Source organism: Collinsella sp. LCP21S3_A3, from assembly GCF_052118905.1.
GTDB lineage: Bacteria > Actinomycetota > Coriobacteriia > Coriobacteriales > Coriobacteriaceae > Collinsella.
The window spans coordinates 1-54,938 of record NZ_JBQKGH010000001.1 but is presented as its reverse complement, the minus strand read 5'-3'; the positions used below and the strand labels follow the sequence as shown (position 1 = coordinate 54,938).

57 protein-coding genes, 1 tRNA gene and 1 pseudogene (1 of these 59 running past the window's edge) are annotated in these 54,938 nt (G+C 59.6%); 18 read left to right on the top strand and 41 right to left on the bottom strand.

All coding sequences use genetic code 11. The features are described 5' to 3' along the window. The 3 genes in view from ACTQ0H_RS00295 to tmk are tightly spaced (at most 1 nt apart) and all read right to left on the bottom strand, a layout consistent with a single transcriptional unit that may run on beyond the window. Window positions 1-33 carry the beginning of a PSP1 domain-containing protein gene (locus tag ACTQ0H_RS00295; protein ID WP_441062980.1) on the bottom strand. Its footprint begins 1,662 nt before the window's first position, so only the first 33 of its 1,695 coding nucleotides appear in the window; the start codon lies at window positions 31-33; the stop codon falls past the left edge of the window. After that, entirely contained in the window at window positions 24-1,151 is a 1,128-nt protein-coding gene (locus ACTQ0H_RS00290) for a DNA polymerase III subunit (protein WP_441062979.1), read from the bottom strand. Before ACTQ0H_RS00290 ends, ACTQ0H_RS00295 begins: the two co-directional genes overlap by 10 nt. A 1-nt stretch (window position 1,152) precedes the next feature. Then, complete coding sequence (gene tmk / locus ACTQ0H_RS00285) at window positions 1,153-1,836, bottom strand: dTMP kinase (protein ID WP_427747986.1); 684 nt, start codon at window positions 1,834-1,836, stop codon at window positions 1,153-1,155. Window positions 1,837-2,132: 296 nt separating this feature from the next. Here tmk and ACTQ0H_RS00280 point away from each other — a divergent pair, with 296 nt between their 5' ends. After that, entirely contained in the window at window positions 2,133-3,119 is a 987-nt protein-coding gene (locus ACTQ0H_RS00280) for a zinc-ribbon domain-containing protein (protein ID WP_441062978.1), read from the top strand. A 144-nt stretch (window positions 3,120-3,263) separates the two neighbouring features. On the opposite strand, the gene ACTQ0H_RS00275 is transcribed toward ACTQ0H_RS00280, so the two are convergent. The 7 genes from ACTQ0H_RS00275 to ACTQ0H_RS00245 form a co-directional block, all read right to left on the bottom strand. Further along, the gene (locus ACTQ0H_RS00275) at window positions 3,264-5,837 is read right to left on the bottom strand and encodes a DNA topoisomerase I (RefSeq protein ID WP_441547669.1); all 2,574 of its coding nucleotides are present in this window, start codon (window positions 5,835-5,837) and stop codon (window positions 3,264-3,266) included. Window positions 5,838-5,891: 54 nt separating this feature from the next. Continuing rightward, window positions 5,892-6,575 carry a hydrogenase nickel incorporation protein HypB gene (hypB, locus tag ACTQ0H_RS00270; RefSeq protein WP_152068470.1) on the bottom strand — a complete coding sequence of 228 codons (684 nt, stop codon included), beginning with the start codon at window positions 6,573-6,575 and terminating at the stop codon, window positions 5,892-5,894. Between the two features lie 54 nt (window positions 6,576-6,629). Continuing rightward, window positions 6,630-6,986 carry a hydrogenase maturation nickel metallochaperone HypA gene (gene hypA, locus ACTQ0H_RS00265; protein ID WP_152068469.1) on the bottom strand — a complete coding sequence of 119 codons (357 nt, stop codon included), beginning with the start codon at window positions 6,984-6,986 and terminating at the stop codon, window positions 6,630-6,632. Between the two features lie 6 nt (window positions 6,987-6,992). Beyond that, window positions 6,993-7,787, bottom strand: coding sequence for a twin-arginine translocase subunit TatC (gene tatC / locus ACTQ0H_RS00260; protein WP_441547668.1), 795 nt, complete (start codon window positions 7,785-7,787; stop codon window positions 6,993-6,995). Further along, window positions 7,787-8,359, bottom strand: coding sequence for a twin-arginine translocase TatA/TatE family subunit (locus ACTQ0H_RS00255; RefSeq protein ID WP_427718929.1), 573 nt, complete (start codon window positions 8,357-8,359; stop codon window positions 7,787-7,789). Before ACTQ0H_RS00255 ends, tatC begins: the two co-directional genes overlap by 1 nt. Before the next feature lie 153 nt (window positions 8,360-8,512). Further along, window positions 8,513-8,827, bottom strand: a complete 315-nt coding sequence (locus ACTQ0H_RS00250; protein WP_154515032.1) for an STAS domain-containing protein — start codon at window positions 8,825-8,827, stop codon at window positions 8,513-8,515. A 66-nt stretch (window positions 8,828-8,893) separates the two neighbouring features. After that, on the bottom strand, window positions 8,894-10,198 hold the full coding sequence (locus ACTQ0H_RS00245; protein WP_441062977.1) for an aminotransferase class I/II-fold pyridoxal phosphate-dependent enzyme: 1,305 nt from the start codon (window positions 10,196-10,198) through the stop codon (window positions 8,894-8,896). Between the two features lie 158 nt (window positions 10,199-10,356). Here ACTQ0H_RS00245 and ACTQ0H_RS00240 point away from each other — a divergent pair, with 158 nt between their 5' ends. Beyond that, a complete protein-coding gene (locus ACTQ0H_RS00240; protein WP_154515036.1) occupies window positions 10,357-10,611 on the top strand; it encodes a hypothetical protein in 255 nt (84 codons plus the stop codon). A gap of 100 nt (window positions 10,612-10,711) precedes the next feature. Here ACTQ0H_RS00240 and nhaA read toward each other — a convergent pair whose 3' ends face one another. The 3 genes from nhaA to ACTQ0H_RS00225 all read right to left on the bottom strand — a co-directional run bounded on the left by nhaA (window position 10,712) and on the right by ACTQ0H_RS00225 (window position 14,377). Beyond that, the gene (nhaA, locus tag ACTQ0H_RS00235) at window positions 10,712-12,070 is read right to left on the bottom strand and encodes a Na+/H+ antiporter NhaA (protein WP_154515038.1); all 1,359 of its coding nucleotides are present in this window, start codon (window positions 12,068-12,070) and stop codon (window positions 10,712-10,714) included. A 263-nt stretch (window positions 12,071-12,333) separates the two neighbouring features. Next, the gene (locus ACTQ0H_RS00230) at window positions 12,334-13,257 is read right to left on the bottom strand and encodes a manganese-dependent inorganic pyrophosphatase (protein WP_154515040.1); all 924 of its coding nucleotides are present in this window, start codon (window positions 13,255-13,257) and stop codon (window positions 12,334-12,336) included. Between the two features lie 166 nt (window positions 13,258-13,423). Continuing rightward, window positions 13,424-14,377 (bottom strand): ROK family protein, encoded by a 954-nt coding sequence (locus tag ACTQ0H_RS00225; RefSeq protein ID WP_441062976.1) that lies wholly within the window; start codon window positions 14,375-14,377, stop codon window positions 13,424-13,426. A 340-nt stretch (window positions 14,378-14,717) separates the two neighbouring features. Here ACTQ0H_RS00225 and ACTQ0H_RS00220 point away from each other — a divergent pair, with 340 nt between their 5' ends. Further along, the gene (locus tag ACTQ0H_RS00220) at window positions 14,718-15,437 is read left to right on the top strand and encodes a GntR family transcriptional regulator (protein WP_154515044.1); all 720 of its coding nucleotides are present in this window, start codon (window positions 14,718-14,720) and stop codon (window positions 15,435-15,437) included. A 72-nt stretch (window positions 15,438-15,509) separates the two neighbouring features. Then, window positions 15,510-16,442, top strand: coding sequence for a type I phosphomannose isomerase catalytic subunit (locus tag ACTQ0H_RS00215; RefSeq protein WP_441062975.1), 933 nt, complete (start codon window positions 15,510-15,512; stop codon window positions 16,440-16,442). 238 nt (window positions 16,443-16,680) lie between these two features. On the opposite strand, the gene ACTQ0H_RS00210 is transcribed toward ACTQ0H_RS00215, so the two are convergent. The 4 genes from ACTQ0H_RS00210 to ACTQ0H_RS00195 all read right to left on the bottom strand — a co-directional run bounded on the left by ACTQ0H_RS00210 (window position 16,681) and on the right by ACTQ0H_RS00195 (window position 22,861). Further along, a complete protein-coding gene (locus ACTQ0H_RS00210) occupies window positions 16,681-17,448 on the bottom strand; it encodes a hypothetical protein (RefSeq protein ID WP_441062974.1) in 768 nt (255 codons plus the stop codon). Further along, window positions 17,436-18,464: a hypothetical protein gene (locus ACTQ0H_RS00205; protein WP_441062973.1), complete on the bottom strand. Its 1,029-nt coding sequence runs from the start codon at window positions 18,462-18,464 to the stop codon at window positions 17,436-17,438. The genes ACTQ0H_RS00210 and ACTQ0H_RS00205 overlap by 13 nt, the downstream gene beginning before the upstream one ends. Window positions 18,465-18,830: 366 nt before the next feature. Then, window positions 18,831-21,734 (bottom strand): ATP-dependent helicase, encoded by a 2,904-nt coding sequence (locus tag ACTQ0H_RS00200; protein ID WP_441062972.1) that lies wholly within the window; start codon window positions 21,732-21,734, stop codon window positions 18,831-18,833. A 146-nt stretch (window positions 21,735-21,880) separates the two neighbouring features. Beyond that, a complete protein-coding gene (locus ACTQ0H_RS00195; RefSeq protein ID WP_441537832.1) occupies window positions 21,881-22,861 on the bottom strand; it encodes an undecaprenyl-diphosphate phosphatase in 981 nt (326 codons plus the stop codon). A gap of 241 nt (window positions 22,862-23,102) precedes the next feature. Here ACTQ0H_RS00195 and ACTQ0H_RS00190 point away from each other — a divergent pair, with 241 nt between their 5' ends. Beyond that, window positions 23,103-23,540 carry a universal stress protein gene (locus ACTQ0H_RS00190; protein ID WP_154515052.1) on the top strand — a complete coding sequence of 146 codons (438 nt, stop codon included), beginning with the start codon at window positions 23,103-23,105 and terminating at the stop codon, window positions 23,538-23,540. 251 nt (window positions 23,541-23,791) lie between these two features. On the opposite strand, the gene ACTQ0H_RS00185 is transcribed toward ACTQ0H_RS00190, so the two are convergent. The 3 genes from ACTQ0H_RS00185 to ACTQ0H_RS00175 form a co-directional block, all read right to left on the bottom strand. Next, window positions 23,792-24,835, bottom strand: coding sequence for a sensor histidine kinase (locus ACTQ0H_RS00185; protein ID WP_441062970.1), 1,044 nt, complete (start codon window positions 24,833-24,835; stop codon window positions 23,792-23,794). 9 nt (window positions 24,836-24,844) lie between these two features. Next, complete coding sequence (locus ACTQ0H_RS00180) at window positions 24,845-25,516, bottom strand: response regulator transcription factor (RefSeq protein WP_427728526.1); 672 nt, start codon at window positions 25,514-25,516, stop codon at window positions 24,845-24,847. A gap of 169 nt (window positions 25,517-25,685) precedes the next feature. Continuing rightward, on the bottom strand, window positions 25,686-26,018 hold the full coding sequence (locus ACTQ0H_RS00175) for a hypothetical protein (protein WP_441062969.1): 333 nt from the start codon (window positions 26,016-26,018) through the stop codon (window positions 25,686-25,688). A gap of 141 nt (window positions 26,019-26,159) precedes the next feature. Here ACTQ0H_RS00175 and ACTQ0H_RS00170 point away from each other — a divergent pair, with 141 nt between their 5' ends. Then, on the top strand, window positions 26,160-26,723 hold the full coding sequence (locus ACTQ0H_RS00170) for a PucR family transcriptional regulator (RefSeq protein WP_441062968.1): 564 nt from the start codon (window positions 26,160-26,162) through the stop codon (window positions 26,721-26,723). An 18-nt stretch (window positions 26,724-26,741) separates the two neighbouring features. On the opposite strand, the gene ACTQ0H_RS00165 is transcribed toward ACTQ0H_RS00170, so the two are convergent. Both ACTQ0H_RS00165 and purH read right to left on the bottom strand, forming a co-directional pair. Then, window positions 26,742-27,452, bottom strand: a complete 711-nt coding sequence (locus ACTQ0H_RS00165) for a hypothetical protein (RefSeq protein WP_441062967.1) — start codon at window positions 27,450-27,452, stop codon at window positions 26,742-26,744. 278 nt (window positions 27,453-27,730) lie between these two features. Further along, the gene (gene purH, locus ACTQ0H_RS00160; protein ID WP_427794233.1) at window positions 27,731-29,338 is read right to left on the bottom strand and encodes a bifunctional phosphoribosylaminoimidazolecarboxamide formyltransferase/IMP cyclohydrolase; all 1,608 of its coding nucleotides are present in this window, start codon (window positions 29,336-29,338) and stop codon (window positions 27,731-27,733) included. Between the two features lie 277 nt (window positions 29,339-29,615). Between purH and ACTQ0H_RS00155 the strand changes: the two genes are divergently transcribed. Further along, on the top strand, window positions 29,616-30,257 hold the full coding sequence (locus ACTQ0H_RS00155; RefSeq protein ID WP_441016056.1) for a GNAT family N-acetyltransferase: 642 nt from the start codon (window positions 29,616-29,618) through the stop codon (window positions 30,255-30,257). 273 nt (window positions 30,258-30,530) lie between these two features. On the opposite strand, the gene ACTQ0H_RS00150 is transcribed toward ACTQ0H_RS00155, so the two are convergent. Continuing rightward, window positions 30,531-32,474, bottom strand: coding sequence for a DUF2207 family protein (locus tag ACTQ0H_RS00150; protein WP_441547667.1), 1,944 nt, complete (start codon window positions 32,472-32,474; stop codon window positions 30,531-30,533). 525 nt (window positions 32,475-32,999) lie between these two features. On the opposite strand from ACTQ0H_RS00150, the gene gluQRS reads away from it, so the two are divergent. Beyond that, window positions 33,000-34,010 carry a tRNA glutamyl-Q(34) synthetase GluQRS gene (gene gluQRS, locus ACTQ0H_RS00145; RefSeq protein ID WP_441547340.1) on the top strand — a complete coding sequence of 337 codons (1,011 nt, stop codon included), beginning with the start codon at window positions 33,000-33,002 and terminating at the stop codon, window positions 34,008-34,010. A 15-nt stretch (window positions 34,011-34,025) separates the two neighbouring features. Here the strand turns inward: gluQRS and ACTQ0H_RS00140 are convergent, their stop codons facing one another. Next, window positions 34,026-34,751 carry a metallophosphoesterase gene (locus tag ACTQ0H_RS00140; RefSeq protein ID WP_154515068.1) on the bottom strand — a complete coding sequence of 242 codons (726 nt, stop codon included), beginning with the start codon at window positions 34,749-34,751 and terminating at the stop codon, window positions 34,026-34,028. 85 nt (window positions 34,752-34,836) lie between these two features. Further along, window positions 34,837-35,076: a hypothetical protein gene (locus ACTQ0H_RS00135; RefSeq protein ID WP_441547339.1), complete on the bottom strand. Its 240-nt coding sequence runs from the start codon at window positions 35,074-35,076 to the stop codon at window positions 34,837-34,839. A 29-nt stretch (window positions 35,077-35,105) separates the two neighbouring features. Between ACTQ0H_RS00135 and ACTQ0H_RS00130 the strand changes: the two genes are divergently transcribed. Beyond that, window positions 35,106-38,165 (top strand): DUF3427 domain-containing protein, encoded by a 3,060-nt coding sequence (locus tag ACTQ0H_RS00130; protein ID WP_441547666.1) that lies wholly within the window; start codon window positions 35,106-35,108, stop codon window positions 38,163-38,165. A gap of 36 nt (window positions 38,166-38,201) precedes the next feature. Here ACTQ0H_RS00130 and ACTQ0H_RS00125 read toward each other — a convergent pair whose 3' ends face one another. Next, complete coding sequence (locus ACTQ0H_RS00125; RefSeq protein ID WP_441048718.1) at window positions 38,202-38,597, bottom strand: (deoxy)nucleoside triphosphate pyrophosphohydrolase; 396 nt, start codon at window positions 38,595-38,597, stop codon at window positions 38,202-38,204. Between the two features lie 449 nt (window positions 38,598-39,046). On the opposite strand from ACTQ0H_RS00125, the gene ACTQ0H_RS00120 reads away from it, so the two are divergent. The 3 genes from ACTQ0H_RS00120 (at window position 39,047) to ACTQ0H_RS00110 (ending at window position 40,359) form a co-directional block, all read left to right on the top strand. Continuing rightward, window positions 39,047-39,433: a hypothetical protein gene (locus ACTQ0H_RS00120; RefSeq protein WP_441547665.1), complete on the top strand. Its 387-nt coding sequence runs from the start codon at window positions 39,047-39,049 to the stop codon at window positions 39,431-39,433. Between the two features lie 67 nt (window positions 39,434-39,500). Further along, the gene (locus ACTQ0H_RS00115) at window positions 39,501-39,884 is read left to right on the top strand and encodes a hypothetical protein (RefSeq protein ID WP_441547664.1); all 384 of its coding nucleotides are present in this window, start codon (window positions 39,501-39,503) and stop codon (window positions 39,882-39,884) included. A 205-nt stretch (window positions 39,885-40,089) separates the two neighbouring features. Further along, window positions 40,090-40,359 carry a hypothetical protein gene (locus ACTQ0H_RS00110; RefSeq protein ID WP_441547663.1) on the top strand — a complete coding sequence of 90 codons (270 nt, stop codon included), beginning with the start codon at window positions 40,090-40,092 and terminating at the stop codon, window positions 40,357-40,359. 25 nt (window positions 40,360-40,384) lie between these two features. On the opposite strand, the gene ACTQ0H_RS00105 is transcribed toward ACTQ0H_RS00110, so the two are convergent. The 5 genes from ACTQ0H_RS00105 to ACTQ0H_RS00085 all read right to left on the bottom strand — a co-directional run bounded on the left by ACTQ0H_RS00105 (window position 40,385) and on the right by ACTQ0H_RS00085 (window position 43,026). Then, the gene (locus ACTQ0H_RS00105) at window positions 40,385-40,828 is read right to left on the bottom strand and encodes a hypothetical protein (protein WP_441547662.1); all 444 of its coding nucleotides are present in this window, start codon (window positions 40,826-40,828) and stop codon (window positions 40,385-40,387) included. A gap of 283 nt (window positions 40,829-41,111) precedes the next feature. Further along, window positions 41,112-41,318, bottom strand: a complete 207-nt coding sequence (locus ACTQ0H_RS00100) for a hypothetical protein (protein WP_441547661.1) — start codon at window positions 41,316-41,318, stop codon at window positions 41,112-41,114. Continuing rightward, complete coding sequence (locus ACTQ0H_RS00095; RefSeq protein WP_441547660.1) at window positions 41,305-41,712, bottom strand: hypothetical protein; 408 nt, start codon at window positions 41,710-41,712, stop codon at window positions 41,305-41,307. The genes ACTQ0H_RS00100 and ACTQ0H_RS00095 overlap by 14 nt, the downstream gene beginning before the upstream one ends. Before the next feature lie 119 nt (window positions 41,713-41,831). After that, window positions 41,832-42,008 (bottom strand): hypothetical protein, encoded by a 177-nt coding sequence (locus ACTQ0H_RS00090; RefSeq protein ID WP_409063533.1) that lies wholly within the window; start codon window positions 42,006-42,008, stop codon window positions 41,832-41,834. A gap of 256 nt (window positions 42,009-42,264) precedes the next feature. Further along, the gene (locus ACTQ0H_RS00085; protein ID WP_441547659.1) at window positions 42,265-43,026 is read right to left on the bottom strand and encodes a metallophosphoesterase; all 762 of its coding nucleotides are present in this window, start codon (window positions 43,024-43,026) and stop codon (window positions 42,265-42,267) included. A gap of 359 nt (window positions 43,027-43,385) precedes the next feature. Between ACTQ0H_RS00085 and ACTQ0H_RS00080 the strand changes: the two genes are divergently transcribed. From ACTQ0H_RS00080 to ACTQ0H_RS00070, 3 genes are read left to right on the top strand one after another with little or no spacing between them, the layout of a single operon-like run. Continuing rightward, complete coding sequence (locus ACTQ0H_RS00080; protein WP_055252376.1) at window positions 43,386-43,928, top strand: hypothetical protein; 543 nt, start codon at window positions 43,386-43,388, stop codon at window positions 43,926-43,928. Window positions 43,929-43,946: 18 nt separating this feature from the next. Continuing rightward, window positions 43,947-44,732: a response regulator transcription factor gene (locus ACTQ0H_RS00075; protein ID WP_441547658.1), complete on the top strand. Its 786-nt coding sequence runs from the start codon at window positions 43,947-43,949 to the stop codon at window positions 44,730-44,732. After that, a complete protein-coding gene (locus ACTQ0H_RS00070; RefSeq protein ID WP_441547657.1) occupies window positions 44,716-46,008 on the top strand; it encodes a sensor histidine kinase in 1,293 nt (430 codons plus the stop codon). Before ACTQ0H_RS00075 ends, ACTQ0H_RS00070 begins: the two co-directional genes overlap by 17 nt. 294 nt (window positions 46,009-46,302) lie before the next feature. Here the strand turns inward: ACTQ0H_RS00070 and ACTQ0H_RS00065 are convergent, their stop codons facing one another. Then, window positions 46,303-46,677 (bottom strand): VOC family protein, encoded by a 375-nt coding sequence (locus tag ACTQ0H_RS00065; RefSeq protein ID WP_427718886.1) that lies wholly within the window; start codon window positions 46,675-46,677, stop codon window positions 46,303-46,305. Between the two features lie 11 nt (window positions 46,678-46,688). Further along, entirely contained in the window at window positions 46,689-46,976 is a 288-nt protein-coding gene (locus ACTQ0H_RS00060; protein ID WP_441083303.1) for a PTS sugar transporter subunit IIB, read from the bottom strand. Window positions 46,977-47,139: 163 nt separating this feature from the next. On the opposite strand from ACTQ0H_RS00060, the gene ACTQ0H_RS00055 reads away from it, so the two are divergent. Both ACTQ0H_RS00055 and ACTQ0H_RS00050 read left to right on the top strand, forming a co-directional pair. Then, entirely contained in the window at window positions 47,140-47,763 is a 624-nt protein-coding gene (locus ACTQ0H_RS00055; RefSeq protein WP_154515083.1) for a hypothetical protein, read from the top strand. Window positions 47,764-47,794: 31 nt separating this feature from the next. Beyond that, window positions 47,795-47,879 (top strand) — tRNA-Leu (locus ACTQ0H_RS00050). Window positions 47,880-48,031: 152 nt separating this feature from the next. Here ACTQ0H_RS00050 and ACTQ0H_RS00045 read toward each other — a convergent pair. From ACTQ0H_RS00045 to larC, 5 genes are all read right to left on the bottom strand, one after another. Then, complete coding sequence (locus ACTQ0H_RS00045) at window positions 48,032-49,033, bottom strand: Ppx/GppA phosphatase family protein (RefSeq protein ID WP_441537838.1); 1,002 nt, start codon at window positions 49,031-49,033, stop codon at window positions 48,032-48,034. Between the two features lie 19 nt (window positions 49,034-49,052). Continuing rightward, window positions 49,053-49,814, bottom strand: a complete 762-nt coding sequence (locus tag ACTQ0H_RS00040; RefSeq protein ID WP_441547656.1) for a hypothetical protein — start codon at window positions 49,812-49,814, stop codon at window positions 49,053-49,055. 168 nt (window positions 49,815-49,982) lie between these two features. Next, window positions 49,983-50,843, bottom strand: a complete 861-nt coding sequence (gene mazG, locus ACTQ0H_RS00035; RefSeq protein ID WP_441547655.1) for a nucleoside triphosphate pyrophosphohydrolase — start codon at window positions 50,841-50,843, stop codon at window positions 49,983-49,985. Window positions 50,844-50,845: 2 nt separating this feature from the next. Continuing rightward, a complete protein-coding gene (gene yfcE, locus ACTQ0H_RS00030) occupies window positions 50,846-51,394 on the bottom strand; it encodes a phosphodiesterase (protein ID WP_441547654.1) in 549 nt (182 codons plus the stop codon). Between the two features lie 59 nt (window positions 51,395-51,453). Then, complete coding sequence (gene larC / locus ACTQ0H_RS00025; protein ID WP_441048727.1) at window positions 51,454-51,939, bottom strand: nickel insertion protein; 486 nt, start codon at window positions 51,937-51,939, stop codon at window positions 51,454-51,456. 338 nt (window positions 51,940-52,277) lie between these two features. Here larC and ACTQ0H_RS00020 point away from each other — a divergent pair, with 338 nt between their 5' ends. Further along, entirely contained in the window at window positions 52,278-53,189 is a 912-nt protein-coding gene (locus ACTQ0H_RS00020; protein ID WP_427718869.1) for a PHP domain-containing protein, read from the top strand. Between the two features lie 110 nt (window positions 53,190-53,299). On the opposite strand, the gene hisE is transcribed toward ACTQ0H_RS00020, so the two are convergent. The 3 genes and pseudogenes from hisE to ACTQ0H_RS00005 all read right to left on the bottom strand — a co-directional run. After that, window positions 53,300-53,617: a phosphoribosyl-ATP diphosphatase gene (gene hisE, locus ACTQ0H_RS00015; RefSeq protein WP_006235893.1), complete on the bottom strand. Its 318-nt coding sequence runs from the start codon at window positions 53,615-53,617 to the stop codon at window positions 53,300-53,302. A 3-nt stretch (window positions 53,618-53,620) separates the two neighbouring features. Next, a complete protein-coding gene (locus ACTQ0H_RS00010) occupies window positions 53,621-54,493 on the bottom strand; it encodes an ATP phosphoribosyltransferase regulatory subunit (protein WP_441537843.1) in 873 nt (290 codons plus the stop codon). A gap of 262 nt (window positions 54,494-54,755) precedes the next feature. Beyond that, window positions 54,756-54,938, bottom strand: a pseudogene (locus tag ACTQ0H_RS00005) (SIS domain-containing protein); the annotation flags it as partial.

Genomic DNA, 54,938 nt, shown 5'->3' with positions numbered 1-54,938 from the left:
GTAGGTAAACTTAACGGGTACGACTAACGGCATTTCAGTGCCTTCCTGATATCGAACAGCATGACCTCGATGGCCAGCTGGGGAGTAACGTTTCTGGCAATGTTGCGCTCGGCGGTCGCGACCGCCTCGAGCGCCCGGGTGGCACCCGCAACATTCGTAGCGGCGGCAAGCCGCCCGATCGTGTCGCGCACGTCCTCGTTCACAATGTCTGCCGCCTCATCCTGAAGCGTCAGCAGCACGTCGCGCATGAGCGTCCGCGTGCTCGCCAGCGCTTCCATGATACCCGAACGCTCGCGCGCGTTGAGTTCGCGCTTGTTGCGGTCCTCAAGCTGCTTCAATGCTCCACGCGACAGATAATCGGCGTTTTGCTCGAGCACCTTTTCCTGCGTGGACTTGACCTCGGCGAGCGGAGCCTTAACGGCGACGATGAGCGACTTGGCGCGGCTGAGTACATCGGCCTCGTCGGCGGCGATGAGCGAATCGATGGCGCGGATCATCTGGCGGCGAGCATCCTGGCGCTCGGCGCTCTTAAGGAACTCGATGCCGCGCGTGGGGCTCCCCGCCACGGCGACCGCCATGCGACAGCGTACGAGATCCTGGCCCGTCGCGCGGCTCACGGCCTTCGTGGCCACGGCGGGCGACACCAGCCGAAACGGCACGCACTGGCAGCGGCTCACGATGGTGGGCAACATCACGTCTGCCGAGGTGCCCAGCAAGATAAACATAACGCCCTCGGGCGGCTCCTCGAGCGTCTTGAGCAGTGCGTTGGCGGTGTTGGCGCGCAGCTGCTCGGCACGGTCGATGATGTAGACCTTGGCCTTGGCACGGATGGGCGCCAGCGGCACGTCGTCGAGCAGCTCGCGGGTCTGGGCGATGAGGTAGCCCGTGGCGCTCTCGGGCGTGTAATAGTGCACGTCGGGGTGCGTATGGCGGGCGACACGCACACAGCTATCGCATGAGCCGCAGCCGTCCTGCTCGCACAGGAAGGCTTGGGCGAGCGCCCAGGCGGCATCGAGCTTGCCGGCACCGGGAGCGCCCAAAAACAGGTAGGCGTGCGATGCGCGGCCGCTGGCGACGGCGTTGGTCAAAAAATCGCGTACGCGCTCTTGGGTGTCGAGCTTGGCCAGCAGGCTTGCCTGAGCGGGGGCCATGTTACTCGGCCTCCTGGGCAAGCGTGGCGGTGACGGCGTCCTGGGAAATGTCGAGACCGTACGCGCGAACCTGCTCGACCGTCTGCGCGAAGACGTCCTCGATGGAAGCGGTGGCGTCGATGAGCTTCACGCGATCTGGCTCCTCGGCGGCAATAGCACTAAATCCCTGGTAAACGCGCTCCTGGAACGCCATGCCCTTGGCCTCCATGCGGTCGACCGCACCACGGGCGGACATGCGCAGCGCCGCCTGCTCGGGCGTGATGTGATAGACGAGCGTGAGCGCCGGGTGCGTCCCCGCGACAGCAAGGTTGTTGGCGTCGCGTACCATCTGGCGATCGAGGCCGTCGGCAAACGCCTGGTAGCAGGTCGTGGAATCATAGAAGCGGTCACACAGGACCACCTTGCCGGCCGCAAGGGCGGGAGCTATGACCTCGTGCACCAGCTGGGCGCGTGCGGCCTCGTAGAGCAGCAGCTCGCAGGTATCCCCCATCGCCGTATTGGCGGGGTCGAGCAGCAGGGCACGGATCTTTTCACTAATGGCGGTACCACCCGGCTCACGCAGGGTCACGACCTGGTAGCCAGCGAGCTCGAGCGCACGGGCCAGCAGGCGCGCCTGCGTGGACTTACCGGCACCATCGACGCCCTCGAGCGTGATAAAGCTATGTTGAGCGGGCTCAAAAGCCATGGGCGCAGTCCCTTCCTACAAGGCGCGTAAATGCAGATATATCAACCAAATCATGATACCCCAGGGGCAGGCGCACCCCAAATCCAACCTAGTCATTGGGGACGTTCTTAAATGACTGGTCGTTTAAGAACGTCCCCAATGACTAAAGGTGCCTTTCCAAAGTTGCGGTGAAATAGGGACTGATTGAAGCTCTAAGACCGCCAAACAGTCCCTATTTCACCGCAACTTATGATGGGGAATTTTGGATGCTTGGTATAATCGTCGTATGGCATTGAAATGTGGCGAAAGGAGTGGCAATGTCTCGGTATTGCGCCTCGTGCGGCAAGCTTCTTGCAGATAATGCCAAGTTCTGCACCTCGTGCGGTGCACCCGTTGAGCAAACAGCCGCGAGCGATAGCCAGCCCGCTTTTGGGCAGACCGGGCCCCTTGATACGCCGCAAGCCAAGGCGGACGATCCCCTCGCTTATCGCCCCGACCCCGCCGCAAGCCCCGCGGCCGGCGAGACCACGCAGTGCATACCCGTCGCGAGCGGCTCGCCCCAACAGCAGCCGGCTCCCGCATACGCGCCTGCTTCGCCACAGACCCCCGCTCCCAAAAAGAGCGGCACCGGGGCGCTTGTCGCCGTTATCGTTGCGCTGGTGGCAATCATCATCGCCCTGGTCATCTTCTTTGTGATCAAACCGTTCGACAACTCCGCCACGCAGACGACTGCCGAGGTTACCAAGCTGCACCACGATGTTGACGATGATGACCTCAAGCCTCTCGGCGACCCCAATAGCCTTTACGACGATGACGATGACGACGAGGACGAGGCTGGCGGCGAAGCAACCCTCTCCGAGCAGAACCTCTACCGTCGCCTGAGCGAATACTACGACCTGCTCGAGGACCTCGATAGCCAGGTCCGCGCCTGCGCGCAGGCCTTCAATGGTAGCTATCTGGAAGAAGATCGCACCACCCGTCAAAATCTCGCCGACGTCGCCGAGCGCACGGAGGAGACCATCGAGCAGTATTACGATATCGTCGAGGACCTGGACGTCCCCATGAGCTCCAAGAACTACAACTCCTGGAAAGACATCATTGCCCTGTATGACGACCTTGATCACCGCATCGACGCGATCTGCGATGCCTGGGAGATCAGCCTAAAGTACGCAAAGCCCTCGGACCATAAGGACGAAATCGTGGCGCCGCTGGCACGCGACAACGAGCCGGGAACCAGCAGCAACAAGTATCGCTTGGACTTTGAGGACCGCTATCCCAGCGCCAAACCCGTCGAGGTGAACTAGCGTTTTGTCGTTCCCGAGCTGGCAGTTAGGGACGTTCCTAAACTGCCGGTAGAAAAGGAACGTCCCTAACTGCCGAACAAAAAACGGGCGAGGATCATGGGACCCTCGCCCGTTTTTGTTTTGGGCAATGTTTCGGCTGCGCCGCTACTTGCTGGCGGCCGCCTTCTTTGTGGTCGTCTTTTTCGCGGCAGCCTTCTTGGCAGTCGTCTTTTTCGCCGTGGTCTTCTTCGCCGTACTCGCCTTGGTCGTCGTCTTGCGGCCGCGGGCGGGCTTCTTCTCCTTGGTCGGGCAGTCCATGTTGACGCAGATGCGCCACGGACCGCGCGCCGTGTTGACCACCACGATGGGAGCGCCGCACTCGGGACAGGTCTCGCCCGTCGCCTCGAGTTTGCCACGCGCCGGCAGCGGATAGCTCACGCCGCAATCGTCATAGTTGGTGCAGCGGATAAAGCGCTTGCCGCTCTTCTCGCTCTTGTGCGCAATCAGATCGCCATGGCGTCCGGCCTCGGCGCACACCTTGCACTCGCCCACCTTAAGGTCGGGCTCGTAATTGGTGGGACACGTGGGGTTCACGCAGATCTCGAAAGCCTTCTGGCGGAACGGCTGGCACTTAATGCGCGGTGCGCCGCATTCGGGACACACGGCAGCCTCGCCCTCGAGCGGGCTCACCTTGACGCCGCTCGGCACCGGATAGGTCACGTCGCAGTCGGGCCAGCCCATGCAGCCGATAAAGCTACCGCGGGTCTTGGCGCTCGTCTTCATAACCAGATCCTTGCCGCACTTGGGGCAGGCGCCCACGCGCGCATCGGCCGTGACGGCATCGCTGATGGCGTCGCCCAGCTCCTGCGTATGCTTGAGCAGCTCATCGAGCACGCCGGCCAGCAGCGCGCGCGAGTGCGTCACGACATGCTCTTCGGTATCTTCGCCGCGCTCCACGCGGGTCATGTCGCCGTCGAGCTCGCTGGTCATATCGGGGCTCGTGATGCGCGGGGCAAACTGCGACAGTGCATCGATGATGGCGATACCCAGCTGACTCGGCTCCACGGGATCGTTTTTGAGGTAGCGCACGGCGTACAGGCGCTCGATGATGCTCGCGCGCGTGGACTTGGTGCCCAGGCCGCGCTTTTCCATCTCCTGCACGAGCTTGCCCTGGCTGTAGCGCGCGGGCGGCTCGGTCTGTTTGGCCTCGAGCTTAATGTCGAATACGTCGACCGTGTCGCCCTGCTCCAGCGGCGGCATCTGCTCGTCGCGCTTGAGTCCGTACGGGTATGCCTCGCGGAAACCCGGGGTCACGAGCACATCGCCCGAAGCCACGAACGGCTCGCCGTTCACGTCGAGCTCGAGCTTGGTGTTCTCGATGGTGGCGGGGCCCATAAGCGTCGCCAGGAAGCGACGAGCGATGAGGTCGTAGAGCTTGCGCTGGCCACCGTCGAGCGTGGACGGATCGCCCTCGCCCGTGGGGTAGATAGGCGGGTGGTCGGTGGTCTCGACCTTGCCGCGCGTGGGCTTCATGGGACCGGCGAGCACCTTTTTGCATACGGGCGCCAGCGCCGGGTTGATCTTTGCCAGGTCACTCACCACGGCGCCCAGATCGAGCGTCGCGGGGTACACGGTGTTGTCGACACGCGGATAGCTGATGAGGCCCGCCATGTAGAGGGACTCGGCGATGCGCATGGTGCGTGCGGGCGAGATGCCCTCGGCCGCAGCGGCAGCCTGCAGCGAGGTGGTCGCAAACGGCGTGGGCGGCTGCTGCTTGCGCGAGCGCTTGGTCACCGCGGCAACGGTTGCCGTCGCAACGCCGTCGACATGGCCGTACGCCGTCTCGGCAGCATCCTTGTCGGTAAAGCGCGCCGTCTTGTGCGCGATCTTAAAGCGGTCCTCCTCGGCAGCAGCCTGCGCGGCAGCCATGCCGCGAATCTGCCAGTAGTCCTCGGGCACAAACGCCATGCGCTCGCGCTCGCGCTCGACCACCAAGGCGAGCGTCGGGGTCTGCACGCGGCCGGCAGAACGCACGTTGCCAAAGCCGCCAAACTTGGCGAGCGTCAGGTAGCGCGTGAGCACCGCACCCCAAATGAGGTCGATGTGCTGACGACTCTCGCCGGCATCGGCCAGGTTCTGGTCGAGCGAGACGAGGTTATCAAAGGCCTGCGTGATCTCGGCCTTGGTAAACGAAGAATACTGGGCGCGGGCAACCGGCAAGTCGGGCGCAACCTCGCGCACCTTGTTGAGGGCGTCCGAACCAATCAGCTCGCCCTCGCGATCGAAGTCCGTGGCGATGATGACGCTGTCGGACTTCTTGGCAAGGTTCTTGAGCGAGCGAATGAGTTCTTTCTCGGCCGGCAGCTTGATAACGGGCGCCCAGGTAAGGTAGGGCAGGCTCTCGAGCTTCCAGCCTTTGATGGAGATACCGTCGGCAAGGAACGGTTTGCGCTTGGTGTCATAGGGCGGGCGCGCCAGGCCATCGGGTATGTCGGCCGGCAGCATCTCGCCGTCCTCGGTGACCGAGTACCAACCCAGCTTTTTATCGAACAGCACGCTGTCGCAAAAATCGGGCGCAAGGATGTGACCGGCAAGGCCGATTGTCACGCACTCCTCGCCCTTCCACTCAAAACGGTAGATGGGGGTGTTGTACACCTTGTCCTTTTTGGGCTTGCCCGTGGAAAGACGCTCGGCAATCTGACGCGCGGCGTCGTTTTTCTCGGCGATGATGAGCTTCAAAAGAGGCTCCTATCTCGTGTGTCTGCGGCTGCGCCCGCACGTACGACGGCCGACTTACGCCCTTGTTTGTTCGATCTGCCCGATGAGCCAATCGCACCAGGCATCCATGCCCTCGCCCTTGCGTGCGCTCACGGCAAACCGCGGCGCCTGCGGATTGAGGTCATCGAGTGTCTTAGTATACCTATCCATGTCAAAATCGAAAGCCGGGGCCACATCGACCTTGTTGAGCAGCTGTGCGCCAGCGTGCTGGAAGATGCCCGGGTACTTAATGGGCTTGTCGTCGCCCTCGGGCACCGAGAGAATCATGATGGACAGGTTCTCGCCCAGGTCAAAGTCGACCGGACAGACCAGATTGCCCACGTTTTCGATAAAGATAACATCGATGTTTTGAAGGCCCACTGCCTGGTCAAACGCATCAACGGCCTCCATGATCATGTTGCCCTCGAGGTGGCACAGACCGCCCGTGTTGATCTGAATGGCGGGCATGCCGGCTTCCTTCATGGTGATGGCGTCGACATCCGAGGCGATATCGCCCTCGATGACGGCACAGCGCAGGCCGGCTTTGTCGCGCAGGCGCTCGTTGGTGCCCAGAATCGTGGTGGTCTTACCAGAGCCGGGACTCGACAGCACATTGATCACATAGGTGCCTGTCTCTTTGAATCGCTGACGCAGCTGATCTGCCAGGCGCTCATTGCGCGACAGAATCGGCGATGCGATATCAATAGTTTTCTCGGCCATACTCGGCACTCCTTACTTCTACCATTTATACCCCGTCCCCAAATGGCAGGCTGGTTAATTGTCGGGGGTTTCAATCTCGATGCTGGCGATGTCGAGCTCGCGGCCGTGCAGCAGGCGCACGTTGGTGCCGCCACACTGAGGACAGCGGCAATGGAAGCGGTCGTGTTCAAAGACCTCGCGGCAGTCCAGGCACTCGCTTTGTGGATGGACTTCCTCCACGGCAAGCTCGCAGCCGCGCGTGAGCATGTCCTCGTCGCGAAACGTCTCCCACGCAAAGTCGAGCGCCTCACGCACAACTTCGGTCATATCCCCAATGCGCAGCGTTACCAAAACAGCGCGCGAGGCCCCCGCCCCACGCGCCGCGCGAATCACTGTATCGAGTATGCCGTTGACAATGCCAACCTCGTGCATACGGATTTACTCCTCGTCGTCCTCGTCGTCGTTCGAGAACAGATCCAGACGGCTCACAAACAAGCCTTCCTTGCCATCGCGCGCGGTAATGACCACGTGGGCGATGGCGAGCGAAATCTCGTAGAGCGAGAGCAGGGCACCATACATGAGACCCAGCGTAACGGGCGAGCCGTCGGGCGTAATCACAGCCGAGCCCGCAAGCAGGCCAACGTATACGTAACGCCAGGCACCGCGGAAGGCCGCATAGGACACGATATGGAAGACAGACAGGTAGAAGATGATGAGCGGCAGCTCAAACGCCACACCAAAGCCGATCATAAAGAGCAGCTCCATGTTGACGTAGTTCTCCAGATCGGGCAGCGCCGTAGCGACGGCCGAGGTTTCGCCGATGAGCCACTCAAAGCCCGCAGGGATGATGATGAAGTAGCAAAAGATTGCGCCCAGGAAGAACAGCACCGTCGAGGCGAGCACCGTGGGCACAACCCACTTGCGCTCGTTGGGGCGAAGCGCCGGCAGGAAAAACGCCAGAATCTGCCAAATGATCATAGGCGTGCACATGACAACGGCCATCTTGAGGGCCAGCGAAAAGCGCAGACCAAAGCCGCCGAGCGTGGTGGTGATGTAGAACTTACCGTCCGGCACAAAGGAGCGGATGGGGTCTTCCAGGATGTCGAGCACCACGGGCGTGGCGAAATACAGCACGATGGCGGCGGCAAAGACTGACACGACCACGATGGTCAGGCGGCGACGGAGCTCACCCAGATGATCGAAGAGCGGCATGCGCGCGGGTCCGATAGGCATTACTCATCGCCTCCCTTCGGGGCATGGGCGGCAGCGGCGTCGTCCTCGGCCTCGAGCTCGCGAGCGAGCTGGTCGACGACGGCCTTGCGCTTGCGGGGACGACGGGCGTAGAGGTCAGCCGTCGTGGGCTCTGCCGGCTCGGGCTCGGGCTCCGGCTCTGCAGCAGGCTCGGGCTCGACGGCGGCAGCAGCAGACTCGGGGCCCTCAGCCTCACCAGCAGCACCTTCGTCCTCGGCAGCACCCTCACTCGCGGCCTTCTCGGCGGCAAGGCGGGCACGGCGCTCGGCAAAGGTCTCCTTCTTTGCGGGCGCGGCCGTCTCGACGGCATCCTCGTCCGCATCGGAATCATCATCGACGGCAGCCTTCTTGGGCTTGACCGGAGCCGAAGCGGCCTCGCTTACCGGATCGATAATCTCGGACTGAACAACAGCCGTCATCTTTTCCTGCGTCTCGCGGAACTGACGGATGGCACGGCCGATCGTGCGGCCCATCTGCGGGAGCTTATCCGGGCCAAACAGCAAAAAGCCGAAGACCACGATGATCGCGAGCTCACCCTCTCCAATACCAAACACACATACCTCCAAGGCTCGATGTGAGTCGAGCCCGCACCGCGCCATTCGGCCGGAACTCGTCTATTCATTCGGTCAAGTATAGCGCCCGGACGTCAAAACATCCGAGCGCATCACAAACATATACCAAACGGCACGCCCTTTTTGGGGCAGGGCTTATGCCGCCGTAATTGAAATCTCCTGGTCGACACCCAGCAACTGAACCACGCGCATCACCGGGGGCTGCACGTTGACGCAGCCAAACCGCTTGTCGTGATCGGCTGCGTGGTGCGCGGCGCCCACAAGTACGCCAATACCTGTCGAGTCGATATAGCTCACCTGGGCAAAGTCGAGCTCAACGGCCTCGGTGGGCTGCTCGAGCGCCAAGTCGATGGCGTTACGCAAGCTGTCGGCGTTAGAGATATCAATCTCACCGGTCACCCTGATGGTGTAGAGCTCCGGCGTGGGGTTGGTGGAAATACCCAAATCCATATATACGCTCCTTTGCGTATCGAGAGTGCGGATGGTACTGGACGCGTATTTGCGGGGCCCTACGCGTTAGGCGCGCTCGGCACGAGCAAGCTCGGCAGCGACGAGCTTGACGGCCAGCACCAGCACGTCGAGTGCGGCCTCCAGGTCCTCGACCGTGGGATAACTCGGCGCGATGCGGATGTTGGTGTCGCGCGGATCCTTGCCATAAGGCCAGGTGGCACCTGCCGGCGTGAGCTTGACACCCAGGTCGGCGCAAAGCGCGGCGACCTTTTGGGCCGAGCCCTCGGGGCCATCAAAGCTCACAAAGTAGCCGCCGCGGGGATGCGTCCAAGTAGCGCAACCCGTATCGCCCAGGCCCTCAGTGAGCTTGCGCTCGACGGCCTCAAAGCGCGGACGCAAGAACTCGGCATGCTTTTTCATGTGCTCCTTGACCGCCTCGATGGTGGGAAGGAAGCGCACGTGGCGTAGCTGGTTGAGCTTGTCGGCGCTGATAAGACCGGCCTTCAGGCGCTTGGAGAACTCCGCGATGACCGCGGGACTCGCACCGATAAAGCCGATGCCCGCGCCCGGGAAGGTGATCTTGGACGTCGAGGCGAATGCCACCACGCGGTCCTCGGTACCCGCCGCGCGGGCAAGATCGAAGATGTTGGCGAGCTCGTCGGTCTCGTCGTACAGGTCGTGCACGCAGTAGGCGTTGTCCCAAAAGATGCGAAAATCGGGCGCGGCCGTGGGCATCTCGACCAAGCGGCGCACGGTGTCCTCGCTAAAGGTGATGCCCGTGGGGTTGGAATACTTGGGCACGCACCAGATGCCCTTGATGGAGTCGTCGGCGGCAACCAGGCGCTCTACCTCGTCCATGTCGGGGCCGCTGCCGGTCATCGCGACGGGGACGTTCTCGATACCCAGGTCGGCGGTGATGCCAAAATGACGGTCGTAGCCAGGAACCGGGCACAGGAACTTGACCTTCTTACCGTCGTGCGCGGCCTCATAAGCCTCCCAAGGCTCGTTGCCGCACGAGCCGCAGCGCCAGAACATACCGGCGATATCGTGCTCGATCAAAAGGCTCGACGAACCCAGTACGAGCGTCTGATCGGCGGGGCAACCCAGGAACTCCCCCGCCAGCTTGCGTGCCGAGGGGATGCCCTCAAAGCAGCCGTAGTTGGAGCAGTCGACGTTACCGTCGTGCAGATCGGCGTCGGCATTGAGGATATCGAGCATGGGGCGCGAGATGTCCACCTGGGAGGGCGACGGCTTGCCGCGCGCCATGTCGAGCGCCAGGCCCTTGGCCTTGACCTCGGCAACCTCGGCTTTGAGCGCCTCGATGGCGGCATCGAGTTCGGTGGTTTCCATCTTCTGGTAGATCGTCTGCATGGGTGCGACCTTTCGCAAAGCGGGACGTTGCAGTTTGTCTAAGTATAGACCGCTACCGCCGCAACGGTATGAAGCCGTGATAGATTAAGTCCATCGCAATGAATTACGATATCCACCGTATGACCCGTATAGCCGCATGGCACATCCAAGGAGGCAGTATGGAATACGGCTCTTTTCAAGCCGAGGAGTTCGGAGACCTGCAGCGTCTGGTCGACGGCTTGTTTTATGACCGTAAGGCCATTGACCGCCTGGATCTAATCGTTCAGGCGGAGATCTTGGACCTGGCGCCCGATCTCATGGAAATCGTGAATCTTTTGCCGCCCGGCCACTACGACCGCCAATCGCTTTGCGACCAGCTTAACTCGGCCCTTGCCGCCCACGGCTGGGGCGCCGTCTACGGCACCGTGGAATAAAAATGGCAAATAAATGAAATGCCGTTTGTGACAGTGCTCACAAACGGCATTTTTTCACACGAGGGCATCCGGGGCATGTCCGGCCCCGGTTTTCGCGCTCCTACTCGTCCTTGGGCGAAGGGTGCTTGCAGACCACGCTCATGTAGATCATGCCCAGCACGGCCGCGGTAACAGAGCCGGCAAGAATGGCGGCCTTGGCGGCCAGAACCTCGAACTGGGCCGTCGGGAAGGCGAGGCCGCTGATGAGGATCGACATGGTAAAGCCGATGCCACCCAAAATGCCCACGCCGGCGATCATGTGCCAGTTAACGTTATGAGGCAGCTCGCAAGCCTTAAGCTTGACCAGGGCAAACGTCACGCCAAAGATACCGATCGGCTTACCCAGCAGCATGCCAAAGTACACGCCGAGGGTCACCGGGTCGGTAAGCAGCACGCTCATGTCCACGCCCACCAGGCGAACCTGCGCGTTGACAAACGCAAAGATCGGCAGGATCACAAAGTTGACCGGCGTGGAGATCAGGCGCTCCATGCGGATGAGCGGCGGGGTCACACGGTGCATGACACGCTCGACCTTGGTGGTCGAAAGGGTAAAGTCGTGCTGGCCCAGGATGTGCGCCTCGTCGTCGTAACGGTCGTCGAGCAACGGCAGGTACTCGCCTAGCCAATCGGTAAGGCTATCGAGCTTAACACCGCACTTGGCCGGGATGGTGAAGGCCAGGATGACACCGGCAAGCGTGGCGTGCACGCCGCTCTTAAACATGCAAAACCACAGCAGCAGACCAAGCACCGAGTACGGGGCAAGGCGATAATGCTGAGTCTTGTTGAGCCACACAAGTGCGCAGGTCACAACTGCAGCGGCACCCAGCCAAAACGGACTGGGGCTCTGGCCGTAGAAAATGGCGATGGCGGCGATGGAGATGAGGTCGTCGGCGATGGCGAGCGTCGAGAAGAACACGCGCACGCCGTTGGGCACGCGATTGCCCAAAAGCGACAGCACGCCCAGCGCAAAGGCAATATCGGTTGCCATGGGGATGGCCCAACCGTTGCGGGCGCCGGCATGGTTAAAGATCAGGTAGATGCAGGCGGGAACGACGACGCCGCCCACGGCTGCCAGCATGGGAAGCATGGCCTGACGCGGATTCTTGAGCTCGCCGACCGTCATCTCGTACTTAAGCTCAATGCCCACCAACAAAAAGAAGATCGCCATGAGAAAGTCGTTGACGAAAAGCTCGACGGTAAGGCCAGCCGTAAGGTTGCCCAGACCCACATACAGCGGGGTCTCCAAAAAGTGATGGATAGCCTCGTAGACATCGGTGTTGGCGCAGATAACGGCGGCGATGGCGGCGATGACCATGACGGCGGCGGAAATCGTGCCGTTCTCGGCGATGCGCTCCCAGATGTCATGACGTTCAAAGCGCTTGCGCTCACGAACGTTGAACAGCTGCTCAGTTGCTGCCATGGGCGGCTCCTTTCACGGGAAAGCTCCCGTCTTAAAAAAGCACGGCCCGCCCAAGTGGCGGCACCGCGCTCCAACGTATTACGCTTGCATCTAGCCTACCCTGCACGACAAGCACGCAGGCGTGGCCGAAAAGCGGAACCACAGGTTGAACATTATTTGCCCAACGGTACGGGCGCCCCTGTCCAATAGGGGACGCGGTCCCGCGAACAAAAAACGACCGGAGCGCGGGGCGTCCGCGGTCCGGTCGTAGCAGGCTACAAAACCTAGCAGGCGGCCATGATGGGGGCAGCGACCTGCTTCTTACGGGAGAGGACGCCCGGCATCCAGACGCCGTCGTGCTCGTCGGCAATGCCCAGGCCCTTCTGAGCGGCCTCGGTCTCGCCCTCGAGCAGGACCTGCGAGCCCTCCTCCATGATGTCGGTGATGCACAGGACGATGCCGTCGGCACCCTTCTCGGCGGCGTAGGCGCGCATGGCCTCGCGGATCTCGTCGATCATGCCGAGCGCACGGCTCTTGTCGACGGTCTCGTACTGGCCGATGAGCAGCTTCTTGCCGGCGGGCTCGAACATCTTGATGTCGTTGCCGACCATCTCGGCTGCGGTGAAGGAGCCGGACGGACGGGTGAGGAAGACCTCCATGCCAAACTTGACCGGGTCGACACCCACCTGCTCGCCGAGCTTGGCGGCGACGGCGCGGTCGACATCGGTGGTGGTGGGGCTCTTGAGCATGAGCGTGTCGGTCATCATGGCCGAGAGCAGCAGCTTGGCCTGAACGTCGGAAAGCTCAACGCCGAGCACGCCGGCGAGCTTAGTGACGATGGTGCAGCTGGAACCCCAGGGCAGGCAGATGTAGTGCAGCGGGCCGGCGGTCTCAAAGTCGCCGATGCGGTGATGGTCAACGACGCCAAAGACCGTGGCGTCCTTAAGGCCGGCGACGGACTGGGCGGACTCGTTATGGTCGGTGAGAACGACAAGCTGGCCGGCCTCGACGGACTCAATCATGCGGGGCTCGGCAATGCCGGCGTCTGCGAGCAGCTTGGCGGACTCTGCCGGAAGCTGACCAAGAGCGCAGACCTCATAGGTGTTGCCGGCATACTCAACCTGGTTGAGCAGCTGAGACAGAACGACGGCGCTCATGATGGCGTCGTTATCGGGGTTCTGGTGACCAAAGACAAGAACGTTTGCCATGGGTATCCTCCACTTGGTATGTGTACTTAGACGTAGCTATGGTAGCACGCTGGCAGCTGGCCTTTGGGGACAGAAGGGCCACGGCATATTTTGTGGCAGGTATGGGGGCCAAGGCTGTCCCTTTTGCACCATGTTGGTGCAAAGTAACCTGGCCCCCTTGCACCAGCTATTTACCGGCAGCGCGCAGGGCTACGTAGGCAGAACCGATGATGCCGGCGTCGTTTCCGAGCGAGGCAACCTTAATGGGCGTCTCGCGCGAGGCGGAAAGCGCGTAGCGCTGGAAGTACTCGCGAACCTTATCGAGGTAGACATCGGCCGAGGCGGAGGCGCCGCCGCCGATCAGGAACATCTCGGGATCGACCACGTTGGCAATAAGCGCCAGGGCGCGGCCGAGATAGTCGGCCATGGTATCGGCCGCGGCCAGCGCGAGCTTATCACCCTCGCGGCAGGCTTGGAACACGTCCTTGGAATCGGAGGGGCCGGTGAGCTCGATGGGCTCGACGCCCGCCTTCTTGCACTCGGCAAGGTAGTTGTTCACCACGCCGGTGGCGCTGGAATACTGCTCCAGGTGGCCATGGCCGCCGCAGCCGCAAGTGCGCTCCTCAGCCGGATTCAGGCACATATGGCCAATCTCGCCGCCGGCGCCCACAACACCCGACACCACATCGCCGTTGACGATAACGCCGCCGCCCACGCCGGTACCGATGGTGACCATCACCACATTCTGCACGTCCTTGGCAGAACCGAGCCAAGCCTCGCCCATGGCAGCGGCGTTGGCATCGTTCTCGTACTTAACGACCGCATCGGGGCAGTGCTCCTGAATGGCGATCTTCAACTCGGGCAGGTTAATGGCAATGTTGGCCTTGACCTTGGCATCGCCCGCTGCCGGAATGGGGCACGGAACAGCAAGGCCAATGCCCGCCACAAAGGCGCGCGGAATCTGTGCCTTGGCGACCACCTGGTCGATAGCCTCGGTCACCGCGGCAAAGCCCGCAGCGTCAACGATGGGAGGCGTGGGCACGCTGACCTTCGCAAGCAGGTTGCCATCCCCATCGAACAGGCCCTCCTTAACCGAAGTGCCGCCGACGTCGATGCCGATGTAGTACTGCTTAGGTTCCATAGGGGCCCGCCTTTCTCGTTTAAACATTGTCTGTATGGTACCGCTCCCAAGGCAAAAACCTACCAAAAAGGGACAGGTTTGTTTTGGTAGGTTTTATCTGAGGAAATGCAGAATACAGGATTCGGTTCGCTGGGTGCTAAATCGGTTCGGCCCCGTCCTCGGACCGATTAGATTTCTCAACACGACATTATTCGAATGTATATTTATTTAGAGCGCTTTTATTTTTAGCGCAAAGCGACTTTTAGTAATATATCTATCGAACTTTTCAATGACTCAATAGGGATACTTAGGTGTTGAGTATACTTTCTTTTATACTCGATCAAGTTGGAAAGGAGGTTCCATGATTCCCAAATACGAGGCGATAGCTGCAGATATTCGTCGAAGTATTGAGGATGGCGCTCTTAAACCAGGCGACAAGCTTCCCACCGTCGTTGAGTTCTGCGAACTCTATAGCGTTTCCAAAATCACTGTCAAACGAGCTATCGAGCAAATCACCGAGGAAGGTCTTGTTACCAGCCGTCGTGGATCGGGTACCTACGTTAAGGACACGGCGGGGCTTCCCGGCCAAGCGTTTTTCCAGGGCAAAAACGACCGTGCCCAGGGCTTTTCGTATGAGCACCGCGGGGAGAAGGTGACCTCGGTAGTCTACGACTTCTCGATTGTTAATCCACCAGCGGACATCGCAGCCCAGCTGGGAATTGCCGAGGATGACTTTGCCTATCACATCGTGCGCGTGCGTCAGGCCGATGAGAAGCCCATCGTTATCGAGTACACCTACATGCCCCTCGAGCTGATTCCGGGCCTTAAAAAGAAGGACCTGTACGGATCGGTCTACCGCTTTGTCCGCGAGCAATGTGGGTTGAAGATCTCGAGCTTCCACCGTACCATTCGCGCCGTGGCAGCAACCGAGGAAGAAGCCGAGCGCCTGGACACCAAACCTGGCTCTCCCCTGCTCGAGCTCAACCAGATTGGCTTTTTGGACAGCGGCGCGGCCTTTGAGTATTCGGTCTCGCGCAACGTTGGCGACCGCTTTGAGTTGCACAACGTAACGTTGGCATAGGTTTTTGTAGTCATGCGGGCGCTCGTTTTGAGCTGTTTGTGCAACGCCCGCGCAACACAATGGGGTATGAATATGTCCGATTTGATTAAACTGACGCCGATCTTCCACGAGAAGATCTGGGGCGGCCGCCAGCTCGAAACCGTATTTGGCTACGACATTCCCGATGGACCCATCGGTGAGTGTTGGGCCATCTCGGCCCACCCCAACGGCGACTGCCAGATTGCGGAGGGCCCGTATGCCGGCCACACGCTGTCGTGGCTGTGGGCCGAGCACCGCGAGCTCTTTGGCAGGTGCGAGGGCAAGGAGTTCCCGCTGCTCGTTAAGATTCTGGACGCCAAGGACGACCTTTCGATCCAGATTCATCCCAACGACGAGTACGCCGCCAAGCACGAGAACGGCAGCCTGGGCAAAACCGAGTGCTGGTATGTGCTGGACTGCGAGCCCGGCGCCACGATCATCGTCGGCCAGCGCGCGCATGACCGCGCCGAGGCCGCACAGATGATCGAGGGGGGCCGTTGGGACGACATGCTCAACGTGCTGCCGATCCACAAGGGCGACTTTTTCCAGATTGATTCCGGTACCGTGCACGCCATCAAGACCGGCACGCTCATTTTGGAGACGCAGCAGTCAAGCGACGTGACGTATCGCCTGTACGACTACGACCGTCCCGGCACCGATGGCAAGCTGCGTCCGCTGCACATTGAGCAGAGCCTCGATTGCATCGATTTTGACGCTCAGGCTCCGACCGACGGCACGATAACCGCGCCCGAGGTGGACGGCGTGACCGAGCTCGAGTCTAACTCCTGTTACACCGTCGATCGCGTACGCGTCGACGGCAGCAAGACCTTGGAGCAGCGCTGGCCCTTCATGTGCCTGTCGGTCATCAACGGCAAAGGCACCGTCTGCGGCGACCCCGTCCACAAGGGAAGCCACCTGCTGGCACCCAGCACCGTCAGCTCCATCGACCTCGAAGGCCAGATGGAACTGATCGTCTCGCACCTGTAAGTTACCGGTCCCCGAGCGCTCGCCGGGATGGGGCGCGGGCTTTGGTCGCCTGCTCGGACAGTCCTGCTCGCACGGAGAGCACATTAAGTGCTCTCCGGCTCGTGCGGAACTCGCGATCGACCAAACCCCGCGCCCCATCCCGGCGAGCCTCTGGCTAGTAACGACAATCAAAAAGCAACAAGGGGCTCTTCCGTTCATCAACGGAGGAGCCCCCGCTATACATAACGACTCAAGGTGCCTATAGGTAGACCTTTTCGAGAAACGATAACGTGTCCTGAAGCCGCGCCCTTTCCTTACGGTTGGTCTGCCGATTTACATACGAAGCAAAGTCCGTAAGAAAATCCTCCGCATCAACCCTCATTTGCCCCGTTAGCTCCAAACGCGCCGAAGGCGACAATAAGTCAGCAAGTCGAGCAACATCCGAACGGTGCTTCCGCCGATCAATGTTGTTGCAACGACGTCCCTCTTCATAACTTCTGTTGATATCAATGTGCGCACGCATCTTGAGGGGAATGATATGGAGTGCATCGAGCAACGTAATGCCTTCTACGTTCGTTGCGTTGTCGCGAATATATTCGTAGTAGCCATCGTCGAGGATAATTGCCGAGAGACTTGATACGGCCCCGTCAAAGGAAAGAGGTGCCACTTCGCTCGTTTCATCTTCGAGCACAAAATCAGGATGTCGGGCAAATAGCTCAATTTGACCGGGATAGTCTAGGGCCCGCTTCGATCCTTTGGGCAAGCAGAACCGATAGTAAGTGCACTTTCCATCGCCGACCTTTCCAATCTCGTATCCAGCTGCTTTGATAAATGCCCACAATGCAGTGGCAAATTCAACGCCTTCCCCATCAGCAATTACGACGACATCCAAGTCTTCGGTAGCCCTGAATGAATCACCTTCGCTGTCAAATAGAACGCTGCAGGCCCCTCCACCAATAAGGACGTAACCACCTTTGCAGCTGCTCATGGCGTCGGCAAATCGCTCTATCCCCCTCACTTTTGGCATATCGTCCTCCTGAGCTGTTCGACCGCATCGAGCAGACGGTCATCTTTGTAATCCTCTTTTGCGCAGGCAACGTATAAGGAGAACGGGTCGACACATTGCAAACCTGTCGTGTCAAAACTAACATCGGACGGCTCGTCCACGGGATACGACCAGACCTCAATCTCGATAGCAGCCGGTTCGTACCACTGGGCCTCCAGCCATCTGTCACCCATGTGCTCTTTTAGGTCCTCTAGCTGATTCTTTTCGAGAGCAATGGTTGGAGCAGATTCTTTATGAGCAAGGTCAGACATATAGCTAAGGGCAGACATACCGGAAAGCAGCGCGTCAACGGCACGTAGCTCTGTTCTCTCGATAACCTTCTTGAGCCGGATTCGCTCTAAAACTGGTGTGCGAAGATAGTCCTCAAACCCATCCAGCAGCGTCTCGGTCGACAACCCGGCATCGCACAATATACGCTTTTTGCCGTCCCGCATAATCAACCCAGGAGCTATAGCGGCGATTTCCGAAAGATAGCCGCTGACGCTTGCCGCGCTTTTGCCACACAGACGCGCTAGGTCGCCGGCGGAGCAGTCAACCCATCGTCCCGCGATGAGATTTAGGACGATTCGTTGAGATTGGGGCGAAAGCGGAGCAGCGGGAGAAGCACCCAGCACCTCACCGGAAATAACGGCTCCGATAAACGGCAGAAACGCATTTCGCTCATCTCGGATATATGCGATCCCCTCCGAAGAAAGCGCGCGCATAAAGCCTAAATCCATAGCGTTCCAGCAAATTGCCACCGGGCGAGCATCTATCTTGCGCACTGCATTGGCGAGATTTCGCGCCGAAATGACACTGGGCGGTTCTTTTGGTTCCGCAACAATAAAACGGCCTTGCTCAGACATGCCGAGCCGTGCTAAGCGAAGCGAATAGCGCTCGAGATACATGCGAGGAATCTGTATCTCAACTGGCTCCGGGTCGATGGCGAGCTCTAAAGAGAAGAGTCTTTTAGGGAGACAATTTAGCAGCATGTCCACTCACCATTTTCATTTCAGTTACATTTTAGTATCTATCTAAAATTATACTGAATCGTATAAAACGCTCAATCCCCAAAGTCATAAGAAACAATCCGAAACGTAATAAGGGGCTCTCCCGACCATGTACGGAAGAGCCCCTACTCGTATCTATCTATCAGCCCACCCGGCTCTCCAGATCAAAAAGCGAACAAGCAGAGCGAGGTTCGAAAGCTGCAGGCTAAAACGTCACAAGGAAGAGGGCGCGTCGAGGGCTTTGGTCGATCGCGAGTTCCGCACGAGCCGGAGAGCACTTAATGTGCTCTCCGTGCGAGCAGGACTGTCCGAGCAGGCGACCAAAGCCCCCGGCGCGCCCGGCCAACCTCGCAGTTAGGCATTCAGCTTAACAATCGGAGCGAAGCCTTTCATTAGCTTTTTGGTCTGGCCGGTCTTTTCGAATTGGACCTCGATCATGTCTCCAGCGACCGAGATCACGGTACCCGTGCCAAAGGTCTTATGACTCACGGTATCGCCCGCGGCAAAGTCCTGCGACGCGCTGGCGCGATCGACCTTGCGCTCCACTGTCGGGGACACCTTGGACGACGGCTTTTTGGCTCGCGGTGCGCCCGAGCCAAAGGTCGAGGCAACGCGACCGGCGTCGGGCGAGACCCCACGATGGCGCTCGGTCCCGTAGCTGCTGCCGCCAAAGAAATCGTCGAAGCTCGATCCGCCGCGCGAACCGGAACCGCCGGTCGAGCGCGTATGCGAACCAAACACCTTGCCGCCATACATATCCGAACCCATGCCCGAGCCAAAGGTGCCGCGACGGTCGCCGCGCTTCTCCCAGCCCGTGCCCTCAAAACCGGCAGAACCGATACCGCTAAACTCGATATCCTCAAACGGAATCTCGTTGAGAAAGCGCGAACGCGGGTTGGCGGAGGTCGAACCGTAGGTGCGACGCGTGGCCGCATAGGTCAAGAACAGGCGCTTGCGGGCACGCGTGATGGCGACGTAGGCCAGGCGACGCTCCTCCTCGAGCTTGCCCGGATCATCGCTGCCGCCAAAGTCGTGCACGTGCGGAAAGATACCCTCCTCCATGCCGGCCACGAACACCGCCGGAAACTCCAGGCCCTTGGCGGAGTGGATGGTCATCATGGTAATGGCATGCGTCTCGCCGGCCAGGGAATCCAAGTCGGAGCGCAAGGCCAGCCACTCCATGAGTGCCGGCAGCGCCTTACAGGTGAGCGGACCGTAGGTACGCTCGATCTCGCCGGCATGCACGGCACCCGCCGACAGCTCCGTCGGCGCGGCATACGCGTTGCCTGCGATGGCGGCTGCCAGGGCATCCTGCGGAGACAGCGCCGGAGCGGCCAAGCCATCGAGCGGATTGGAGCCCGCGGCGTCACGGGCGCCGACGAGCGCCTCAAACGAGGATGCCGGGACAGATGGCCCCGGTTCGGGCGCAGACACGCTCACCACGACGGGCTCGGGCTCGGCGCCGGCAGGCACGTCGGCAACACCGGCTGCGCGCAGCTCTTCTAGGCTCTCGAGCGTACCCTCGATATCCTCGTGCGTCTCCTCAAATTCCGCCGCAACGCCCAGAAATTCCTGGATGTTCTCGGCGCGGCTCTCAGATTCCATGGTGCCCTCGACGCGAAACGCCTGCAGAAGGCCCGTCTTATCGACGATCATCTCGACAACGTCCTTGAGCTCGCCGTCCATGCGGCGGCCCTCGCGCACCAGTGAGACAAAGCTCGACAGGCCGTTGCGCACCCTGGCGCTAAACATGCCGGTTTCGGCGCACGCGATCTCGCAAGCCTGGAAGAACGAGCAACGGTTGTCGCGTGCCAGCTGCTCGATCTTTTGGATTGAGGTGGAGCCAATGCCGCGGCGCGGTGTGTTGATGACGCGCTTGACGCTCATCTCGTCGGCCGGGTTCACGATCATCTTGAGGTAGGCCATGACGTCGCGAATCTCGGCACGGTCGAAGAATCGAGTGCCGCCCACGATCTTGTAGGGCACGCCCGCGCGCAGAAACATATCTTCGAGAATACGCGACTGGGCGTTGGTGCGATAAAACACGGCGATGTCGTCGTAGCTCGTGCCTTTGGCATGCAGTTTCTCGATCTCACCGGCAATCCAGCGGCCCTCGTCGCGCTCGTCGCTCGCCTGGAAGGCCTGAATCTTCTCGCCATCGCCCTCGGCCGTAAACAGGCGCTTGTCCTTGCGCTGCGAGTTGTGGCGCACCACGGCGTTGGCGGCGTTTAGGATATGGCCCGTAGAGCGGTAGTTCTGCTCGAGCTTAACGGTCTTGCAGTTTTTAAAGTCCTGCTCAAAGTCCAAGATGTTGGTGATGTCGGCGCCACGCCAGCTGTAAATGGACTGGTCATCGTCGCCCACAACCATGAGGTTTTGGTACTTGGCGGCCAGAAGGTTGGCGATTTCGTACTGGACGTGGTTGGTGTCCTGATACTCGTCGACGCTAATGTAGCGGAAGCGCTCCTGGTACTTGTCGAGCACCTCGGGGCGGGTGCGCAGCAGTTCGAGTGTGCGCACGAGCAAATCGTCGAAGTCCATCGCGTTGGCGGCGCGCAGGCGGCGCTCCAGCTCCAGGTAGACCTGCGCGGCCTTTTTGTCGTTGGGGCTATCGGCGGATTTGAGCATGTCCTCGGGGCCGATCATGGCGTTTTTGGCCGAACTGATCTTGCTGCGAATCATGTTGATGGGGAACTGCTTTTGCTCGATGCCGAGCGCCTGCATAATGTCACGCACCATGCGCTTTGAGTCATCGTCATCGTAGATGGTGAACTGACCGGTGTAACCCAGCAGGTCGGCGTCCTCGCGCAGCATGCGCACGCACATGGCGTGGAAGGTGCACACCCACATGCCGCGGGTACCACTGGGAATGAGCGCCGTCAGACGCTCGCGCATCTCGGCCGCGGCTTTGTTGGTAAACGTGATGGCAAGAACCTGCCAAGGCTTAACACCCAGGTCGCCGAGCATATGCGCGATGCGGAAGGTCAGGACGCGGGTCTTGCCCGAGCCTGCGCCGGCGAGGACCAGCAACGGGCCCTCGGTGGTCAGGACGGCCTCGCGCTGGGCAGGATTAAGGCTGTCAATGTCGACGAGCGGCTTGACGGGCTTGGGTGCCGGCGCGGGAGCGTCGTAGATGTCGAGCGGAACGAGCTCGGGCTCCGGCGCAGCGGGGGCGATGTATGCATCGAGCGGCACGGGTTCCGGCGCGGGCGGCACGGGTACCGCGGCGTTCTTTTCCCAGGGCAAGGGCTGGGTCATGGGCGACTCCTCATCTGACGGACGGCGCGCCTGCGGGCGGCGCCATAGTTTGAGCCGTACCAGTATACCGAGCCGCGCGGACACCGACGCAAATCACACCACGACTCCGTGCGCCGCGCTCTGGCCGCCGCGCAGCGTCAACCAAGTTACAGGCCGAGCATAGGCTCCAGAACAAAGAAGTACGCGAGCACCACGATGCCCAGAATAATGCGGTAGACGCCAAAGCACTTAAAGTCGTGACGGCGAACGAAGCCCATGAGCCACTTGATGGCAATAAGCGAAACCACAAAGGCCACGACGCAGCCCACGCCCAGAATGGCAATCTCGTTGGTGCCAAACGTACCGCCCTTAACGAAGTACTTGACCAGCTTGAGCGCGCTCGCGCCAAACATAACGGGAATGGCCAGGAAAAACGTGAACTTGGACGCCACCGAGCGCGTGCAGCCCAGCAGCAGGCCGCCGATAATGGTGGAGCCGGAACGTGATGTGCCCGGAATCAGCGAAAGCACCTGGAAGCAACCGATACCCAATGCGGTCTTCCAGCTCAGGTCCTCGAGCGTGGCGATGGATCCAAAATCCAAATCCTCGTCATTGTCATTGTCTTCGGCAATATCCGCCGCAGGCGCCGCGAAGTGTGCACCGGCGGGACGCCCGCCCACCACCACAGCACGCGAACCAAACGAATCGGCAAGAGCGGCGTTCTCGCGCTTACTCGCACGCCAGTTCTCAATCACGATAAACAACACGCCGTACACGATGAGCGCCAGCGCCACGACGGGAGCGTTATAGAAATGCTCCTCCATCCAGTCGTTGAGCGGCAGACCGATCGCCGCGGCGGGAATACAGCCAAGCACAATCTTGCCCCACAGCACCCAGGTGTCGCGACGACCCTCCTTGCCCTTGCTGGGCGAGAACGGATTTAAGTCGTAGAAGAACAGAACGCAAACGGCCAAAATGGCGCCAAGCTGAATCACGACCAGGAACATATTCCAGAATGTCTCGCTCACATTCATCTTGACGAACTCGTCCACCAAGATCATGTGGCCCGTCGACGAAACGGGCAGCCATTCGGTGATGCCCTCGACCAGGCCCATGAAGGCAGATTTTAGAAGCTCGATGATATCCAAAGGGACCCCCTCGTTTGTCACCCGCCGATAGTTGTTCTGCGGACGGTTGCGGGCGATGTCCCATTATCAACCGTTCGGCCGCGGCCGCGCCCACCCTTACCAAAAATCTCGCCCGTTCACAGAATTGCGAGCGGTCAAACCGAAATCCTTGGGTATAACTGCAACAAGCTAAAGTGTCCGGCGGCCAACACGTCGTCCGATGCACGAGCCCGCGCCCGTGCGATAGACCAAGGAGGAAACCATGAACGAGGGCTATACCAAGGTATTTGTTTCACTCGACGGTACTGAGCAGCAGGATTTTGTGCTCACACGCGCTATCAAGGTCGCCGCAAACAATGGCGCCAAGCTGATCATCGGTCACGTCATCGATTCCACGGCGCTCGAGAGCGCCGGTTCCTATCCGGTCGATCTGGTCAACGGCCTGGAGGAGGCCTTTAAGAACTCCATCGCCAAGCAGCTCGAAGAGGCCAAGGCTAATCCCAACATTCCCGAGGTCGAAGTCATGATTCGCGCCGGCCGTATTCGCGAGACGCTCAAGGACGAGATGCTCGACGTGGTCAAGCCCGATCTGGTGCTCTGCGGCGCTCGTGGCCTTTCCTCGATCAAGTATGCGCTCCTGGGTTCGATTTCGACATTCCTGCTGCGCAACACCGACTGCGACATTCTGGTCGTGAAGTAGGTTCCTTCCCGCCGGCGCAAGGCCTGCGGGGTTATCACGCCGACGTCCTCGCCGCTTCGCGGCTGCGGGATGTCGGCTTAGATAACCCCTCCCGGCCTTGCGCCTTCGTCACCGTACTTCAGCGAGTTAGCTGAATAGAGAGATGGCGTGCCGCCCTGGTTGGGCGGCACATTTTTTTGGGTGATTTTTTAGAGCCTCATAGCCATGTTCACGTTCGGGAACATAGCCATCCGCACCACAAGACGGCCCGACTACTCGAAGTATTGAAACTTGTTGGTCGAGAAAGCGAATGTTACGACAAAGCCTTCGCCGGAGTCGGATGCCGCGGCAACGTCGATGCCCATCTTGGAACACAGGCGCGCCACCAGGTAGAGGCCGATGCCCGTTGCGCGCTTGGTGGTGCGGCCGTTATCGCCGGTAAAGCCCTTCTCGAACACGCGCGGCAGGTCAGCCGCGCTCACGCCGCAGCCGTTGTCCGCGACGGTAAGCTCGATGCGCTCGCTTGCCAGGCCCTCGTCCAGCAACGCACCCGAAAACACAATCTTCGCGCCGTCCTCACGCGCATATTTAATGCTGTTCTGAATGAGCTGGCCCAGAATAAACTCGAGCCATTTCTCGTCGGTGAACACCTCAAAGTCGAGGTTCTCGCACACCGGAGCCACGTGCGCCGCAATGAGCTCGCGCGCGTTGGCTTTAATCGCGCCCGTCACCAAGCTCTTGAGACCCCAGCGGCGAATTAGGTAGTCGCGCTCTACGACTTCCGAGCGCGCATAGTACAGCGCCTGATCGATATAGCGCTCCACGCGAGCCAGCTCGCGACCCAGGTCATCCACGCGCGACAGGTCGTCTTCGCTGCCGTCCAGGTTTTCCAAAATCAGATGAGCCGCCGCCAGGGGCAGCTTGGCCTCGTGGACCCAGCTCTCGATATAGTCGCGGTAGTCATCGGTCTGGCGCCGACCTTCCGCCACCTCGTCGCAAGCGGCTTTGCCCACCCGGCGCAAGACCTCATATTCGAGCTCGCCCTCGGCATAGGTCGGGCATTGCACCATCTCCTGCACCCATGCGGGGCTCCCCAGCTCCTCTGCCGCGCGCTCCAGCTGGCACAGAAAACGACGACGGCGCACGTACTCGATCACGATGCCCAGCATGCCAAAGATAAAGGACACACCGACCGCCACGACCACGATGGATGCCGGGGCGCCGGCGACCGTCAGTACAAAACAGCTCAGCAGCACGCCGCAGGTCCACACGGCAACGGGAAGCAGTGCATCTTTAAAGAACTTGGCAAACGACATAACCGGCCCCTAGACCGAATAGCCTTGGCCGCGATGCGTCGTCAAATACCCCTTGATGCCGATTTTTTCGAGCGTGGTGCGCAGGCGGTTGATATTGACGGTGAGCGTATTGTCGTCCACGAAGGCGTCGGAGTCCCACAGGTCCTGCATGATAGCCGAGCGCGAGACGATCTTGCCCGCGCGGCCCAAGAGCAGCGAGAGGATACGCAGCTCGTTTTTGGTGAGCTCGGTACTGTCGCCGGTTGCCGTATTGGTGACCATGGAGCGGGCGAGGTCGAGCTCCAGCCCCTTGTGGACGAGCGTGCTGCGATCGCCCGCCGCCGCGGTGCGGCGCAGCAACGCATTGATGTGCGCCACGAGCACACGGGCGCTGTAAGGCTTGGGAACAAAGTCGTCCGCGCCAAGCGTCATGGCCATGACCTCGTCGATCTCGGTCGTGCGCGACGTGAGGACGATGATAGGAACCTCGGATTCGCGGCGAACCTCGTGGCAGATATGTTGGCCGTCCTTGACGGGAAGCGTGAGGTCGAGCAACACCAGGTCGGGCGCGGCGGCAAGGATATCGCGCGAGACATGCTCAAACGATTCGCAGGCCTCGATTTCAAACCCGGCGCGGGCAAGGATGTCGACAAGCTCACGACGAATGCGCTCGTCGTCCTCAACGACATAGATCAGCGCCATGTGTCCTCCCATTTCGCGCAACTTGCACCTTCCACACCATTATGCCCACGGCGTCGCAGCGATACGACCCCGTGGGCACCTAATGTGACAAAAGCGTTCGGTAGCCTTGAGAGAAAATGGGGGCCCTCGGTCCTAAACCGATCGGCCCCATCACTTCGACCTTGAGCCTCTACTCGAGCGTACGCATGTACGCAGAGATGGCATCCAGGCCCTTCTGCAGGTCGTCGGTGTTATCGGAGTATGCATAGCCGATACGCATGCTCTTGGGCTCCTCGAAGCAATCGCCCGGGGTGACGAGCGCGCCGGACTTCTTAATCATGTCGGTGCAGAACGTCCTGGAGTCGTTGTCGTAGTCGTAATACACAAGCGCGGTGCTACCCGCCTCGGGCTTGACGAACGACAGGTGCGGCTCGCTCTCGACCCACTTTTCCAGAACAGCAAGGTTCTGAAGGACGATGCGACGGCTGCGCTCAAGGATCACGGAAGCGTTACTCAGAATCAACTCCGCCACCGACTCGCTGAATATGCCTTTCTGGACGAAGCGGTCGCCCTGTTCGCATCGTTTGCAGAGCCCCTCGACCCGCGTACGTTTTTGCAAATCGAACGTCTTTGTTCAAAATCGACCCTCGCCGAATGCCACAACATGCTGGCACCCTATGACGGAGGTCTGCTATTCGTAGCGACAAGCGACTCGGAGCAGACGCTCGATGTGGAGCGAATCGCGCAGGCGCTCACGGAGCTCATCGAGGTTAGCGGTATCGATGGCGGAGCGGAAGGACTCGGCATCAGCGATATTCTGTTTGGAGACGAGGCGGTGGCGCAGGCGATCTCGCAGGCGATTTACGCACAGCGCCTATCTTGTCAACGAGCCGAGGGCCCCGTCCGCTATACGCAGCTCGGCATCCTGAGAACCGTGATGCCTTTTGCGGAAACCCCTGAGATGCGATCGTTCTCGGAGGCGATTCTCTCGCCGATACGCGAGCACGACAGCGAGCATGGCAGCGAACTGGAATCCACACTCGCCGCATTCATCGAGAACGACCGACGTATCGAGCGAACCGCCAGGCAGACGAGCCAGCACCCGAACACGATTCGGTATCGCCTCGATAAGGTGACAGCTCTCACCGGGCTGAGCTACAAATGCGCCCCAGAGATGGAGCAGCTGTCGCTCGCCTACGCCATCGAACGCGCTCGCTCGCTTCAGTAAGCCCACCCCGCCTTGAGGTTAGGAGCGGCGGGCACGGAGCTTTTCGTAGCCTTCGGCAAAGAAGGCAACCGTAGCGGCGTCGGACTCGGCGGCGTCCGTCTCGGCGGCAGGGACCACGCCGTGCTCGTCACTCACCAGGAACAGCGCGCCCTTGAGCTGCGCGGGAATGTCCACGCGCGTGACCGGGATGCCCTTGGTCTGGGCCAGCTGCTCGATAAGCGTCGCCGTGCCACACAGGCACTCGTCCGCCGGTGCCACAAAGACCAGCTCGCCGTTGTTGACGGCGGCGAGCAGCTCGGGCGCCACGCCGGTTTCGTCGGCCTCGGAGCGGGCCTCGGCGGAGCGGGCACGCAGCGCCTTGGCCGAAGTATCGGCCAGCGGCTCGTACTCCCCCACCGTCATGGCGGCATTGCCGTTAACGTCGATCACCAGCATGAGCACGCCGTCGCGCGCGGTGTAATCGCCCTCGGCAAGCGACCACTCAACGTGCTGCTTGGCCCAGCTGAGCATGTTATGGGTGAGCGGCTCGCCCTGCACCAGGCGCTCGGACAGCGCACGAATGTGGCGGTTGAGCATGGGCACCTTTTTGTTGGACATGCGCCAACGGCAGACAAGCGCGGGCTTGTCGAGCGTAAACTTCTCGACCGCCTCCTGATTGGCGCAAAAGTCCTCGTACGCACGCTGGTCCTCGGCATTGCCAAACAGCTCGGCATCATCCACAACGGCCATATCCAACCTTTCTCAAAAACATACACCGCACCGTTATACCCAAAAAAGCCGCCTGCACCAACCGGCACGGGCGGCAATAGATAGCTTTAGTTCGGGGCGAGCCAATACCGCTGGTGGAGCATAAGCCAGCGAGCCGGACCCAAGTGCCTCAGGTCGCCGCGAAAGAGGAGCGACGCGTACTTCTGTACGCGAGCGACGGTTTGAGCGGCGAGATGAGGTGCTTGGGGCCGGCGCAGCGTCGAGCAGTTACGCGGTTTGGTAAAACCGCGTAACGATCATTAGTGGCGGAAGTGGCGGGCGCCCGTGAAGACCATTGCGATGCCATGCTCGTTGCAGGCCTGGATGCTCTCGTCGTCGCGCTTGGAGCCGCCGGGCTGGATGATGCAGGTCACGCCGTGCTCAGCAAGCACGTCGACGTTGTCGCGGAACGGGAAGAACGCGTCGCTTGCGCAGGCAAAGCCGCCCTTCTCCACGCCCTCGCGCTCGCAGAAGTCCTCGGCGCGCTCGCAGGCAAGCAGTGCGGAGTCAACGCGGTTGGGCTGGCCCGGGCCCATGCCAATGCCGGCCTTACCCTTGGAGACCAGGATGGCGTTGGACTTGACGCCCTTGCAGACCTTCCAGGCAAACTCAAGCTCGGCCATCTCGGCATCGGTGGGCTTGCGGTCGGTGGGGAACGTAAAGGTCGCGGGATCCTCGATCACGTGGTCGACCTCCTGCACCAGCATGCCGCCGTCGATGGAGCGCAGCTCCACCTTGGCGCCGTGGTCCACGCCGCCGGTAGCCAGCACGCGCAGGTTGGGGCGCTTGGCCATGCGCTCGAGCGCCTCGGCGGTGTAGCTCGGGGCGATGATGACCTCGACGAACTGCTTGTTCTGATCGGCAAAGTGCTCAACCAGCTCAAAGGGAACCTCGCGGTTGCAGGCGATGATGCCGCCGAAAGCGCTCTTGGGATCGCAGGCAAAGGCGCGGTCGTAGGCAGCCGTGATGTCCTCGGCAACGGCGGAGCCGCAGGGGTTCTGATGCTTGAGGATCACGCAGGCAGGCTCGTCGAACTCGCGAACCAGGTTCCAAGCGGCATCGGCGTCCAAATAGTTGTTGTAGCTGAGCGGCTTGCCCTGAATCTGCTCGGAGCCCACGAGCGGGAACTGCGAGCTCGCGGAGTTCTCGCAGCCATCGGCAAAGCGGTAGACCGTAGCCTTCTGCTGAGGATTCTCGCCATAGCGCAGGTCGTCGACCTTCTCCAGCGAGACCTCGAGTTTGGCAGAGGTGTCCGCCACGTCGCTTGCCTGGGCAGCAAGCCAACGGGAGATAGCCGTGTCGTAGGCGGCGGTGGTCTGGTAGACCTTCACCTGCAGGCGACGACGGGTGGAAAGCGTGGTGCAGCCACCGGTCTCGCGCATCTCGGCCAGGACGGCATCATAGTCGGCCGGGTCGGAGATGACGGTAACGCTCGCGGCGTTCTTGGCGGCAGAGCGAAGCATGGAGGGGCCACCGATATCGATGTGCTCGATGGCATCCGCGAAGGTGACCTCGGGGTTGGCGACGGTCTTCTCGAACTCGTACAGGTTGACGACGACCAGGTCGATCAGCTTAATGCCGTGCTGAGCTGCCTCCTGCATGTGCTGCTCGGAATCGCGGCGAGCCAGCAGTGCACCATGAACCTTGGGGTGCAGCGTCTTGACGCGGCCGTCCATCATCTCGGGATAGCCCGTGAACTCCTCGATGGGGGTTACGGGAACGCCCGCGTCCTCGATGGCACGAGCCGTGCCGCCCGTAGAGATGATCTCGACGCCAAAGTCGTCAACCAGCGTCCGTGCGAAATCGACGACGCCCGTCTTATCGGTAACCGAGATCAACGCGCGTGCGATCTTCACATCAGATCCCATGCAGTCCTCCTGTCTGGTACGCCGCCGTGCTCTGTGAGTCGGTGATACGTCGATCTGCAGCGCTCGCGCAGCGGCATTGAAAATACTGATTCAATGTAGCGCATCGAGCGCATCGATGCACCCCGTAACGGGCGCATGTGCAGAAAAAGCTTGCGAGCGGGGGTTGCAGGAGCGCCACTGGGCACGGTGAGTTGATGGAACACAGGGGCACCATAATTAGATGCCAATGGCGTGGTAGAACTGTGCTCGATATGCATCCGCAATAGAAAGAGGCACTATGGTCTCGCGGGTTCTCTACCGACCGTTTGATACCGAAGACTTCGACGCCATCGCGCTGATCTTGCAGCAGCTTTGGCATAACAATTCGGATAACGAAGAGTACAACCGCCTTGAGGCCGCGTGCGATCTTGCCTATTGCCTTTCTTCCTCGACGTTTTCGCAGGTCGCCGTAATCGACGGCCAGGCGCGCGGCATTGCACTCGCACGTGCGGGGCAAAGCAGCGGCGCCACCGTTAAGGAGCATTGGATGGATACCGAACGCGCATTGCTGTCGCAGATGCGTGAGCTGGAGCCCGATGCCTGTGCCGAGTATCTCTCGTTTGTGCGCGCCACCATTCGGACCAACAACCGTCTGCTCGAGAGCAGCCCGCTGCCGCATGACAACGAGGTCACGTTGCTTGCCGTGGATCGCGATGTCCACGGCCTGGGCGTTGGCTCGGTTCTGCTCGATGCCGCGGTCTCGCACCTGTCCTCGCGCGGAGCGTCGAGAGCGCACCTGTATACCGACTCCAACTGCTCGTGGAAGTTCTACGAGCTGCACGGCTTTAAGCGCACGGCCACGCACCACGCCAGCCGCGAAGAGCGCCGCCACGACATGCCGCGCGAAAGCTTCCTCTACGAACTCGACCTAACAGCCTAAAACCGGCAGTTAGGGACGTCCCCTTTGTGCCGGCACCCCGGGACACTCCTTGGCAGCAACCACACCTAGTCGTTGGGGACGTTCTTAAATGACTAGTCGCCGGGGACAGTCTTGAACAAAAGAGTCGCCGAAACCCTCGCTGGCATCACCCTATAGAGGAGTCTGCAAATAGCGGTGGGCAAAAGTAAAAGATCGGCGCATTTTGGTGCATAAAAAGGGGATGGGCTTTCCCCGACGGCTGCCGAGAAAAGCCCATCCCATAATTTAGGACCGCTAGAACGTTCCGCCGCCGCCTCCGCCGACGCCGCCGCCCCCGCCGCCCGAGAAGCCACCACCGCCGCCGCCGCTCGAGCTATCGGAACTCGAAGCCAGCTCACGGATGCTCTCGTGATACACGCCATCGAACGAATCGAGCGGAGACTGGTTTCCGTAGTGATGGTAGTACCACCAGTAGCAGGGGTAATTGTCGTAGAAGCCGTCGGCCTCGCGCACCTCGGGCGGCACGGCCTCGGCAAGCTGACGCAGAACTTCCTTGGAAACGCCCAGCGCCGCACCCATCACCAGAAGTTTATTCCACAGCACCAGATCGCCGGGGACGGCTTCCTTTAGACGCGTGAAGTCCTCGAGCCAATGCTTGAGCGCCTTGCAGCGAGCCGCCACCTCGGCGCCCTCCGGCGTAAGGCGGCGGAACGTAAGGCCCACGCCAATACCCACCAGCACAATCGGCACCGAGATAACCGCGGCGACAATGTTCACCTGTGCGCCGTCGGTAAAGAAGATGGATCCCACGGGAACAAAGGCGATCAGAGTACCAAGAACCAGGCAAAACACCATTGCGACAATGCCGTCCGAGGCAACGTACTCGCTATCGGCCAGTTTGCCCTTAACGGTGCTCTGATAGTCCTTGAGCTTGTCGCCCACGGGCGTAGCGTGCTGCTTAACATAGTGTTGCAGCTCGTCAAACGTGCGCGAGCGATCGCCGTTCTCGTCGGGCTTAGCACCGGCAAAGAAGACCTTGAGCACCATGCGGTCAATGCCCTTGGCCGACTTCCAGCCCGCATCGCTCACCGTCACACGATACGTCTGTTCCTCTTTTTCGCGATGGAGCAGGCCCTTCTTGCCCTTGGTCGCGATTGCCTCCTCTAACTTGATCACGCGATCGTCGGTGAGCTTCATGAGCGTGGCGATATATGCCTGATCGGGCACCTCGTTCCAGCTCATGAGGGCCGAAAGCACGGCGGGATGGTCGGCCGAGGGCACGTCGCGGAAGTATTCGTCCTGGAACAGCGGTTTGGGCTTGCGCTTGCGCAACTTGAGCACGACGATCGTGCCGGTAAAGGCCACCGCCGCGACAACGCTAACCACGGCAAGTGCATTGGCGATCATGCGGGCGTGAGCGCGGCGGGCGTTGGCCTCCTCGGCCCACGCCTTCTCCTCGCTCAGAATTGTCGACATGCGTTCCTTGCCCGAGGCGGCGAGCTGCGGCACCCAATCGCTGGGGAAGGCGATGCGCGCCTCGGCGAATTCGCCCTGATGCACGCAGGGTATGGTATAGGTGACCATGGGCTCGTCCGCGTCGAGCGACACGTCGCCCGTGAGCGGACCGTGGCCCCATGCACGGAAGTTATCGCCCTTGACGGCCGCCGTTCCGGCAGCGGCATTTGCGAAGTAAACTTCCATCTCGACGTCATCGGAGTCCGCAGACCAGCCGTCGCCCACAAACTTCCAGTAGAGCTCGGCGGTATCGGACCAGTTCATAACCGCACCGGTCATGGTGTAGCTCACGTAATAGATCGCGCTGTCGCCGCTCTCGTGGGGGCTGAACACCTTGATCTTTACGCCGCCGTCTGACTGCTCAACCGTATAGACGCCGTTGTCGCCTTTGTTTGCATAGTCAACCCTGCTAAACGCGGCATCATCTTCCTCGACGCTCAGCACGTCGACACCCGCCGTACCACCCTGCTGGTTGGTGCCCGTATTGATATCCCAATACACGCCGTTGATGTCGTCGTCGAAATCAAACTGGCGTCCCTCGACAACGGTCAGCGACCCATCGGCTTCAACCGTGGCACCGATATAGGTTTGGGTCATGGAATACCCGTCGGCACGTGCAACGGCGGGCAACAGCAGCAGCACGCACGCGACGAGTGCGCAAATGGAAGCAAATCGCGCAAACGGGCAGCGCTGCCGACAAGCATTGGCAACGGGGGCGTTCATAGGCACATCCTTTGTCTGTAAAACCAACAGCGCCATTGTCCCACGTTTGCGGGTACACATGACGAACATCTAGGCGACCGGAGCGCCAAACGGGATGAAAGTCATGCCTGCCGCCAGCAGCTAATCATTGGGTAGTCATTGGGGACGTTCTTAAATGACTAGTCATGAGGGACACCCTTGGCATGGCCCGCGCCAGCAATAGATACCACTTCACAGCTCCGTCACAGGTGTAGCAGCTTTGTGTGGGCGCGGCACGCGCTGATTGAGCCGTCAGCCGAGGGGCATAAAGCAGTTGAGCGAAACTGGTTTGCCCCTTTGCCGTTCGCTCGAGGATCATGTCCCCCTTTTCCGCGGAAACCCCGGCAGTTGCGAAGAGCTGCCGGGGTTTCTGTTGTCTAAGGTACTGAGCTGATCGACAGGAATCAAAGCACCGAGCCTGCGGCCCACCATACGCAATGCGGGGCCTCGACAACTTGCGGACCACAGTGACGCCTCCCCATCGCGCCCCGCGCTATACTCGTCCGCATGGATATCAACGCACGCAACATAGCAACGCCCGCCGCGAACGCGCCAACAACGCCGCCCGCCTCCGTTCCCGTACCTGTCGTAGGCCGTTTTGCCCCGTCGCCCTCGGGCCGCATGCACCTGGGCAACGTGTTCAGCTGCCTGTGCTCGTGGCTTTCGGCCCGCAGCCAGGGCGGCAGCATCGTGTTGCGCATCGAGGACCTGGACGATCGCTGCAAGCGCCCGGAACTTGCCGCTCAATTGATTGACGATCTGGCCTGGCTAGGGCTTGAGTGGGACGAAGGCCCCTACTACCAGCACGATCGTCTGGACCTGTACGAAAGCGCCTTGCGCCGGCTGAATGACGTCGACCTCACCTATCCCTGCTTTTGTACGCGTGCCGAACTCCACGCCGCGAGCGCGCCGCATGCCAGCGACGGCACGCCCATCTACCGCGGCGCCTGTCGAAACCTTTCTGTCGAAGAGATCGCCCGCCGCAGCGTTCTGCGCGCCCCGGCCACGCGTCTGCGCGTGCCTACCGTCGATGACCTCGCCGGCGACGTGATCGAATTCGTGGACCGTACGTACGGCGCCCAATGCGAGGCACTCGCCACCGAGTGCGGCGACTTTTTGGTGCGCCGCAGCGACGGCGTTTTTGCCTACCAGCTAGCCGTGGTGGTCGACGACGCTGCCATGGGCGTCACCGAGGTCGTGCGCGGATGCGACCTGCTGGGCTCCACGCCCCGCCAAATCTACCTGCAACATCTGCTGGGACTTCCCACGCCGCATTACGCGCACATTCCGCTGCTCATGTCGCCGGACGGCCGCCGCCTTTCCAAGCGCGACCGCGATCTGGACCTGGGCGAGCTACGCGCACGCTTTGGCACGCCCGAGGCACTGCTGGGATGGCTCGCCGGGCAAACGGGCATCGCGCCGGACACCACGTCGCGCTCTGCCGAGCAGTTGGTCGAGCACTTTAGCTGGAATGTCATCCGCGCGCACCGCGAGAACATCACCGTAACGGCCGAGTAGCCAAATACCTCGCCCCTACGCAACGTCCCAGGGCTGGAGTTCGTCGCCCAAGCGAACGATGCAGTCGTAGAGCACGGTATGGCGCTCGGCAGGGTTGGCATCCCGATGAAAATGCCCGTAGTACCAACGCTTGTAATCCAAGCGGTCTTCCAGCTCATCGAAAAATGCTGTAAGTCGGTCGACATCGGGGCAATTCCAGCCAGGCCCCGGATAGAGCGTGGGCGAAAGCATGCGCGTAGAGCAGGTGTGGGTGACCACGTAGTCAACCTTCCAGCCCACGCTGTCGAGCTTTGTCCGCGCCTCCTCAAAGTTGCGCTCGTCCGGCAGCTCCTGTGGCCACCAGCTGGAATAGGGAATGCGGTATTCCTTATCCACGCTCGTGGCGCCGCCCATGGTAAAGATCGTTGAGCCGTCGAGCTCAAAAACCTCGCCGCGCGTCAGGCGCCGTATGGGAGAGGTATCCGACAGGCGTTGCGTTAGCCCACCGTGCCACAGCTCCATGGGACGCTCCGCCCAGTGATCGAAACGCTCGTGGTTGCCGTCGACGAACAGCACGGTATAGGGACGCGACTCCAGCCAAGCGATGTCGGCGCACTCCTCGGCGGAGAAATCCCACGGAAAGCCAAAGTCGCCCGCGACAATCAGATGGTCGTCGCTCGTCAGACTATCCCCAAGATCCCAGTCGCGCAGCTTTTGCATGTCGAGGCCGCCGTGAATATCGCCCGTCACATAGACCGTCATCGGATCACCGCTTCCCCGTAAGTAGCTAGCCCACATTCTGCACGATCACTAAGCCAACCGTTCCAGCCCTTCCATCCCTTAGGACTTACCCCTCGTTCCTCCATCCAAACGGATCAAGCACCCAAAAAATCAGATCGAGCACGCCGCCGGTCATCATAGCGCCGGCAAGGGCCATGCAAACGCGCAGAGAACCGGCACTTCGGAGCACGTCGAATGGTCCCAGAACAGCCAACAGCGCGACCGCTGCGCCGACCACGCACAGCGCGAGGCACGGCCCCGCGTCCTTAACGCACTTCTTTGCGAGATGCTTGGTGTTATCACTCATCAATATCGGACTCCTTAGAGGGCCGTTGTTTGGGTACATGCCGCCGCGGCAGAGCAGGGCGGCATGATAAGTGTCACATGCCGTGCGGACATCAATGGAGAAACCGCGCCCCTCAGACCAAAGCCGACAATCAATACCGTCATATGCCCAAAACACGAACGATCGATCTGTTATCCTGGCGCCAACATAGTCTTTCGAAAGGTTTGGCCGGGATGACTACGCAGCAGCAGATTGATATTGAATTCGACTCGCTTGCACGCGAGAACGATTCACCCAAGCTCATCGCCAACTCGAAGGCGACAGGCGGAACACTACTATCCGTTATCAAAGAGCAGCTCTCAACCTGCAGCTCCTTTGACTTTTGCGTAGCGTTTGTTGCAGACGGCGGTCTTCAAATCCTGGTCGAGGCGTTCCAGGAGCTCAAACGGCGTGGCATTAAGGGCAGGCTGCTCACGTCCACCTATCTCAACTTCAACTCACCCGATGCGTTTCGCAAGCTCCTGGAATACGACAACATGGAAGTTCGCGTATTCCAAGGTAATTTGCATGCCAAGGGATATATTTTTGATAAGGGCGAAACCAGCACGGTCATCATCGGCAGCTCGAACATGACGCAGACCGCCCTCACCTGTAATAAAGAATGGAACGTGCTGTATCAGACTGTCGAGAACAGCCGCTTACTCGGCGAACTGAGGGGCGAGTTCAATTCGTTGTGGAACGACACCTCAACCGTTTTGCTTTCCCAAGACTGGATTGAGAACTATGCCGCATATCGATCGGCACGTCCGCCAAAGCCCAAATCGAAACCGACATTCAGATCTGCGGAAACGCCGGTGCAGAATGACCTCGAAGAAATCAAGCCCAATAAAATGCAGCAGCGCGCCCTTGAGGCGCTCGGCGTAATCCACCGCAAGGGCGAGACCCGCGCCCTGCTGGTCTCGGCAACCGGCACCGGCAAGACCTTCCTTTCGGCGTTCGACGTGCTCGCAACTAAACCCCGGCGCGTCCTCTTTCTTGCGCACCGCCGGCGCATTATCGACGCCTCCCGCGCAAGCTACGAACGCCTCTTAGGTAGTACCTATACGTTCGACACCTATCAAACTGGCAAGAATATAAGCAATGCTACCTGCGTGTTTGCCATGTGTTCTTCGGTCGCCAAACATCTGAGCGATTTCCGTCCCGATGAGTTCGACTACATCGTCATCGACGAGGCCCACCGCACGGGATCCCAGGGTTACCAATCCATCATGTCTCACTTTACGCCTCGGTTTTATCTGGGCATGACCGCTACACCCAATCGCACCGACGGCTATGACGTCTTTGCTCTTTTCAATCACGTCATCGCGTTCCAGATCACGCTGCAGGACGCTTTGGCCGAGGAGATGCTTGCCCCCTTCCATTATTTTGGCATTCACGATCTGGAGGTTGACGACGAAACGGTCGAAGATATCGCCCTGTTCGGGCGCTTGACGTCCGACGAGCGCGTGCGTCATATCACCGAGAAGATCGAAGAATATAGCGTCACCAAAAGCAATCGCAGGGGCTTAATTTTTTGCAATCGAAACGCCGAGGCCAAGGAACTGTCACGCAAATTCAACGCTCTCGGATACCGAACGGTTGCGATTAGCGGTCAAGATCCCGATGAGGTCCGCGATGCCGCAATCAGCCGACTTGAAGCCGGCGAGCTCGAGTACATTTTCTCGGTCGATATCATGAACGAAGGCGTCGACATCCCCTCGCTCAATCAAATCATCATGCTTCGACGCACCGACTCCGCAATCATCTTTATTCAGCAGCTCGGACGAGGTTTGCGCTTGAATGATGGTAAGGAATACGCACTGGTGCTCGACTTTATTGGCAACTACCAGAGCAACTTCCTGGTGCCCATCGCGCTTTCGGGTGACAAGACATATAACAAAGACCGCCTGCGCCGTCTTGTTCAAGAGGGCGATTCGGCGATCCCCGGATGCTCGACCGTGAGCTTCGATCGTATTTCCGAGGCACGCATTTACAAGGCCATCGACGGCGGCGATTTCACCTCCGTCAGGTTTTTGAAAAACGAATATCTCGACTTGCGCCAAAGACTCGGCAAGATTCCCTCGCTGCTCGAATTTGATCGTAACGGCTCCATCGATCCGCTGCTTATCTTCAAGAATAGCGGCCTAGGGTCCTACCACGCATTTCTTTCCAAATACGAGCCGGACTACACGGTTCAATTTTCCTCTGATCAAACCAAGATTCTCAAATTTATTTCTCAAAAACTTGCCGCGGGCAAGCGATTCGAAGACCTCTATTTGCTTCAAACGCTCGTCGAAGCCGGACACGAGGGCTACCGGCATATGCGCGAGGCTGCGCTTAGGAACTACCGCGCACAGCTTAAGGACAGCGCCGTTAGGTCGGCAATCGCAGTCCTTAAGGGCGACTTTGCCACTCCTAAGGATTTCGTTTCCCTGCTCATTGACGATGGAACCGGACCTCGTCTGACCGAAGTGTTTGCGACCGCCCTGCGCAACGCAGAGTTCAAACGTCAGATTCTTGAGGTGCTGGATTTTGGTATCGCGCGCAACCGACTCGACTATGCCGAGACGTACGAAAACACAAATTTCGTTCTCAACGCCAAGTACACGTACGAAGAGGTTTGCCGCTTGATGAACTGGGAAAAGAACATCAACGGCCAAAATCTTGGCGGCTATTTTTACGACGAAAAGACCAATACATTCCCTGTGTTTATTAACTATGACAAGGCGCCCGACATTAGTGAGTCAATTCAGTATGAAGATCGCTTTGTTTCGCCGAGCAAGCTTATCGCAATCTCCAAGGGCAACCGTACGCTCAACTCTCCCGAGATTCTGCGACTGCAGGTATGGCCGGAAAACGGCCTGAAGACGTATTTGTTTATGCGAAAGAATAAGGACGATAAGGGTGGCAAGGAGTTCTATTTCTTAGGCGAAATGCATCCGACCGGTGAGTTCGAAGCTATTAAAACTAAGAGCGGCGACAACGCCGTTGAAATCGAATATGAGCTCAATGTGCCTGTACGACAGGACATCTACGAGTTTATGCTCAGCGATTTGAGCGAGGCCGAGTAAGAAAGGGGCGGCCGCCATGTGGCGCCCGCCCCTTTCTTACATAAGCCCGAGTTTCTTTTCGAGCTCCTTAACGACTTTAACGTCTGCCGGAAGCCAATCGACATCCCACAGGTTATTGGTATCAAGCCATTTCATATCCTCGTGAGCATGCTCTTTGAACTCCCCCGAAAGAATGGTAGCTAGGTAGCACTGCATCGACAGGTGGAACGTCTCGTAATCGTGTTCGACCGTGCAAAGATAGTCGAGGTTACCGATCGTGACCTCGAGCTCTTCTTGAATCTCGCGCACAATTGCCTGCTCGCCGGTCTCGCCCGGCTCGAGCTTGCCGCCCGGAAATTCCCAGCCGTCTTTAAACTCGCCATAGCCGCGCTGGCAGCTCAGAATTTTTCCGTCCTTCTGAATAACCGCTGCTGCAACATTGATTGATTTCATAACTAGTTATCACCTCTCCAGTTGAGCCCAACCAGTATAGGTGATCAACCGCCCGCCATGTCCCAGTCGCCTGAAAACTGACGACAGGGCCAGCCTTTGCCGTCTATTTGTTACCTGGTCAACATCCTCCACTATCGAGATGTAATCCTTTTCCTGAGAAGTGAACGATTATTTTGAGACCTCCGAAGCATCCACGCTTTTTGGTGCCAAAACCGCAGGATTCAAGCAACGAAACCACAAGAAACGGCGCCTTAAAAGTGTGGATGCATCGGGGTGTCAGATTTTGCTCGTTCACTTCTCGGGAAAAGTATTCCACCTCGATTTTTAACCGTTCCGAGCGTCCGATTTTCTCCTTCTTTGAGACCACGCTAGCGTTGGCGCCCTCTAGCCATCGTCATCAAAATGCGTATTAATAATGAGGTGTGTTTCTTGATGAAAAGGAATACTCAGTGAATGAAGTCAAGCTCGCCGGCCCGAACGACATTCAGGCCTTTTTCAGCTGCTCCCACAGCGCTTCTGCCTCCGGAACTTTTAGCACCATCCCGATAGATGTCAAAGACTTTATTGGCTGGTGCAATGGCTCTTACGATAGCATTTCAAAAAATGGCAGTGCCGATTCGGCTTATATGCTAGGCCAGACCATTTGCACGTTGAATGAACTTAGCGATACCGAGACCGATGAAATCAAAGACATTCTCAAAGAAACCGCTTCTTCCAAGTTCGGCAATTCCGATGTAAAGGCCCTCCCTTTCAAAAAGATGCGCGCCCTCAGAAATGAAATGCGCAATGATGCGCGGGAAAACTCCTGGAACATGACGGTCTACAACAGACGATAAAAAACACCTAGGTAGGCTAACAAATACTAGGACGGAAGGCCTCCCCGAAAACGCTGCCTTCTATTGCGTGCTCAAACTCAGGCTTAAGGACTACCCTGATGGAATGTATTACCACTACCAGTTTGACGACAGCGGCAATACAATCGCGCAAGTCGACCCTCTTAAACCTTTTGTTATAGACGAGAACATTTTGGATCAGAAATGGTACGCTCTCATCTCTCTGTTCGCGTTCCTTGACGTCGCTCATGCCTTGAGCGACGATCGGCACGAATGCCATTGCCTTTACCCGTACCCCATCACATACGATAAAGGAGATTTAGGCGAAGGAAAACTGCAACTGAAAAGCAGCCTCTCACTAAACGTCATTAAGGGCAGAGACTACACCTCTGAGGCCATGATGACCTGGATAAAGGACGCGCTGGTCGAGGCGACCAAAAAGCTAGCCAAATAAAAACCTTATGTCACTGGGCAAAAGAACCCCCGGCGATCCTTTCCGCGGAAGTACCCCTCTCGGTGCTTCCGTATCCCGTTAATGTCAAAGGCGCAATCCAAACTCCGAATCGAGCCCACGCAGATAATCCACGAGCCAATCGCCCGCAAACCTACTCCAACCCGGGGCCGGTAACGCACGCGCGCTCGTTTGCCCGTGCATAGCCGTGCTTGTCCGCGCGGGCGGGTGTCCTTCTTGCTGCGTCGAAGGGCACGGCAAGAAGGACACCGGCGCGAAGGGGTTCGCCAAGGTATTCCAGACCCAGAAGACCATCCTCATCGACGGCCACGCATTCACGGACCCCATAGTCGACTACGTGATCCGCAAGCGCAACCGCACATCCTGCGAGGTGAGGGCGCTCGATATGGAATTCTTCGATGCGGCCTCCCATGTAAGTCCGTATCAGCCTGAAGGCAATGCCATTGCTGGGATGTGAAAATGCGACGAATGATTGACGATGGCTATCGGGAATCATTCGCGTCGGCAAGCAGCGCTGCCGCTCGTCCCTGAATTTCATTCCAAGGAATAATCTTGCGGATTTTGGCGCAGGCCGTTTTGTGAGAACCCGCACGGCCCGCAGGCTCAGCGGCATCGAAGGCGCGCTGCACGGTATCTCCCGGTAAGCCCATCGACTCGGCAATCCAAAGGAGCGATGCGGCGTTGCCGAGGTACCCGTAGCACCTCCGCGCACTCTTATTGGGTTTTTTCCGAGAAAATGAGCCGCTGCCCGTCGTCTCGTTATCATTGAACCAGATGATCATATGCTCGCGCTCGTTGTCTCCGCTCTTGTCGGGAGAGTCGTGGACTTCAAGAACGTAGCGGTCCGAGATGGGATAATGCGCCTCCCTGCTTTCAAGAAGCTCGGCAAACTCCCGGCAAGTAATTTCGTGTTCTCCTTGATTCATCTGAATCCTTCCAGCAATTGGAATGCTTATCGGCCATCAGGTTTTACCGTCGCGTAGACGCGCTCATGCTTCAAAGCCATTCCTCAGGTACCCGATAGGTCTTTTCCCTTGAACGACCCAATAACCGCCTTTCGAGACGATTGTACGTTCTCGTCCGGACACGATTCCTGCATATGTGCCCCGCACAATTGCCCCCTATGGGGCACCTTCCGAGAAAGGCGTTCTTTGGCAATGCCGTATTGTGAATCGCAGTGCCGATATAGCTAGTAATCAAACGAACCGGTTAGTAAACCTTTTCCGGCACACCATTTTCTGCAATATCCTGTTTCACAGATTTAGCATAATGAATGAAATTGTCTACTGTATCAAAAGTTTTACGGTTTGAGATGAACTGATCATCTTCATCATAGTAATAATCATCATTTGGTAAATCGTCAGGAACGAAATACTTTCCAGTCCTGTCATCGATTGCGATATTAATCCTCTTCATACAATACGTCCCTCTTGTACAACGGTTTTACGTCAACATTATTTTCAAAGAAATTGATATAATCAAATGTGTGAGTAACCCAAATTGTTACCTCAATAGTACGCTCGGCAGAGATATTCCTTCGTTTTGCAGGTCCAATAGCATAAGCTCCAGTAGGAGTATACCTTGTCATTAAATCGCCATCATCATTTGGAAACGTACCAGACATATCAAAAGTTGTAATAATTTGGTCATCATCGGTACTATCAATTAAATTGACCAATAAGTACTTATTACCGTGATTTTTATGAAACTCCTCAAAACCAGATTTTGAAAATTCTGTATTCAGTACATCCTCATCAAAACCATCAGCATACATATCAATAATATGAGAGCCAAATTCTTTAATCTTCATTTGATTTGCACCTTCAATTTATAATCAACGCCTTTGACATTGTGCGGGAAAACAATTTCATCGTTCTTGCCCCAAGCTGGCACCAGCTTTATCCCTGGCCTACGTATAAAAGCAGTTTTCTATTGGACGGTGAAGAAGGCAGACATGTTCTCTATTAATTCGTTAAGTCCAGGAGACTCCTCATATGATTTTAGAATGTCTCCTAGCTCATCATCATCATTCACTAGACCGATAATTTGCTCGATTATCTGGTCCTCGGTCTTGCCGTTAATGATTAAAATACGCTTGTCATCCATCTTATAGCCACCTTTTTCAGATGCCTCTCACAGTTCCATAATTATAAGTTAGCGTAGTTCTTTTTTTAATTGATGGTCGAGTCGACCAAAAAGCTAGCCAAATAAAAGCCTTATGTCACTGGGTAAAAGAAGCCCCGACGATCGTTTCCGCGGAAGCAGCCCTCTCGGTGCTTCCACATCCCGTTAACGTCAAAGGCGCAGCCCAAGCCCCGAATCGAGCCCACGCAGACAATCCGCGAGCCAATCGCCCGCCAGTCTACTCCAACCCGGGGCCGCCATACTTCCCCGTTTCCGAATCGTAGCTCAGCACTGCGACCTCGCCATGCTTCATGACGTTCCCGTCAATGTAGTAATGGCTGGCCCCGTCATGCCAGATACCGCGGTAGCCCGCAATGCCCGAGACCGCCTCGGTGTTGATATGCCCGGCGATAACATCCAGATAGAACTTATGCCCCACGTAATCGGGCGGCATCGTGACAAATGACACGTCAGGCGTGCCGAGCTTCCAGTACTCGCCGGCTTCCTCGTCAACGCCGGCGTGCACAAAAACCTGGCCAAAGGGGCTCTCGTAAAAGTAAGGGAGTTTGCGAACCCACGCGATGACGTCCGCGTGCTCGGCTTTTATACGCTCAACCGTAAAGCCGTAGGCCTCCTCGAACTCCCTGAGCCTCAAAAGGTGCTTAACGTGCTTGAATGCCTCGGCATCTAGGAAGCTCTTGGCCGTTGCCAGATTGCTGTCGGCAAGTATCCATGCCTGCGTAAAATTAGAATCGTTTACCTCATCAATGTACTCGAGGAGCATCTCCTCGTGGTTGCCGCGCAGCGCCACGACGCGATCGCCGTAACGTTTTTGCAAGTCCATGACGAGTTCGAAGACCTCGAGCGAATCGGAACCTCGGTCGCAGTAATCACCCAACAGGACCAGCTTGGAGTCCTCGGTCTCGAGGTCGATGGTGGAAAGCGACGCTTTAAAGGCGTCCAAGCATCCGTGAATGTCACTCATAGCGTAGATATGCACGTATGACCTCCTGTTTGCGTCAGGGTCCCGCTCGTTTGAGCCATGCGGCGCGGCGGCCCCTCTGATTTCGCGGGCGCCGGTCAACCTTGTCCTGTCACGCCCCTCAACATGGTTAAAAGTATATCTCGCCGTGCGGACACAAATTTACGCCTGAGCTCCGGGCGCCCCGCGCGCTTGGCCTCGGCCCCACCCAAAAACTCATCCAACATTAATCTTGGCTCAAGAATCGCTTAATCTATAACCTGCACTATAAAGTTCGACCAAGGGCGGGGCGGCGCCGCGCAACGCAGATCGCGAACGCAACGCTCGCGCCCGGGCAGATCGCCCGACGTCGCGCCCATCGAATGAAAGGACAGGTCATGGACGACCTCGAAAAAGTTGAAACCATCCGCACCAAGTGCAACGTGAGCTACACCGATGCCAAGGCCGCGCTCGACGCCGCCGACGGCAACGTTTTGGACGCCATCATTTGGCTCGAGTCGCAAGGCAAGACCCAGACCACATCGGCGCACGCCGCCACCGAATCCGAGCCGGTCGATGAACCCTCGGCCGAGATGGTCGCCGCGCAGGCAGCCTACGAGAAGTCGAGCGAAAAGACTGACTTTTCCAAGAAGATGGACAGCGTGTGGGAGTACCTCAAAAAGCTCTTCCGCCTGAGCCTGGACACCAAGTTTATCGCCACGCGCCGCGACGCCATCATCCTCAACATCCCCATCCTGATCCCCATCGTCGCCCTGTTTGCCTGGGGCGCCACGATATGGCTCATGCTGATTGGCCTGTTCTTTGGCATGCGCTACCGCATCGATAGCGACGGCGACGTGCCCGGCAGCATCAACAACCTTATGAATCACGCCGCCGACGCCGCGGACGACATCAAGCAAAACCTGAACGACGACAAGTAATCGCAGACGGGGGCACACATGGCACAGATCCTGATCGTAGAGGACGAGGAGAAAATCGCCCGCTTTGTGACGCTCGAGCTGGAGCACGAGGGCTACCAGGTGGAGCACGCCGCCGACGGCCGCACCGCCGTGGACTTGGCACTGGAGCGCGACTACGATCTGATTCTGCTCGATGTGCTGTTGCCACAGCTCAACGGCATGGAGGTCCTGCGGCGTGTCCGCAAGCACAAGGATGTGCCGGTGATTATGGTTACCGCGCGCGATGCCGTGATGGACAAGGTGGCCGGCCTCGATGCCGGTGCCGACGATTACCTGACCAAGCCGTTTGCGATTGAGGAGCTGTTCGCACGGATTCGCGTGGCGCTGAAGCGCGCGGAGGCCGTGCGGGCGGCTTCGGGCGTTGGCGGCGCCGGCGCTGGGGCGGGCATGGCGGGCGGCGCGGGCGGCGACGCCGCTGCGGTGCCCCCGGTCAGCGAGTCGACCAAGGCTTCCGTCGCGCCCTCCCCCGCCGCGCTCACCGTGGGCTCGGTCGTGCTCGACCCCGACCGCCGCGAAGTCACGGTCGGCGGCTCGCCCATCGCGCTCACGGCCCGCGAGTTCGACGTTCTCGCCCTGCTTATGACACATGCCGAAACCGTGCTCACACGCGAGCGCATCGCGCACGAGGCGCTGGGCTACGAATACGTGGGCGACACCAACAACGTCGACGTGCACATCGCGCACCTGCGTGCCAAGATCGAGGATGCCGGCGGCGCCCGCATCATCCAGACCGTGCGCGGGGTGGGCTATGTCTGCCGTGCGTAACGCCGAGGCCAAGCGTGTCACCTCCATCGCCCGCGCCATCAACTGGAGCTATATATGGCGCCGCCTGATGAGCTACGTCTGGCTCGATCTGCTGCTGATGGTGATTGCAGCGGCGATCCTCGTCTATGGATACAACCAGACGCTGCCCGACAGCGCGTTTACCGCAGGATGGATCCCCAGCGCCGCCGTTCACGGCATGTCGCTGAAGCCCACGCGCGACTGGGACCTGACAACGCTCACCTATACCGTCGAACTTGCTACCACCAAGACTTTCCCTCTCGCGCAGGACCTCGTCGCGCTATGGCCTCTCTACCTTGTCGTTGTAGGTTGGCAGGTCATCAGCGTGCTCAACATGCTCGGCGGCGCGAGGCACGTGCGTCGCACCATGGCGCCGCTCAACGACTTGGCCCTGCGCGTGGACGAACTCGGCCGCATGCAACTCTCCGGCGGCAAGATGGAAACACTGGAGCAGGCCATCGAGCGCGCGAGTGTCGACTCGCCAAGCGTCACCACCGGCGACGCCGACCTGGCAAGCATCGAGGTCGCGCTCAACCGGCTGCTGCGCCAGATGCAAGAGGCCAAGCTGCAGCAGATGCGCTTTGTCAACGATGCAAGCCACGAGCTGCGAACGCCCATCGCGGTGATTCAGGGCTACGTAAACATGCTCGACCGCTGGGGCAAAGACGACCCGGACGTGCTGGCGGAATCCATCGCGTCCCTCAAGGCCGAAAGCGAGCATATGCAGGAGCTCGTGGAGCAGCTGCTGTTTTTGGCACGCGGCGATGCCGGGCGCACGGTCCTGCGGCGTGCGCATACCAACCTGGCCGCACTGGTCGGCGAGGTGTGCGAGGAATCGCAGATGATCGACGCCGCGCACACGTATCGGCTGGCTTTTGACGCTGCATTTGCCAACGATCCGCGCTGCGACGCACCTGTCGACGTGGCGCTTGTGAAGCAGGCTCTGCGCGTGATCGTGCAGAACGCCGCCAAGTATTCGAACGCGGGAACGACCGTCACGTTTGCCATAACTCCCGATACGGGCACGGGCGCGATCGACATAAGTGTTGAGGACGAGGGTATCGGTATGAACCAGGAGTCCGCAGCTCACGCGTTTGAACGGTTCTACCGCGCCGACAACGCACGCGATGCCGGCGCGCAGGGCTCGGGCCTGGGGCTTGCCATTGCTAAGTGGATTGTCGATAGCCATGGCGGCGCCATTGGCGTGACCTCGGTCGAGGGCGTCGGTAGCCGCTTTACGATTCGCCTGCCACGGTAGGAAGCCCCCTCGTGAATCGAGGTCTAATACTTTTCCAGAGAAGTGAACGAGCGTATTTGGACCCCTGAAGCATCCACATTTTTCGACGGGAAAGTCGCAGGATTCCAGCATTAAAACCGCAGGAAACGGTACCCTCAAAGTGTCGATGCTTCGGGGGTCCAATTCTGCTCGTTCACTTCTCGGGAAAAGTATTAGACCCCGATTTCATGTCCCCTCAAAAGGTCGACCCCTCGGCATAAAAAAGGATAGGGCCATGCGGCCCTATCCCTTTTTTTCGTTATAGCAGCTTGCGCGCTACTCGCGACACAGGTGCACGGCGAAGCCGGCGAACTCGCGCTTAAAGTACACAAGCTTGGTGCCGCCGTCGGGCAGCAGCACGCGCGACTCCTCGTTGACCTCGAGCCCGTGCTCGGCAAACCACTTCTCGGCAGCATCGATGTCGTTGACGGCAAAGCCTATGTGGCCCTTGGCGCCACGACCGTTCTGCTTCATGATCTCGACCAGCGAGTCGTTAAAGTACGAAATCGGGGTCTCGCTGACGGGCAGGCCCATCATCGTCGAGAACAGCTCCGCGATCTCCAGGGCGTCTGCCGGGTCGGTGGCGTTAATGCCCACATGGGCAACGCGCATGCCAAAGAGCTCGACCGGGTTGGCGTTCTGCTCGTTCATACAGGCAGCGTCTACTGAGCCATGACGTCGAGAACGGCCTTCTCGGCAGCGACGCGGTTCATGCCGGTCATAAAGGGCACGCCGCTCACGTACGGGCAGGTGAGGCCCTCGGGGGCAACGGTGGTAGCGATCAGCAGGTCGGCGCCCTCGTCGCAAACGTCCTTGGCCTCGGAAATGGCGCACTGCACGATCTCATACTTGCCGGCGTAACCGTTGGCGTCGAGCATGGTGGCGACCTTCTGGGCAACGAGCGTGGAAGTAGCAGCGCCAGCACCGCAAGCCAAAACGATCTTCTTCATAGGTAATGTCTCCCTTCATGGTTTACTTTAGGTAAGTGTACCGCAGCGAGCGATGGCGCTCGGCCTCGATGCACTTTTGTGCCAGTTTGCTTGCACGCTGCGTATAATACATCTAGTACGTTTTGTCATACCGCTTGTTTTACGAGCGACCGAGGAGCTCAATATGCCCGATTCCCGCACACTCTGGACCGTCGTCGTTGTCATCTGTATCGTCGTGTCGCTGCTCTTTAGCATCAAAAAACGCACCACGTTTAAACGCCTGCAGCGGCTCATGGCCGCCAAACAGTGGGACGAGTTCGATCGTTTGCTCGACGGCAAACTCACCAGCATGCTGTACCCGCGCTACAACCGCGACTACCTGCGCCTGAACTCCTATCTGCTGCGCGAGGACCACGAGCGCGCCGACGAGATGTTTGACCTGCTGCTGGGGCTCAACCTGCCCAAGATGCAGCGCGTCGATCTGGTGATCAAGGCCTTTAACTACTACGTTGGCCAGGAGGACCGCAAAAAGTCCAAGGAGCTGCTGCACGAGATCAAGGGCTTTGAGGGTGGCCAAGCCGAGGCAGTCGCGCACGAATGCCAGCTGATGTACGACACGATGATCCTCAAGCGCCACAACGACATTCCCGAGCTGGAGCGCATGCTCGAGGATGTCGGCAACGACCCGGTCAAGCGCTGCCGACTGGAGTACCTGCTGGCCCTGCAGTACCAAAACAAGGGCGACGAGGCAAAGTTCCAAGAGTTCCTCGAGAAGTCGGGCCAACACTCGATGGCCGTCAACGCGTAACGGACGGCTTGTGCTAGACTTCTAATCTTACGGGGGCGTGGCGGAATTGGCATACGCAGGAGACTTAAAATCTCTCGCCGCAAGGATTGTGGGTTCGAGTCCCACCGCCCCTACCACGTATTGTTTACGAGCCCGTGTCCCTTTGGAATGCGGGCTCGCTTCTTTTGGACACCGTCAAGCCTCTAAGAAGTTGCGGTGGAATAGTTCCTGTTTTGGCAGTTTATCAGCCCATTTAGGAACTATTTCACCGCAACTTATGAGGGGATGGTTAAAGGACGCTGAGGCTGGGGGTCCAGGCGATGGTGGGGGTCGCGCCGTCGAGAACCTCGTTGATGGTGGCGGCCATTCCGGCGAGCAGGCTGTTCTCGCTTACAGTGAGCGCGTCGTAGCCGCCGGCTCGCATGAGCTCGCGAATCACCACAGCACCAGCCAGGATCACGCCCGCACGCTTGGGTTGCACGCCTGGCAACGCAGCGATGCCCGCGACATCCAGCGAGGACATGCGCCCGATAGCGGCCGAAACCTGGTCCAGCGAAAGCTCGCGCAGGTGCACAAAACTCGAATCATACGGCTCCAGCTCGTGAACGAGCGCAACGAGCGTGGTGACGGTGCCACCCACCGCGACCAGGCGCTCGGCTCGCTCAAAGTCGACAGGCAAGCTCTTAAAGTAGCCTGCAAACTGCTCGTTTGCCCACGCGCCAGCGGCGGCAAGCTCGCTGCCCGTTGGCGGCAGCGCCGAGAAAAACCGCTCCGTCACGCGGCGACAACCGATGTCCAGCGAGCGCGTTCCCTCCAGCGCAAAGACCCCACGCTCCGGCGCATAGACGCCCGTCGCGAGCTCCGTGGATCCGCCACCCGAATCGGCAACAATGATGCGCTCGCCGGCAAAGTCGTGCGCCACGCCAAAAAACGTCAGGCGCGCCTCGACCTCGCCCGGAATCACCTGCGGCTCGAGCCCCAGCTCGCGCAGGCCGTCCAGCAGCAGCGCGGCATTGGACGCATCGCGCGCGGCGCTCGTGCACGTGGTGCAGATGCACGCGGCCCCAAAGGCACGGGCCTCGTCCACAAACATTCGGCACGCAGCGAGCACGCGCCCAACGGCCGCCTCACAAAAGCGCCCCGTTGCGTCCACGCCCTCGCCCAAGTCGGTAATCTCGGTATGCTTGGACGATTCCACGATCGCCCCGTCCTCGACCTGGGCCAGCACCAGTCGCGACGACACCGTTCCCAGGTCAATCGCCGCCACCTTATATCGTTTGCAATTCGTCATTGCGGCCCCCCTCCGGGCGCTACTCGCCATTGGACACGACTGCCTGGCCCTCGACGCCGTTAAATCCAAACAGCATGTCGAGCGTCTGGATGTACCACGGCGCGTCCTTGCCGACCTCTTCGATTTCCTTGGCAACTTCGCTGGCCTTCTTGGCGTTCGACGACTTCTTGCTCGACGAGGTATCGGAATCGTCGTCCAGGCCCTGCACTTCAATCCTCTTCTCGCCGGGCATCACCAGACCCAGGTCCTCGGTCGCCGCGTCCTTAATGCCCTCCTCCGAGAGCAGCTTGTCGACGCTTTTTTGCAGGTCGTCATTATATTGCTCGCGAATCTCGACCTGCTTGGCCAAGATGTCGCTCGAGCGTTTTGCCACATACAGGTCGCGCACGGGGAAGTACAGGCTCACGAGCGCCAGGGCGACGACAATGCCAACAAACAGCCCTCGCTGGGGACCGTGGGTAAAATCATAGATTGCCTTGACCACCGCGTTATCGTTGGCGTAGTGCATAAAGTCCGAGCCCGAAAGACGGCTTGAGGGACGGCGCGGCTTGTCGGACGCCTGGGTCGAAGGGCGCGACGCATGCTTGGAACGCGATGGGCGCACCGGACTGTCCGAGGAACTATTTGGCTGAGCATTGGGATGCGAAGTCGCCGGCGAGCTATACCTGGAGCGATCAGTGCCAGCATAACCAGACCCGCCAAGCTGCACCGAATGCGCACGGCGAGGTGACGGTTCGCGCGAACCGGCGGAATAGTACCTGTTGTCGTAAATCTGATCCATGTGCGCCTTGTGCGGTTGAGGTTTGTTTGCGCTAAGTCCTTTAGTTATAGCACGCGGACGGACCAGCCGGACGAGCCGTAGGACAAATCCATTACTCGAGCGCGCGTGGTCGCCAACGGGCAAGTCGACGGGGCGCCGCCCTTACGCCCCGCCGACCAACACCGTGTCCTACTCCTCTGCCTTTGCGGCATCCCACAGGTCGTTGAGCCCGTGGGTCGAAAGCTCGGCAAGATCAACATGGGCGTCGGCCGCCATCTGCTCCATCGCGGCCCAACGGCGGCGGAACTTTGCCGTGCTGGCACGAAGGGCACTCTCGGCGTCGATGCCCTCCTTGCGCGCAACGTTGACCAGGGCAAAGAGCAGGTCGCCAAACTCCATCTCGCGCTCGGGCGAGCCGGGTTCCTCGGCCTCAAACTCGGCACGTTCCTCGGCGACCTCGTCCCACACATCTTGGACGGTCTCCCACTCAAAGCCCACGGCAGCCGCCTTGCGCGAAACCTTCTGAGCCTGCATCAGCGCCGGCAGATGCGTGGGCACGCCGTCGAGCAGGCCCTCGGGCGCAGCCTCACCCGCCGCCACGGCCTGGTCCTTGGCAGCCTTCTCGGCAAGTTTGACCTCGTCCCAAATCTTGAGCACCTCGTCGGAGCTGTCGGCATCCACATCGCCAAACACGTGCGGATGGCGGCGAATGAGCTTGGCGTCGATATCGCGCGCCACGTCGGCCAGCGTAAACTCGCCGGCGTCCGCCGCAATTTGCGCATGCAGCACGACTTGCATGAGCACATCGCCCAGCTCCTCGCGAAGATGGGCCGCGTCATCTGCCTCGATGCAGTCGAGCGCCTCGTAGGCCTCCTCGATCATGTTCTTGCCAATGCTCTGGTGCGTCTGCTCGCGATCCCACGGGCAGCCGTCGGGCTGACGCAGGCGCCAGATAGTCTGTACCAGATGTTGTAACTCGGCCGATGCATCGACCAGCGTGGACAGGTCGCGCGAACCTTCGGCATTTTGCTGAGCCATGTGCTCGGCCATGGTTAGTCCTCCTCCATGATCACATGGCGGAACGCGCCGCCCTCGTAGATACCATAGCTGTGCGTGCCGTCCTTGGGGATGCTCACGCTGCCGGGATTGAAGAGCCACAGACCCGGGTGTGCGGTGCTTTCCTCGTTGACCTTGACGTGCGTGTGGCCGTAGACGAGCGCGGAGCCCTCGGGCAGCGCGGGCGCGTGATCGACGCTGTTGTGCATGCCGACGCCAAAGACGTGGCCGTGCGTCAGGAACAGTTCGCGGCCGGTCTCGTCGAACAGCGTGGCGTAGTCCGCCATGACGGGAAAGCCGAGAACCATCTGGTCGACCTCGGCGTCGCAGTTGCCGCGCACCGCGATAATGCGGTCGGCCAGGGCGTTGAGCAACGGAATCACGCGCTTGGGAGCGTAGTCGCGCGGCAGGTCGTTGCGCGGACCGTGATAAAGCAGGTCGCCCAGCAGGACGATGCGGTCGGGCTGCTCGGCTTCGATGGCGGCGCAGAGGCGCTCGGTCCAATATGCCGAGCCGTGGATGTCAGAAGCGATGAGGTATTTCATGGAGGTCCTTTCGGGGTGGGGTTGACGTGGCCGGGCGCGGAATGTCGCCACCAGCCGCGTTATTCAAATCGCAGTGCCGCGCTCTGGGCCGCCTGCATCACGCGTTGGAGCGGCACATTGTGCTCACGGGCAAGGCGGGCGCAGTCTTCGTACTCGGGCGCCGCGCGCTCACTGCCGTCCGTCAAGGTGGCCACCTTGACGGACACTTCGCCCCATGGCGTCGTTACGCGCTCAAAGTAGCGCGGCAGGCAAACGCGCTCCATAACCTGGCGGCGGATGCCATTGGTCGTGGTTTCCAAAAAGATGATCGTCTGCAGGCGCTCGATATCCTCGTGGGTGCAGATTACCTGCAACTGCCAGCCAGGGCGGCCTTTCTTGCAATAGAGGGGCAGCCAGTGCACCTCGCGCGCGCCGGCCTCGCGCAGGCGGTCGGCGGCGTAGGCGAGCACCTCGGGCGACGCGTCGTCGATGTCGCACTCCAGCTTGACGATGGTTTCGGGCGCATCGGTCTCGCGGGACAGCGGAGATGTAGTTCCACGTTGCATACGGTCCGGCTCCTTTCCGCACGGGCTCGTTTTATTCACCCAAACGCTAGCACATCGCGAGCGGCGCAAGTGTGGCGGCGCGCGATGAGCGCGATTTTCCTTGTCTGCAAGAACCGACACTCCACCGCCTCGGCCAAACATGTACATCAGCCTCCAAACATGTCATTTTTTGTCGGTTTTGGAGGCTGAGGTACATGATTCGAAGCAAGGCCGATGTCGCGAGCCCGCCCTTATGCGCCGCCCGTCCTTTCCAGTCGATTTCGGCCCCCGGCGCGCACATCGCACTGGGGGCCGCGCCGTTACAATGGAGCAGATTCGCTTGACGCAAAGGAGCCGCCATGCCTGCTTGCCCGCTAGTCGATTGCCATACTCACACCTCGTTCTCGGACGGACACGCCTCGTTTGAAGACAACGTCCGCGCCGCTGCTGCGGCCGGTTGCCGCACCATGGTCTCGGCCGATCACCTTACCCTGCCTGCCAGCATGGATGCCACCTGCGAGGTGCAGGTTGTCGAGGGCGACCTGCCGGCGCATCGTCTGGCTTTTGAGGATGCCCGCAAGCTTGCCGCGCAGATTGCGCCGGAGCTCGAGCTTGTCTATGGCTTTGAGTGCGATTGGTACGAAGGCTGCGAGCCTTTGGTTGAGCGCTGGTCCCGGGGCGCCGTCGTACGCCTGGGCAGCGTGCATTGGATTGGTAACCCGGGCAATATCATGGCAGGCGCTGCGGGCGCGACGGGGACAGAGGGCGTCGCACGCCCCGATACGCCTGACTCACGCTGCGGCTGGATCGACGACGACACCAACCTGCACGTTTGGGAAAACTTAGGCGTGCGCGGCGTGTGGGAGCGCTATGTCGATGACTGGTGCCGCGCCTGCGAAAGCTCGCTCAACTTTGATGTGATGGCTCACCCCGACCTGGTCATGCGCTTTTCGAAGGAAGGCTTTGCGCCCGACTTTGACCCCGCGCCGTTTTGGCGGCAGATGGCCGAGTGTGCGCACGATACGGGCCGCCGCGTTGAGGTCTCGACCGCCGCACCGCGCAAGGGGCTCGACGACTACTATCCCGCGACCGGCCTTTTGCGCTGCTTTGCCCATGCTGAGGCGCCCATTACCTTTGGCTCGGATGCGCACCGCGCCTGTGATATTTGCTGGAATATCCGCGAGGCCCAAGCCCATGCCTACGACTGCGGCTACCGAACCTTCGACATCCCCCACCCCACCGGCGAATGGGAGTCCACACCCCTCGCCTAGCCATCCCTTCATAAGTTGCGGTGAAATAGCTCCTATTTATAGCCCTAAGACCGTCTAACAAGAACTATTCCACCGCAACTTCTATGGTCATCGGGGACGTTCTTTAACGACTAGTGGCGGCGGGCGTTGAGTTCGCCGGCCAGCTCGTCGAGGGTAATGCCGTAGCGCTCAAGCGTCACGAGCAGGTGGTAGACCAGGTCGCCAGCCTCGTAGCGAATGTGATCATGGTCGTTATCCTTGCAGGCCATGATCACCTCGCTCGCCTCCTCGGCAAGCTTCTTGAGCAGCTCGTCCTCCACATCGGTCAGCAGTCGAGCGGTATAGCTTTCCTGCGGCGACGCATCGCGACGACCGTGAATCACCTCGGCCAGCCCCGTTAGCGTCTCGCCGATATTTCCATCCTGAACATTTGCGGTACGCACACCCATGGTTCAATCCTTTCTGGTCGGCCAAGCGCCTGGTCGAGCGCCCGCCCTACGCGAGTTTCTTAAAGAAGCAGGTACGGTTGCCGGTATGGCAGGCCGGACCCGGCGAGTCAACCTTGACCAGCAGCGTGTCGCTATCAAACCCTCGACCAGGGCACGCAGCTCGCGTGTCGGCGGCGCGGCGATACCGGCGGCCTCCAGCAGCGCGTCCACGCGGTCGAGCACCTCGGCACCACCGTGCAGGCGCGGCAGCTCGCTAATGGCGGCCTTGACGGCATCAGACTCGGTGCTGGCAGCCACGCGGGCATCGAGGCCCACAAAGTCGTTGGCATGCACGCAGCGCAGGGCCTCGGCTGCCAGCTCGCGATCCTCGCACGCCGCGAGCAGCTCCTTAAAAGGACGCACGCTACCTGCGATAATACGAGCATCGGGAAGCGCCAGCTTACGCACGGCCTCGGCCACCAGCGAAACAATCTCTACATCGCCCGCGGTATCGCCCACACCGATAAGCTCAAAGCCCAGCTGCGTAAACTGACGCGAGCCACCGGCATTGCGCTGGCACTCGCGAACCACCGGCGCCTCGTAGCGAAGGCGCAGGGGCAGATCGGCCGCACGCATGCGGGTCGAAACCAGGCGCACGATCGGCAGCGTGTTGTCGGGACGGACCACCAGCAGGCGGCCGTCGTCATCAAAGAGCTTAAACGGCGTGTCCGCAATGCGGCCGCCCTCCTCGAGCGAACCCTTGTCCTCGAGCAGCGGCGTCTCGACCGGAAGGTAATGATGCTCCCTGAAGCAGCCCTTCACCGTATACGCGATCTCCTCGCGTGCCTGAGCCTCCTCGGGCAATATGTCCCGGAATCCCCACGGTGTGGCCGTCATCTGGTGAGCCTCCTCATACTGCGTTTCATATAGAACGAAAGACCGGCATAGCTCCGCCGGTCTTCTGGGTACTTTAGCATACTAGAGTGCTTGCGGGGAGAACCGTCCCCCTCGGCTCACAGCGTATTCATTTGGAAACATAGGGCAAGCGATTAGCAGCGGTCTCTTGTTACAACGCAAAAAGGGCGCCCGTGCAATTGCGGACGCCCTTGTGCAGGGTTGAGATATCAACCAGCCAAGATATCGGACCCGTGACCAGCTCTTAGTAGTCGAACTGGTGGTAGTAGCGGCGGTACTTGAGGTTGTGCTTGGTGACCAGCTCGTAGTTGCGCGAGAGGCGGTCGGTGGTCAGCACGGACAGGATCCACGGCGACACGATGACGCGGAAGTCGTCGTCCAGGCCCGGGATCGCGTACTCGGCGGTGTCGATGATGACGTAGTCCTC

What these genes read in the sequence shown, in the direction of transcription:
- ACTQ0H_RS00290 (WP_441062979.1), bottom strand. Translation starts at nt 1,151, where the DNA reads ATGGCCCCCGCTCAGGCAAGCCTGCTGGCCAAGCTCGACACCCAAGAG.
- tmk (WP_427747986.1), bottom strand. Translation starts at nt 1,836, where the DNA reads ATGGCTTTTGAGCCCGCTCAACATAGCTTTATCACGCTCGAGGGCGTC.
- ACTQ0H_RS00280 (WP_441062978.1), top strand. Translation starts at nt 2,133, where the DNA reads ATGTCTCGGTATTGCGCCTCGTGCGGCAAGCTTCTTGCAGATAATGCC.
- hypB (WP_152068470.1), bottom strand. Translation starts at nt 6,575, where the DNA reads ATGGCCGAGAAAACTATTGATATCGCATCGCCGATTCTGTCGCGCAAT.
- hypA (WP_152068469.1), bottom strand. Translation starts at nt 6,986, where the DNA reads ATGCACGAGGTTGGCATTGTCAACGGCATACTCGATACAGTGATTCGC.
- tatC (WP_441547668.1), bottom strand. Translation starts at nt 7,787, where the DNA reads ATGCCTATCGGACCCGCGCGCATGCCGCTCTTCGATCATCTGGGTGAG.
- ACTQ0H_RS00250 (WP_154515032.1), bottom strand. Translation starts at nt 8,827, where the DNA reads ATGGATTTGGGTATTTCCACCAACCCCACGCCGGAGCTCTACACCATC.
- ACTQ0H_RS00245 (WP_441062977.1), bottom strand. Translation starts at nt 10,198, where the DNA reads ATGCAGACGATCTACCAGAAGATGGAAACCACCGAACTCGATGCCGCC.
- ACTQ0H_RS00240 (WP_154515036.1), top strand. Translation starts at nt 10,357, where the DNA reads ATGGAATACGGCTCTTTTCAAGCCGAGGAGTTCGGAGACCTGCAGCGT.
- nhaA (WP_154515038.1), bottom strand. Translation starts at nt 12,070, where the DNA reads ATGGCAGCAACTGAGCAGCTGTTCAACGTTCGTGAGCGCAAGCGCTTT.
- ACTQ0H_RS00230 (WP_154515040.1), bottom strand. Translation starts at nt 13,257, where the DNA reads ATGGCAAACGTTCTTGTCTTTGGTCACCAGAACCCCGATAACGACGCC.
- ACTQ0H_RS00225 (WP_441062976.1), bottom strand. Translation starts at nt 14,377, where the DNA reads ATGGAACCTAAGCAGTACTACATCGGCATCGACGTCGGCGGCACTTCG.
- ACTQ0H_RS00220 (WP_154515044.1), top strand. Translation starts at nt 14,718, where the DNA reads ATGATTCCCAAATACGAGGCGATAGCTGCAGATATTCGTCGAAGTATT.
- ACTQ0H_RS00215 (WP_441062975.1), top strand. Translation starts at nt 15,510, where the DNA reads ATGTCCGATTTGATTAAACTGACGCCGATCTTCCACGAGAAGATCTGG.
- ACTQ0H_RS00210 (WP_441062974.1), bottom strand. Translation starts at nt 17,448, where the DNA reads ATGCCAAAAGTGAGGGGGATAGAGCGATTTGCCGACGCCATGAGCAGC.
- ACTQ0H_RS00200 (WP_441062972.1), bottom strand. Translation starts at nt 21,734, where the DNA reads ATGACCCAGCCCTTGCCCTGGGAAAAGAACGCCGCGGTACCCGTGCCG.
- ACTQ0H_RS00190 (WP_154515052.1), top strand. Translation starts at nt 23,103, where the DNA reads ATGAACGAGGGCTATACCAAGGTATTTGTTTCACTCGACGGTACTGAG.
- ACTQ0H_RS00185 (WP_441062970.1), bottom strand. Translation starts at nt 24,835, where the DNA reads ATGTCGTTTGCCAAGTTCTTTAAAGATGCACTGCTTCCCGTTGCCGTG.
- ACTQ0H_RS00180 (WP_427728526.1), bottom strand. Translation starts at nt 25,516, where the DNA reads ATGGCGCTGATCTATGTCGTTGAGGACGACGAGCGCATTCGTCGTGAG.
- ACTQ0H_RS00170 (WP_441062968.1), top strand. Translation starts at nt 26,160, where the DNA reads ATGCTGGCACCCTATGACGGAGGTCTGCTATTCGTAGCGACAAGCGAC.
- ACTQ0H_RS00165 (WP_441062967.1), bottom strand. Translation starts at nt 27,452, where the DNA reads ATGGCCGTTGTGGATGATGCCGAGCTGTTTGGCAATGCCGAGGACCAG.
- purH (WP_427794233.1), bottom strand. Translation starts at nt 29,338, where the DNA reads ATGGGATCTGATGTGAAGATCGCACGCGCGTTGATCTCGGTTACCGAT.
- ACTQ0H_RS00155 (WP_441016056.1), top strand. Translation starts at nt 29,616, where the DNA reads ATGGTCTCGCGGGTTCTCTACCGACCGTTTGATACCGAAGACTTCGAC.
- ACTQ0H_RS00150 (WP_441547667.1), bottom strand. Translation starts at nt 32,474, where the DNA reads ATGAACGCCCCCGTTGCCAATGCTTGTCGGCAGCGCTGCCCGTTTGCG.
- gluQRS (WP_441547340.1), top strand. Translation starts at nt 33,000, where the DNA reads ATGGATATCAACGCACGCAACATAGCAACGCCCGCCGCGAACGCGCCA.
- ACTQ0H_RS00140 (WP_154515068.1), bottom strand. Translation starts at nt 34,751, where the DNA reads ATGACGGTCTATGTGACGGGCGATATTCACGGCGGCCTCGACATGCAA.
- ACTQ0H_RS00135 (WP_441547339.1), bottom strand. Translation starts at nt 35,076, where the DNA reads ATGAGTGATAACACCAAGCATCTCGCAAAGAAGTGCGTTAAGGACGCG.
- ACTQ0H_RS00125 (WP_441048718.1), bottom strand. Translation starts at nt 38,597, where the DNA reads ATGAAATCAATCAATGTTGCAGCAGCGGTTATTCAGAAGGACGGAAAA.
- ACTQ0H_RS00105 (WP_441547662.1), bottom strand. Translation starts at nt 40,828, where the DNA reads ATGAATCAAGGAGAACACGAAATTACTTGCCGGGAGTTTGCCGAGCTT.
- ACTQ0H_RS00100 (WP_441547661.1), bottom strand. Translation starts at nt 41,318, where the DNA reads ATGAAGAGGATTAATATCGCAATCGATGACAGGACTGGAAAGTATTTC.
- ACTQ0H_RS00095 (WP_441547660.1), bottom strand. Translation starts at nt 41,712, where the DNA reads ATGAAGATTAAAGAATTTGGCTCTCATATTATTGATATGTATGCTGAT.
- ACTQ0H_RS00090 (WP_409063533.1), bottom strand. Translation starts at nt 42,008, where the DNA reads ATGGATGACAAGCGTATTTTAATCATTAACGGCAAGACCGAGGACCAG.
- ACTQ0H_RS00080 (WP_055252376.1), top strand. Translation starts at nt 43,386, where the DNA reads ATGGACGACCTCGAAAAAGTTGAAACCATCCGCACCAAGTGCAACGTG.
- ACTQ0H_RS00075 (WP_441547658.1), top strand. Translation starts at nt 43,947, where the DNA reads ATGGCACAGATCCTGATCGTAGAGGACGAGGAGAAAATCGCCCGCTTT.
- ACTQ0H_RS00070 (WP_441547657.1), top strand. Translation starts at nt 44,716, where the DNA reads ATGTCTGCCGTGCGTAACGCCGAGGCCAAGCGTGTCACCTCCATCGCC.
- ACTQ0H_RS00065 (WP_427718886.1), bottom strand. Translation starts at nt 46,677, where the DNA reads ATGAACGAGCAGAACGCCAACCCGGTCGAGCTCTTTGGCATGCGCGTT.
- ACTQ0H_RS00060 (WP_441083303.1), bottom strand. Translation starts at nt 46,976, where the DNA reads ATGAAGAAGATCGTTTTGGCTTGCGGTGCTGGCGCTGCTACTTCCACG.
- ACTQ0H_RS00055 (WP_154515083.1), top strand. Translation starts at nt 47,140, where the DNA reads ATGCCCGATTCCCGCACACTCTGGACCGTCGTCGTTGTCATCTGTATC.
- ACTQ0H_RS00045 (WP_441537838.1), bottom strand. Translation starts at nt 49,033, where the DNA reads ATGACGAATTGCAAACGATATAAGGTGGCGGCGATTGACCTGGGAACG.
- ACTQ0H_RS00040 (WP_441547656.1), bottom strand. Translation starts at nt 49,814, where the DNA reads ATGGATCAGATTTACGACAACAGGTACTATTCCGCCGGTTCGCGCGAA.
- mazG (WP_441547655.1), bottom strand. Translation starts at nt 50,843, where the DNA reads ATGGCCGAGCACATGGCTCAGCAAAATGCCGAAGGTTCGCGCGACCTG.
- yfcE (WP_441547654.1), bottom strand. Translation starts at nt 51,394, where the DNA reads ATGAAATACCTCATCGCTTCTGACATCCACGGCTCGGCATATTGGACC.
- larC (WP_441048727.1), bottom strand. Translation starts at nt 51,939, where the DNA reads ATGCAACGTGGAACTACATCTCCGCTGTCCCGCGAGACCGATGCGCCC.
- ACTQ0H_RS00020 (WP_427718869.1), top strand. Translation starts at nt 52,278, where the DNA reads ATGCCTGCTTGCCCGCTAGTCGATTGCCATACTCACACCTCGTTCTCG.
- hisE (WP_006235893.1), bottom strand. Translation starts at nt 53,617, where the DNA reads ATGGGTGTGCGTACCGCAAATGTTCAGGATGGAAATATCGGCGAGACG.
- ACTQ0H_RS00010 (WP_441537843.1), bottom strand. Translation starts at nt 54,493, where the DNA reads ATGACGGCCACACCGTGGGGATTCCGGGACATATTGCCCGAGGAGGCT.